Origin of the sequence: Phyllobacterium myrsinacearum (assembly GCF_014138285.1) — a bacterium.
GTDB lineage: Bacteria > Pseudomonadota > Alphaproteobacteria > Rhizobiales > Rhizobiaceae > Phyllobacterium > Phyllobacterium myrsinacearum_A.
The window spans coordinates 513,326-570,242 of the sequence record NZ_JACGXN010000002.1 but is presented as its reverse complement, the minus strand read 5'-3'; the positions used below and the strand labels follow the sequence as shown (position 1 = coordinate 570,242).

Annotated in this window: 54 protein-coding genes and 1 tRNA gene (2 of these 55 cut by a window edge); 25 read left to right on the top strand and 30 right to left on the bottom strand. The window is 56.3% G+C overall.

Going from position 1 to position 56,917, the window contains the following annotated elements:
- Positions 1-247, top strand: the final stretch of a protein-coding gene (locus FHW16_RS12320) for an acetoin dehydrogenase dihydrolipoyllysine-residue acetyltransferase subunit (protein WP_182549469.1). It extends 1,079 nt beyond the left edge of the window; the window shows 247 of its 1,326 coding nt (coding positions 1,080-1,326); the start codon falls outside the window, past its left edge; the stop codon is at positions 245-247.
- Here the strand turns inward: FHW16_RS12320 and FHW16_RS12315 are convergent.
- Entirely contained in the window at positions 228-878 is a 651-nt protein-coding gene (locus FHW16_RS12315; protein ID WP_182549468.1) for a hypothetical protein, read from the bottom strand. The genes FHW16_RS12320 and FHW16_RS12315 overlap by 20 nt on opposite strands.
- Positions 879-1,074: 196 nt before the next feature.
- On the opposite strand from FHW16_RS12315, the gene FHW16_RS12310 reads away from it, so the two are divergent.
- From FHW16_RS12310 to ptsP, 5 genes are read left to right on the top strand one after another with little or no spacing between them, the layout of a single operon-like run.
- Positions 1,075-1,509, top strand: coding sequence for a transcriptional regulator GutM (locus tag FHW16_RS12310; RefSeq protein ID WP_182549518.1), 435 nt, complete (start codon positions 1,075-1,077; stop codon positions 1,507-1,509).
- A 56-nt stretch (positions 1,510-1,565) separates the two neighbouring features.
- Positions 1,566-2,327 (top strand): PTS glucitol/sorbitol transporter subunit IIC, encoded by a 762-nt coding sequence (srlA, locus tag FHW16_RS12305; RefSeq protein ID WP_182549467.1) that lies wholly within the window; start codon positions 1,566-1,568, stop codon positions 2,325-2,327.
- 22 nt (positions 2,328-2,349) lie between these two features.
- Entirely contained in the window at positions 2,350-3,366 is a 1,017-nt protein-coding gene (gene srlE, locus FHW16_RS12300; RefSeq protein ID WP_182549466.1) for a PTS glucitol/sorbitol transporter subunit IIB, read from the top strand.
- Between the two features lie 31 nt (positions 3,367-3,397).
- Positions 3,398-3,775, top strand: a complete 378-nt coding sequence (locus tag FHW16_RS12295) for a PTS glucitol/sorbitol transporter subunit IIA (protein ID WP_182549465.1) — start codon at positions 3,398-3,400, stop codon at positions 3,773-3,775.
- 50 nt (positions 3,776-3,825) lie between these two features.
- Positions 3,826-5,808 (top strand): phosphoenolpyruvate--protein phosphotransferase, encoded by a 1,983-nt coding sequence (gene ptsP / locus FHW16_RS12290; RefSeq protein WP_182549464.1) that lies wholly within the window; start codon positions 3,826-3,828, stop codon positions 5,806-5,808.
- 31 nt (positions 5,809-5,839) lie between these two features.
- Here ptsP and FHW16_RS12285 read toward each other — a convergent pair whose 3' ends face one another.
- A complete protein-coding gene (locus tag FHW16_RS12285) occupies positions 5,840-6,601 on the bottom strand; it encodes a hypothetical protein (RefSeq protein WP_182549463.1) in 762 nt (253 codons plus the stop codon).
- A 181-nt stretch (positions 6,602-6,782) separates the two neighbouring features.
- Between FHW16_RS12285 and FHW16_RS12280 the strand changes: the two genes are divergently transcribed.
- From FHW16_RS12280 to FHW16_RS12270, 3 genes are all read left to right on the top strand, one after another.
- Positions 6,783-7,790: a sugar-binding transcriptional regulator gene (locus FHW16_RS12280; RefSeq protein WP_432652026.1), complete on the top strand. Its 1,008-nt coding sequence runs from the start codon at positions 6,783-6,785 to the stop codon at positions 7,788-7,790.
- Positions 7,791-8,016: 226 nt separating this feature from the next.
- Positions 8,017-8,093 (top strand) — tRNA-Ile (locus tag FHW16_RS12275).
- Positions 8,094-8,529: 436 nt separating this feature from the next.
- A complete protein-coding gene (locus FHW16_RS12270; protein WP_182549461.1) occupies positions 8,530-9,321 on the top strand; it encodes a DUF899 domain-containing protein in 792 nt (263 codons plus the stop codon).
- Positions 9,322-9,463: 142 nt separating this feature from the next.
- Here FHW16_RS12270 and FHW16_RS12265 read toward each other — a convergent pair whose 3' ends face one another.
- From FHW16_RS12265 to FHW16_RS12250, 4 genes are all read right to left on the bottom strand, one after another.
- Positions 9,464-9,712: a hypothetical protein gene (locus FHW16_RS12265; RefSeq protein WP_182549460.1), complete on the bottom strand. Its 249-nt coding sequence runs from the start codon at positions 9,710-9,712 to the stop codon at positions 9,464-9,466.
- Between the two features lie 12 nt (positions 9,713-9,724).
- Positions 9,725-10,057, bottom strand: coding sequence for a hypothetical protein (locus FHW16_RS12260; RefSeq protein WP_182549459.1), 333 nt, complete (start codon positions 10,055-10,057; stop codon positions 9,725-9,727).
- A 140-nt stretch (positions 10,058-10,197) separates the two neighbouring features.
- Positions 10,198-10,497 carry a hypothetical protein gene (locus FHW16_RS12255; RefSeq protein WP_182549458.1) on the bottom strand — a complete coding sequence of 100 codons (300 nt, stop codon included), beginning with the start codon at positions 10,495-10,497 and terminating at the stop codon, positions 10,198-10,200.
- A gap of 104 nt (positions 10,498-10,601) precedes the next feature.
- Positions 10,602-11,840, bottom strand: a complete 1,239-nt coding sequence (locus tag FHW16_RS12250; RefSeq protein WP_182549457.1) for a hypothetical protein — start codon at positions 11,838-11,840, stop codon at positions 10,602-10,604.
- 278 nt (positions 11,841-12,118) lie between these two features.
- On the opposite strand from FHW16_RS12250, the gene FHW16_RS12245 reads away from it, so the two are divergent.
- Positions 12,119-14,107 (top strand): putative bifunctional diguanylate cyclase/phosphodiesterase, encoded by a 1,989-nt coding sequence (locus FHW16_RS12245; protein ID WP_246711726.1) that lies wholly within the window; start codon positions 12,119-12,121, stop codon positions 14,105-14,107.
- 146 nt (positions 14,108-14,253) lie between these two features.
- Here FHW16_RS12245 and FHW16_RS12240 read toward each other — a convergent pair whose 3' ends face one another.
- The 3 genes from FHW16_RS12240 to FHW16_RS12230 form a co-directional block, all read right to left on the bottom strand.
- Positions 14,254-15,294 (bottom strand): NAD(P)-dependent alcohol dehydrogenase, encoded by a 1,041-nt coding sequence (locus FHW16_RS12240; RefSeq protein WP_182549455.1) that lies wholly within the window; start codon positions 15,292-15,294, stop codon positions 14,254-14,256.
- A gap of 356 nt (positions 15,295-15,650) precedes the next feature.
- Positions 15,651-16,709 (bottom strand): porin, encoded by a 1,059-nt coding sequence (locus tag FHW16_RS12235; RefSeq protein WP_182549454.1) that lies wholly within the window; start codon positions 16,707-16,709, stop codon positions 15,651-15,653.
- 402 nt (positions 16,710-17,111) lie between these two features.
- Complete coding sequence (locus FHW16_RS12230; RefSeq protein ID WP_182549453.1) at positions 17,112-17,324, bottom strand: hypothetical protein; 213 nt, start codon at positions 17,322-17,324, stop codon at positions 17,112-17,114.
- Positions 17,325-17,416: 92 nt separating this feature from the next.
- Here FHW16_RS12230 and FHW16_RS12225 point away from each other — a divergent pair, with 92 nt between their 5' ends.
- Positions 17,417-17,980, top strand: coding sequence for a TetR/AcrR family transcriptional regulator (locus FHW16_RS12225; protein ID WP_182549452.1), 564 nt, complete (start codon positions 17,417-17,419; stop codon positions 17,978-17,980).
- 3 nt (positions 17,981-17,983) lie between these two features.
- On the opposite strand, the gene FHW16_RS12220 is transcribed toward FHW16_RS12225, so the two are convergent.
- Positions 17,984-18,751 carry a DeoR/GlpR family DNA-binding transcription regulator gene (locus FHW16_RS12220; RefSeq protein ID WP_182549451.1) on the bottom strand — a complete coding sequence of 256 codons (768 nt, stop codon included), beginning with the start codon at positions 18,749-18,751 and terminating at the stop codon, positions 17,984-17,986.
- An 84-nt stretch (positions 18,752-18,835) separates the two neighbouring features.
- Here FHW16_RS12220 and FHW16_RS12215 point away from each other — a divergent pair, with 84 nt between their 5' ends.
- Both FHW16_RS12215 and FHW16_RS12210 read left to right on the top strand, forming a co-directional pair.
- Positions 18,836-19,420: an NUDIX domain-containing protein gene (locus FHW16_RS12215; protein WP_182549450.1), complete on the top strand. Its 585-nt coding sequence runs from the start codon at positions 18,836-18,838 to the stop codon at positions 19,418-19,420.
- A 26-nt stretch (positions 19,421-19,446) separates the two neighbouring features.
- Positions 19,447-19,821 (top strand): DUF4406 domain-containing protein, encoded by a 375-nt coding sequence (locus FHW16_RS12210; RefSeq protein WP_182549449.1) that lies wholly within the window; start codon positions 19,447-19,449, stop codon positions 19,819-19,821.
- Between the two features lie 3 nt (positions 19,822-19,824).
- Here the strand turns inward: FHW16_RS12210 and FHW16_RS12205 are convergent, their stop codons facing one another.
- The 7 genes from FHW16_RS12205 to FHW16_RS12175 all read right to left on the bottom strand — a co-directional run bounded on the left by FHW16_RS12205 (position 19,825) and on the right by FHW16_RS12175 (position 28,683).
- Complete coding sequence (locus tag FHW16_RS12205) at positions 19,825-21,045, bottom strand: MFS transporter (protein ID WP_182549448.1); 1,221 nt, start codon at positions 21,043-21,045, stop codon at positions 19,825-19,827.
- 45 nt (positions 21,046-21,090) lie between these two features.
- Entirely contained in the window at positions 21,091-21,714 is a 624-nt protein-coding gene (locus FHW16_RS12200) for a TetR/AcrR family transcriptional regulator (protein WP_182549447.1), read from the bottom strand.
- Between the two features lie 79 nt (positions 21,715-21,793).
- Positions 21,794-23,098, bottom strand: a complete 1,305-nt coding sequence (locus tag FHW16_RS12195) for a c-type cytochrome (protein ID WP_182549446.1) — start codon at positions 23,096-23,098, stop codon at positions 21,794-21,796.
- Between the two features lie 11 nt (positions 23,099-23,109).
- Positions 23,110-25,407, bottom strand: coding sequence for a xanthine dehydrogenase family protein molybdopterin-binding subunit (locus FHW16_RS12190; RefSeq protein WP_182549445.1), 2,298 nt, complete (start codon positions 25,405-25,407; stop codon positions 23,110-23,112).
- 19 nt (positions 25,408-25,426) lie between these two features.
- Complete coding sequence (locus FHW16_RS12185; RefSeq protein WP_182549444.1) at positions 25,427-25,879, bottom strand: (2Fe-2S)-binding protein; 453 nt, start codon at positions 25,877-25,879, stop codon at positions 25,427-25,429.
- Positions 25,880-26,134: 255 nt separating this feature from the next.
- A complete protein-coding gene (locus FHW16_RS12180) occupies positions 26,135-26,431 on the bottom strand; it encodes a hypothetical protein (RefSeq protein WP_182549443.1) in 297 nt (98 codons plus the stop codon).
- Positions 26,432-26,484: 53 nt separating this feature from the next.
- Positions 26,485-28,683, bottom strand: a complete 2,199-nt coding sequence (locus FHW16_RS12175; RefSeq protein ID WP_182549442.1) for a sensor histidine kinase — start codon at positions 28,681-28,683, stop codon at positions 26,485-26,487.
- A gap of 164 nt (positions 28,684-28,847) precedes the next feature.
- Here FHW16_RS12175 and FHW16_RS12170 point away from each other — a divergent pair, with 164 nt between their 5' ends.
- Positions 28,848-29,354, top strand: coding sequence for a peptide deformylase (locus FHW16_RS12170; RefSeq protein ID WP_182549441.1), 507 nt, complete (start codon positions 28,848-28,850; stop codon positions 29,352-29,354).
- Between the two features lie 7 nt (positions 29,355-29,361).
- On the opposite strand, the gene FHW16_RS12165 is transcribed toward FHW16_RS12170, so the two are convergent.
- Positions 29,362-29,841 carry a cupin domain-containing protein gene (locus FHW16_RS12165; protein ID WP_182549440.1) on the bottom strand — a complete coding sequence of 160 codons (480 nt, stop codon included), beginning with the start codon at positions 29,839-29,841 and terminating at the stop codon, positions 29,362-29,364.
- A gap of 274 nt (positions 29,842-30,115) precedes the next feature.
- Between FHW16_RS12165 and FHW16_RS12160 the strand changes: the two genes are divergently transcribed.
- Positions 30,116-31,513, top strand: coding sequence for a sensor domain-containing diguanylate cyclase (locus FHW16_RS12160; RefSeq protein ID WP_210278099.1), 1,398 nt, complete (start codon positions 30,116-30,118; stop codon positions 31,511-31,513).
- Here FHW16_RS12160 and FHW16_RS12155 read toward each other — a convergent pair.
- The gene (locus FHW16_RS12155; protein WP_182549438.1) at positions 31,510-32,523 is read right to left on the bottom strand and encodes a LacI family DNA-binding transcriptional regulator; all 1,014 of its coding nucleotides are present in this window, start codon (positions 32,521-32,523) and stop codon (positions 31,510-31,512) included. The genes FHW16_RS12160 and FHW16_RS12155 overlap by 4 nt on opposite strands.
- A gap of 197 nt (positions 32,524-32,720) precedes the next feature.
- Between FHW16_RS12155 and FHW16_RS12150 the strand changes: the two genes are divergently transcribed.
- From FHW16_RS12150 to FHW16_RS12135, 4 genes are all read left to right on the top strand, one after another.
- The gene (locus FHW16_RS12150; protein ID WP_182549437.1) at positions 32,721-33,749 is read left to right on the top strand and encodes an ABC transporter substrate-binding protein; all 1,029 of its coding nucleotides are present in this window, start codon (positions 32,721-32,723) and stop codon (positions 33,747-33,749) included.
- Between the two features lie 89 nt (positions 33,750-33,838).
- On the top strand, positions 33,839-36,067 hold the full coding sequence (locus FHW16_RS12145; protein WP_182549436.1) for an ABC transporter permease: 2,229 nt from the start codon (positions 33,839-33,841) through the stop codon (positions 36,065-36,067).
- Positions 36,064-37,125 (top strand): ABC transporter ATP-binding protein, encoded by a 1,062-nt coding sequence (locus FHW16_RS12140; protein ID WP_182549435.1) that lies wholly within the window; start codon positions 36,064-36,066, stop codon positions 37,123-37,125. Before FHW16_RS12145 ends, FHW16_RS12140 begins: the two co-directional genes overlap by 4 nt.
- Before the next feature lie 23 nt (positions 37,126-37,148).
- Positions 37,149-37,949, top strand: coding sequence for an inositol monophosphatase family protein (locus FHW16_RS12135; protein ID WP_182549434.1), 801 nt, complete (start codon positions 37,149-37,151; stop codon positions 37,947-37,949).
- Between the two features lie 47 nt (positions 37,950-37,996).
- Here FHW16_RS12135 and FHW16_RS12130 read toward each other — a convergent pair whose 3' ends face one another.
- On the bottom strand, positions 37,997-38,143 hold the full coding sequence (locus FHW16_RS12130; RefSeq protein ID WP_182549433.1) for a hypothetical protein: 147 nt from the start codon (positions 38,141-38,143) through the stop codon (positions 37,997-37,999).
- 520 nt (positions 38,144-38,663) lie between these two features.
- Here FHW16_RS12130 and FHW16_RS12125 point away from each other — a divergent pair.
- Complete coding sequence (locus FHW16_RS12125; RefSeq protein WP_246711725.1) at positions 38,664-40,460, top strand: acyl-CoA thioesterase; 1,797 nt, start codon at positions 38,664-38,666, stop codon at positions 40,458-40,460.
- Between the two features lie 44 nt (positions 40,461-40,504).
- Here FHW16_RS12125 and FHW16_RS12120 read toward each other — a convergent pair whose 3' ends face one another.
- A complete protein-coding gene (locus tag FHW16_RS12120) occupies positions 40,505-42,847 on the bottom strand; it encodes an EAL domain-containing protein (RefSeq protein ID WP_182549431.1) in 2,343 nt (780 codons plus the stop codon).
- A 343-nt stretch (positions 42,848-43,190) separates the two neighbouring features.
- Complete coding sequence (locus FHW16_RS12115; RefSeq protein WP_182549430.1) at positions 43,191-43,493, bottom strand: ArsR/SmtB family transcription factor; 303 nt, start codon at positions 43,491-43,493, stop codon at positions 43,191-43,193.
- Between the two features lie 110 nt (positions 43,494-43,603).
- On the opposite strand from FHW16_RS12115, the gene FHW16_RS12110 reads away from it, so the two are divergent.
- The 5 genes from FHW16_RS12110 to FHW16_RS12090 all read left to right on the top strand — a co-directional run bounded on the left by FHW16_RS12110 (position 43,604) and on the right by FHW16_RS12090 (position 49,373).
- Positions 43,604-44,701 (top strand): NADH:flavin oxidoreductase/NADH oxidase, encoded by a 1,098-nt coding sequence (locus FHW16_RS12110; protein ID WP_182549429.1) that lies wholly within the window; start codon positions 43,604-43,606, stop codon positions 44,699-44,701.
- A 212-nt stretch (positions 44,702-44,913) separates the two neighbouring features.
- Positions 44,914-46,221, top strand: a complete 1,308-nt coding sequence (locus FHW16_RS12105) for an O-acetylhomoserine aminocarboxypropyltransferase/cysteine synthase family protein (protein WP_182549428.1) — start codon at positions 44,914-44,916, stop codon at positions 46,219-46,221.
- A 643-nt stretch (positions 46,222-46,864) separates the two neighbouring features.
- Positions 46,865-47,905: a methionine ABC transporter ATP-binding protein gene (locus FHW16_RS12100; RefSeq protein WP_182549517.1), complete on the top strand. Its 1,041-nt coding sequence runs from the start codon at positions 46,865-46,867 to the stop codon at positions 47,903-47,905.
- Positions 47,895-48,560: a methionine ABC transporter permease gene (locus FHW16_RS12095; RefSeq protein WP_182549427.1), complete on the top strand. Its 666-nt coding sequence runs from the start codon at positions 47,895-47,897 to the stop codon at positions 48,558-48,560. The genes FHW16_RS12100 and FHW16_RS12095 overlap by 11 nt, the downstream gene beginning before the upstream one ends.
- Positions 48,561-48,590: 30 nt before the next feature.
- Positions 48,591-49,373, top strand: a complete 783-nt coding sequence (locus FHW16_RS12090; RefSeq protein ID WP_432652022.1) for a MetQ/NlpA family ABC transporter substrate-binding protein — start codon at positions 48,591-48,593, stop codon at positions 49,371-49,373.
- Positions 49,374-49,437: 64 nt separating this feature from the next.
- Here FHW16_RS12090 and ugpC read toward each other — a convergent pair whose 3' ends face one another.
- From ugpC to FHW16_RS12050, 8 genes are all read right to left on the bottom strand, one after another.
- The gene (ugpC, locus tag FHW16_RS12085) at positions 49,438-50,508 is read right to left on the bottom strand and encodes a sn-glycerol-3-phosphate ABC transporter ATP-binding protein UgpC (RefSeq protein ID WP_182549426.1); all 1,071 of its coding nucleotides are present in this window, start codon (positions 50,506-50,508) and stop codon (positions 49,438-49,440) included.
- Between the two features lie 6 nt (positions 50,509-50,514).
- Complete coding sequence (gene ugpE, locus FHW16_RS12080; protein ID WP_182549425.1) at positions 50,515-51,363, bottom strand: sn-glycerol-3-phosphate ABC transporter permease UgpE; 849 nt, start codon at positions 51,361-51,363, stop codon at positions 50,515-50,517.
- 11 nt (positions 51,364-51,374) lie between these two features.
- Positions 51,375-52,265 (bottom strand): sn-glycerol-3-phosphate ABC transporter permease UgpA, encoded by an 891-nt coding sequence (gene ugpA, locus FHW16_RS12075; protein WP_182549424.1) that lies wholly within the window; start codon positions 52,263-52,265, stop codon positions 51,375-51,377.
- Between the two features lie 65 nt (positions 52,266-52,330).
- Complete coding sequence (ugpB, locus tag FHW16_RS12070; protein ID WP_182549423.1) at positions 52,331-53,641, bottom strand: sn-glycerol-3-phosphate ABC transporter substrate-binding protein UgpB; 1,311 nt, start codon at positions 53,639-53,641, stop codon at positions 52,331-52,333.
- 160 nt (positions 53,642-53,801) lie between these two features.
- Positions 53,802-54,401: a bifunctional nicotinamidase/pyrazinamidase gene (gene pncA, locus FHW16_RS12065; protein WP_182549422.1), complete on the bottom strand. Its 600-nt coding sequence runs from the start codon at positions 54,399-54,401 to the stop codon at positions 53,802-53,804.
- Positions 54,402-54,696: 295 nt separating this feature from the next.
- Positions 54,697-55,860 carry an N-acetylglucosamine-6-phosphate deacetylase gene (gene nagA / locus FHW16_RS12060; RefSeq protein ID WP_182549421.1) on the bottom strand — a complete coding sequence of 388 codons (1,164 nt, stop codon included), beginning with the start codon at positions 55,858-55,860 and terminating at the stop codon, positions 54,697-54,699.
- Positions 55,857-56,867, bottom strand: coding sequence for an SIS domain-containing protein (locus FHW16_RS12055; protein ID WP_182549515.1), 1,011 nt, complete (start codon positions 56,865-56,867; stop codon positions 55,857-55,859). The genes nagA and FHW16_RS12055 overlap by 4 nt, the downstream gene beginning before the upstream one ends.
- A 17-nt stretch (positions 56,868-56,884) precedes the next feature.
- On the bottom strand, positions 56,885-56,917 hold the 3' portion of the coding sequence (locus FHW16_RS12050) for a GntR family transcriptional regulator (protein WP_182549420.1). The gene runs 756 nt beyond the window's last position; only the last 33 of its 789 coding nucleotides appear in the window; its start codon lies off the right edge, out of view — the gene reads right to left on this strand; its stop codon occupies positions 56,885-56,887.

The following is a 56,917-nucleotide window of genomic DNA, read 5'->3' as shown; positions in this document are numbered from 1 at the left end:
GGTGGCTGACCGCTTCTTTGCCGATGGAACGCAGGTCTTCGATATCCGCAGAAATCTTGCCGGACTGATCATACCGGTCCGGGTGATATTTGGCGCGGCCGATCGGATCATTCCCGCCGCCCATGCCTCGGGCTTGCCGGGCGACATCGCTGTGCACGTCTTCGCTGGTACGGGGCACATGCCGCAGCTGGAACAGCGGGAAAAGGTGGTGCGGATATTGCGCGAAATCAGCCGGTCGGTGCAGTAGAGCCTGTCAAACGACTGCCACCTTTTGACGTGATCAGGGCACGCTGGATGGCGCTGCGGGCGGATGCCAGATTGGGCATGACCCAGTTTGGTTCCGCACCAAGGAACTTGTCGAGAAAGGCGATGGCATAGCCGGGCATTTCATTGACATTTTCCTTGTAGGACCACCAGGTTCGCAGGTCATTGGCGCAACTGGCAATCTGCGGTGCCACACCGAATTCCTGCTCGTAGATGGCGGCAATCGTGCCGACACAGAAGTTGGTATAGAGAAAACCTTCGGGCCAGAAGGCGATAATATCGGCCATTTCGGTCGCGTTGGCATTGGTCTGGGGCGTATGGCCCTGAACCTTGGCAGGCGCTTCGGTAATGAGTTCCTTGAGCACCAGACCAGCGGCAAAGATGATGAAATCCTTCCGGTCAATCTTGGCAAAGGATTTCTGCTGCTCGACAGTCTCGATCCAGTTCAGAAAGGCGGCGGTCAGCTTGGTTTCGTCGATGGTGAAACGATAGCCATAGTGCTCGGCGATGAGCACGACATTCTTGCGAAAGGCCATGCGGAACCAGCGTAGCCGCCGCAGGCGGTGGCGCAGATCGGGCATACTCACCAGTTCATCGCGAAACAGAAAATCCATGCCGTATCTCTCCAGGGGCAGGCCCCGATCCTGACCCCAATCCATCTGACCAATGTCTTACGCTTCAATGCGAAGGAAGCCAAGTTTTCAATGATACAGGAAATCATACATATTGACATTGTAAAAAACAAATGTTCTATATTTTTCCGTCCCGGCATAGCATATGTATATGGCTGGACAATGGGAGGTTGAAGACATGGCGATGTGGCAATGGGGACTGCTTGCCCTTGGAATCCTTTGGGCTTTGCAGTCACTGGGTGTCTGGTATCAGATGCGCCACTATGGCGATGTCATGAAGGGCATCACGTCGAAATATAATGATGGATATGTTGGAGCAGGCAATGTGCGCGGACGTTTCGGCAAAGGTGTTATTGCCCTCGTGGTGGTGACGCCGGATCTTGTCGTGCAACGGTTTCTTGTCATGCGCGGCAGGTCGGTATTTGCAAAATTTGCACGCCGCTCCGAGTTCGAGGGAATTACGCTGAACGCATTGCGCGCTGATCCGCTTATCTCGGGCGTGGAAGATCCGGCCCTGGCCAAGGCGGCGGAGCGCGCGATCGAACAGATCGACCGTGCCAGAGCCGAGCCGAAGCGGCAAGGTCTGGCGGGAATCAAGACAGTCAACGCTTAGGGCCAAGACCCGGGGGTGGCCGTACCCAAGCAAATGGCCAAAAAGGAGGAGGGAACATGTCAATTCTAACAATGTTGGCGCAGCATGCCGACGTCACCATGCACCATCTGTCGGTGGCAGGGTCGATGGTTTCGGACGCTGCGCTGCACGGTAAACAGGCCATCCATCACGCGGGCAATGATCTCGTGGTTCTGGCCCAGTCCGGCGGCGGTGATATTTCCGTCGAGGAATTCAAGCAGAAACTGCAGAACGTCCAGCAGGAGGAGCAGCTCGGCTGGCTCACCAGCATAGGCAAGTATTTTATCGGTATTTTCCAGAAGGGCGGCGAAGTCTTTGCCGGTTTCGTCACCGGCATTATCCCGACACTGGTCGTGCTGATGACGGCATTCTATGCATTGACCGAGCTTGTCGGCGAAGAACGCGTCCATGGCATTGCCCGTGGCGCCGGGCGCATCGCCCTGACCCGTTATACGGTGCTGCCGCTCCTCTCCGTGTTCTTCCTGACCAATCCGATGGCGTACACCTTCGGGTCGTTCCTCGAAGAAAAGCACAAGCCGGCATTCTACGATGCGGCGGTTTCCTATGTGCATCCGCCACTTGGCCTGTTCCCGCACATCAATCCCGGCGAGTATTTCGTCTGGGGCGGCATTCTCGTGGCGCTGCTCGAACTGGAGAAGAAGGGCGTTGTTCCCGCCGGTTATCACATCAGAGTGGCGATCTGGTACGCCATTGTTGGTCTCGTGGTCATCCTCCTCAAAGGCATGCTGACTGAACGCATCACCGCCATCATGGCGAAGCGTCAGGGCGTCGAGCTTTAAGACAGGAGTGGGGAGAAAAACAATGTCAAAGACCTATAAGCCAGTCAAAATTTCCAGAGGCTCCAATGGTTGGGGCGGCCCGCTCACGATCCAGTTGACGCCGCAGCGCAACAAGGTTGTTTCCGTCACGGGTGGCGGTATTCATCCGGTCGCCCGCCGTATCGCCGAACTCACCGGCGGTGAGGCCGTCGACGGTTTCAAAGCACCGCCTGTCGAAGGCGAAATGGGGGTTGTCGTCGTCGATTGCGGTGGAACGGCACGCTGCGGCGTCTATCCGCGCAAGCGCATTCCAACCGTCAATCTGACGCCGGTTGGCCAGTCGGGCCCGCTTGCCCAGTTCATCACCGAAGACATCTATGTCTCGGGCGTCAAGGAAGCCAATATCGAACTGGCTGACGGATCGCAGGAAGCTACTGTTGCCGGCGGAACGTCAACGCCGACACCGGCAGAGATGGCCGCTGCCATGTCCAGCCGAACGGCTGCCGCATCGGACGCCGGTGAAGGCGGATTGATCGGGTTGATCAGCTCGGTTGGGCGTGTCATGGGCCGTGTCGTCGGCATTTTCTTCAATGCCGGTCGCCGGACGATCGATCAGGTCATCCGTAACGTTCTGCCCTTCATGGCCTTCGTGACCATGCTCATCGGCTTCATTCTCTATACGGGGATCGGTGATGTGCTGGCGCAGCCGATGGGCCCGCTTGCCAACAACATTGTCGGACTGCTGATTATTTCGGCCATTTGCGGCCTGCCGTTCCTGTCGCCCATTCTGGGACCCGGCGCGGTGATTGCGCAGGTGATCGGGGTGGCGATCATCGGTCCGCAGATCGCCAACGGTACGATTTCGCCGGCAATGGCCCTGCCTGCGCTGTTCGCCTATAATACCCAGGTTGGCTGCGACTTCGTGCCGGTTGGTCTGGCGCTGGGCGAGGCCAAGCCGAAAACAATCGAGATCGGTGTTCCGGCGGTTCTGATCAGCCGCCAGATCATGGGCCCGGTTTCAGTGCTGATCGCCTGGGTTGTCAGCCTGATCGTATTCTGATTATTCGAGAAACAAGAAGAGGTTCGCCATCATGTCAGTTCTTTTGAAAACACGGGTAACTGCCGTGGGTCCCGAGGTGGCGGACCTCGCAGAAGGAGGCGTTGTCATCCTGTTTGCCGATGGCGCGCCGCCGGAACTTGCCGAAGTTTCGATCCTGCATCTGGTAGACGGTGAGCCGTCGGAATCAACACCACCTGTCGGATCGGTGATCCGGATTGGTGATATCTCGGCCAAGATTACCGGTATCGGTGATTATGCGTGGCAAAAAGTCAGGGATATCGGCCATGTTGTCATCACATTCAACGGGTCCGATCATGTTGACCGCCCGGGTGAAATCTGTGCATCGGAAGTGGATACCGGCAAATTGGTTTCAACCCTCAAGGTGGGCGCGACGATAACCATCGGGTAGGGTCAGGACTGACAGGCCGAAACAGAACGAAATACCAAAGAGAGTAAAGCATGGAACGCTCGACGATTGTGCGGGTGCATGACGGATTGCATGCGCGGCCGGCCACCCGGTTTGTCAAACTCGCCAAGAGCTTTGAATCCGACATCGAGCTGGTAAAGGACGACAAGTCGGTCAGCGCGAAGAGTTCGGTCAAGCTGATGCTGCTTGGCGTCAAGGAAAACGAAGAAATAACCGTCCGCGCGACGGGTGCCGATGCTATTGAAGCCATCGAGGCCCTGATCGGTTATCTGGAAAACCCGCGCGCTGGAACAGAAGAAGAGAGCGCAGGACAGACCCCGAGGACCGATGACCGTAAAATCGCCGGCAAACGGACAGGCGAGCTTGCGTCGCATGGCAAGTTGCGCGGCGTTGCGGCGAGCGAAGGCGTGGCGATCGGTCCGGTCTACGGGTTTTTTCCCGCTGAAATCAAGCATGAGAACCGTCCGCTTGCAGCCAACGAGATCGCCGATGAGGTCCTGCGGCTGAAACAGGCGATTACAACCGTACAGAGGCGCATGGATGCATCTCTGGCTGAAACCGGCCTGGCGGACAGCGATCGCGGTATTGTCGCTGCGCTGAAGGACATCGCCAATGACGACGAACTGACGGGCGGCGCAATTGCCATCGTCGAAGGCGGCGTTGATGCGGTGTCGGCGGTGATCGGGGCTACATCAAAAATCGCGTCGGACTTCGCCACGATGGATGATCCCTATCTCAATGCGCGCGCTGACGACGTAAACGCGGTCGGCCGTCAGATATGCCTGGCGCTGCTCGGGCAGGAAGACGTCAATCTCGACGCTGTGGCAGAGGGTTCGATCCTCGTTGCGGACGATATCGGTGCCTGGGATCTGGCGCGCGCGCCCTTGAAGCGTATTGCCGGGGTGATCTGCGGCCATGGCGGTGCGACATCGCATGTGGCAATTATCGCCCGCGCCCATGGCATTCCCGCCGTGCTCGGTCTTGGCCGCCCGGTTCTTGATCTGAAGAATGCGAAAACCGTTGCGCTTGACGGGGACAGCGGAGAGGTTTTTGCCAATCCCGATGCTGTGGTGTCGAGCCATTTTCAGGCGGAGATCGTCAAAGCGGAGGCGGAGAAGCGCGCGCTGACGGCCTACAAGGATATTACGCCGAAGCGTGCCGACGGTACGGTCATCGAGATTGCCGCCAATATCGGCTCGCTTGAGGAAATAGATGCGGCAAAGGACGCTGGCGCCATGGGTGTTGGTCTGTTCCGCACTGAACTCCTTTTCATGCGTCATATCCATCTGCCATCGGAAGATTTGCAGGCAGAGACCTATTCCAGCCTCGCCAAGGCGTTTGCGCCTTTCCCCGTGATTGTTCGGACACTTGATATTGGCGGCGACAAGCCGATCGCAGGGGTCGAATTTCCCGATGAGGAAAATCCGTTCCTCGGCTGGCGCGGCATCCGTATGTGCCTTGACCGGCCGGATGTATTCAAGCCGCAATTGCGGGCACTTCTGCGCGCTGCCGTGCACGGCAACATCAAGGTGATGCTGCCGATGATCTCAGGTGTTGGCGAGGTTCAGGCAACGCGCATATTGATCGACGAATGCGCAAAAGAACTTGCGGCTGAGGGCAGGGCTTTCGCGCATTTCGATCTTGGTGTGATGATCGAGACACCGGCTGCAGTGCTTGTTGCTCCCGCTCTGGCGCGGGAAGTTGCTTTCTTTTCCATCGGCACCAATGATCTGACGCAGTACATCATGGCCGCCGACCGGCTCAACCCTGTCGTGGCCAAGCTGAACGACGTGACGCATCCGGCTGTCATGGCCGCCATCGAGCTGACGGCGAAGGCGGGTGCCGAAGCCGGAATCATGGTAGGCATGTGCGGCGAAGCAGCGGGTCGGCCTGATCTTATCCCGGCGTTCATTGCCATGGGCCTGACGGAACTCAGCATGAGTCCGTCATCCATCCAACGTGCAAAGAAATGCGTTTTGGATGGGTTTAAAACAGCTCAGGAAGTCGGGCTGTAAACAGAACGCGGCCTATTTTTTGGCCGATATTCTAAGGCAGTATGGGAATGAGGAATGCAAAGAGGCTGGACAGGTTATCTGTCCGGTCCTTGCCCTGTGTGGCTTCGGTCAATGTCGATTGGCGGGCCTTCAGCGCCAAAAGGGCGCTGTCCACCAGTTTCTCATCGCCGGCTTCTTCGTTGTCGCTGTAGCTGGCCAGGCCGATCGCAAGGGCGATTGCCGAAAAACACAGGAACTGTGTTGCCATTTCAGGGGCGCGCTCTCCCGGTACATGCGGCGGCAATGGCTGGCTCTGGTGGCTGGACTGCAGCTCGAATGTCAGTGTGGCGCAGGCCCTGGCAATATCCTTCAGGCTGTTTGTCCGGGTTGCTGCTTTTACCTGATCGGCATGCCGGCGAATCATGACGGCATGGGCTGAAGCAAAGGTCGCCTCATGAACAACCGTGTTTTCGGCGCCCAGCATGGTAAAAATACGTTTCGTCAGGTAATAAACATCGCGGCGGAACAGTGCCTCGCCTTTTGCCGTATCAGCGGGAAAATAAGCACTGAGGCTGCGTGCCTCGATCGTCGTTGAATGGGCCTTAGGGTCTTGAGAAACAAGCGAAATCGAGATTGTCTCGGCGACGGTGAGGGCTTTGTCAACGACGCGCGCGGCGTGACCCAGCAAAACTTCCGGTCCGTCATGGGTCGCGCTTTTGATCTTGTCACTGCGGCTGGCACGGATCATGTGCCTTACATCACGCAACCGGTCCTTGAGGCCGACGACAATCTCGTTTGAAATATCCCTGATCATGTGGCAGACCTCGACTTGCAAAGCGGATAATGCTTTGTATCTGCTTTTGGTGACTTGCTAAACAATATTCTGCCGGAGTGTACTGTGTGCATCGTTCTCTTGTCAGCACACAATTCTGGCACCGGCGGGAAACGGATACCAGCAATTAAGGGGATGAGAATTGACCGATCGACGCAAGCGGGTGAATAGCGCGACGAACAGTCCAAAAAAGGCCCCATTGGATATAGGGCAGCCTGACACGAAGATCAGCCGCATGCGTATGCGCGCTGCCTGGATGTATTATATTGAGCAGATGACGCAGAATGAGATTGCCGAAGTGCTCGGCGTTGGCCGCGTCACCATTGTGCGCATGCTGGCCGAGGCGCGCGCCCGCAACGAGGTCAAGATCGGCATTCAAGGCTATCTTTCTGATCTTATCGCGCTGGAACGGCAGGTCGAGCAGCAGTTCGGTCTCGACAAGGTGATCATTGCGCCCTTATCCCAGCCCGACAATGATCCGATTCCCGCCATCAGCGCTGCAACCGGCGACTATCTTTCCGGTGTCGTTGCCAACGGTATGCGCGTGGGCGTGGGCTGGGGCCGTACCCTGCTCAGCACGCTCTCCTATCTTGAGGCGAGGGCGCTGGATGATTTCACCGTCATCTCGCTGCTTGGTGGTATCAGCCAGCCGCGCCGTTTCAACCCGGCGGAGTTTGCCTGGCAGTTCGCGCAGCTGTTTCAGGGCAACGGTTATCTTATTCCCGCGCCTGCACTGGTGGACAGCGTCGAGACCAGAACGGCGCTCATTGAGCGCTGCGGTCTGAAAAGCGTGTTCGAGATGGCGGAAGATCTCGACCTCGTGCTGCTGAGCGTCGGTGCGATTGAAACGGCCTCCAGCACGCCGTACCGCATCGGCTTCCTCAACGAAGAGCACCAGTCTTCCCTGGCGGAACGCGGCGCGGTCGGCGATCTTCTGTTCCATTTCTACGACAAGCAGGGGCGTCTTGTTGACCATCCGATTCACGATCTCGTCATGTCGGTGGGCATCGAAACCTTGCAGAAGGTGCCGGTACGCGTGCTGACTTCAGGCGGCAAGGAAAAGATCAACGCCCTGCTTGGCGCGATGAAGCTGATCCGCCCGACGGTTTTCATCACTGATGAGGAAAGCGCCCGTCAATTGCTTGTTCTGGCCGAAAAAGAAGAAGGCTGAATTATTCCTGACATGAAAGCTGAGGCGGGCCGGTCTGCGGATCATTTCGTCAACCGGTCGCGGCTCTCCTGTCCAAGCTTATGAAAATCCACACGAGTTGTGGATTTTTGTCCCGAAATCGGTCTATGAGACGATGAGATCAAATCGGGCATTGCATTCGTGATTTTTCCCGCTATTGATCGCGGGGAAGACGGGCAGGAGCCAATTGGTTTTCTGCTTGCAGGTGGGGCCTGTAGCTCAATTGGTTAGAGCCGGCGGCTCATAACCGCTTGGTTGGGGGTTCGAGTCCCTCCGGGCCCACCATTCTCTTTTATGCAGCCAAGCTCGATACCCATTGATTTTGCGCAATTGGTCATGTGACCTCCGCGACTTCGCAGAGATGGGATTCCCCTGGAGTGCAACGGTATGCTTTCCCCGGCGCGACGCGTTGCATCCGAGATTTCGGGCATCGTGACTTCCGTTGGCAAAAGTGATGTTTTCCGCCCAGGTGACGAAGACAGAATGCAGCCTCACGCTGATCCAACTCTTTATACGCGCGGCGTCCGTTGAGTTTGACAGTTCCAGTCGAACCCGGCTGCCCGGCAACGCTCATCAGAACCGCGCCACACTTGTTACTCCCTGCATTCGAATTTTCGTGACAAAGTTATCCCAGGCCCAAGAGCGAGTGATGAGCAGCGGGTGGAGTCCCGCTGAGCCGCCAGACGCGGGAACTTACAGAAATGAGGAGGTTTCAAAAGCTATGACTACGTCAGCCGAAAATGCAGGAAACAGTGGACAGTCTGCCATGCAAACACCAGAGATCGTGTCGCCGAAGGCATGGGAAGCGGCCCGTGAAGCGCTTCTGGTCAAGGAAAAAGCCCAGACCCGTGCCCGTGATGCCCTTGCTGCCGAACGACGCCGGATGCCTTGGATGGCGGTGACGAAGCAGTATGTGTTTGAGGGCCCCGAGGGCAAGTCAAACCTGATTGACCTTTTCGACGGTCGTCGTCAGTTGATAGTCTACCGCGCCTTCTTCGAACCGGGAGTGCACGGGTGGCCTGATCATGGTTGCCGGGGGTGCTCCATGGTGGCCGATCAGGTTGCTCACCTCTCCCATCTCAACGCCCGTGACACCTCGCTCGTGTTTCTCTCACGTGCACCGCAAGCGGATATCGCCCGGCTGAAAGCCCGGATGGGCTGGGATATCCCATGGTTCACGCTTACTGATCGTTTCGACTCCGACTTTGGCGTGGACGAGTGGCATGGCACGAACGTGTTTTACCACGACGGCGCCAATGTGTTCCGTACCTACTTCATCAACAATCGCGGCGACGAGCAGATGGGGAGCACATGGAACTATCTCGACATCACGCCGCTGGGTCGGCAGGAGGTATGGGAGGATTCACCCAAGGGCTATCCCCAGACGCCGACTTACAAATGGTGGAACTGGAATGACAGCTATGTGGCAGGCGCGGTACCCGACAAGAAGTGGGTTGAAGTATCGGACGCCGGGGAGGCAGCATTCCGGAATCAAGACACCGAGAGAAAATGATCCACCCATGTCGGTTGCAAATCACCTGTAAAGGCAAGGCGTGATTTGCAGCCGTCGGCCGAGCGAGGAACTGCGCAACCAGACGGCGGCGACGGTTGGTGCCGGGCCAGCGGCCAGGAGTACAGGGGCCAAGAGAGGTCCATCACCTGCGCACAGATTTTATGAACCGGAACACAACCACGGACACGGAAACGAGATAGAGAAACCCGCCTGTGAACATGATCCCGTATATGCCTGCGTATAATTCGCGGTCGTGTTCATAAAAATCGGGGTGCAACTTATCCGAGAACAGAACTGGCGCGATCAAATAGCCAATGAGGTATCCCAGAAACACACATACGGGGACCAGAACGATCAGCCAGAATATCAGAATGCCGATTCTCTTGGCCATAGTGCACCTCGGTCAAAACCCGGCCAAGCTGCTCTTGGAAAACCGGTCAGAATTTTCCTCACACTCGTGCCATTTCTTGAAGGCATTCGCTTCCTGCTTTTTGCCGTAGCACCAGCCTCTTTCGTTCAAAGCCACGCCATAGACTGTCATCGACATGCAGGCTACGGTTACGTGAACATCGCGGCTTGGGTTGCGCAGGCAAACATCGCCGGCTTTGTCGTAAAGCTTCATCAGCTGATCGTTGGTTTCAGTTGCGTCTGCGAAACGTTTTTCTGCACTGAACGCCTGCTGCGCCAACATTGCCGGCAGAATTGCCATCGAGAGAACTGCTGGAATGACCCGCATTGATCGCCTCCTTTTGACGTGTTTTCATGTTTGTGAGCAAATGTGGCGATAGAATGCCGACAAAGAAATTCAGGACTGCGCCAGCATAATTGTAGATAGGCAGCTATTGCGAGGAAGGTTTGGTTCTGCAGGCGCTGCGTTCATTTGATTGTTTTTTGTGTCAAGGACCATTCGCCGTCCGGCCTGCTCGACGATACCCGCTCTCTCGACTGATGAAGTATCAGCTTGTAGTCCTGACGAAATGGGGCGGCCAGTTGAGATTCCAAACTGGTCAAAACATTCTGCAAGGTGGCCAACTCACTCGAATGTTCAAAGCTCTTATCGGCTGGCGGTGCTCTATTGTCGTTGATCCAGCGAGACAGAAGCTCAAACAGCACGATGGCTTCATCGCTATTCAGGCTGACCGAGATTTCATTGGGCTCTTTATAAAACTCGGTCATTCGAAAACGATTCCATTCCTGCAGTCCTGTTTCAATTCCATACGATCAGAGTGACGGAGACTTTCTCTTCCAGTCGGTATATTCTGGAGGTGGCTGGCAATCACTCATAGTGAGGCGATTTTGTCCGTGAGCGCTACCCAGCCGCCCGGCTCCATAATGATGGCCAGGACGTCATAGTGACCGTAAACCGCCAGTGCCGATCTTCGCGTGAAAAGTTCATTGACAATTTTGGTCGCATTGCCCGCCTCTTTATCGAAGTAAAAATTTTGCCGTGCCCTTTTTACAGTCGCTTCAAAGTCGGCTGTCGGCTTTCGGTTTTCTGGCGGCGAATGCTCGTCCAATGCCTGCCTGGCGGCCGCCAATCCCATCCCGGTCAGGCGTGGCGGGCGTGCAGCATTGGTCAGCGTCTCATTGGCCGCTTTGAGACCCATTCCCGTCAGACGGGGTGGCCTTGGATGGGCGAGATAATCCTCTCGGGCAAAGTAATCTTCTGTCAGTCCGTGCATCCGGCAATACGAACGAAACTGTTCCTTATAGGCGAGCCAGTGAAGCGTCATGGCGAGCCTCGCGCAGCTCGTCGCGTGATAGGCTTTGTCAAAGGTCTTTACTGCTGATGTTGTCGCGTTAATTCCACCTGTCAGACCCGCCGTAACGATCTGGCCCAGCACGGGTATGGAGCTGGTTGCAAGTTTGGCTCCCTCGATCCCGGCTTTATGCGCTTTCAGTTTGATGACCTGACTGATTAGTGTGGAAATTCCCGCACTTTCCTGTTCGGCGGTCTGTTGCGTATGCGGTCTTGTCGTTTCGAGAGACGCGATTTCCTTCGCCAGCATTTTCAGTTTTGTCAAATGCACGGATGTCGAGCCAACCGTGTTGGCCTGTTTCAGGATAGACACAGGATTTACCGGGAGATGTCCCATCGATCCGATCGAGGCGGCTGATCCTGCGATGCCGACCCCTGTTCCGGCAAGTTCCTTGTATTTCCTGCGTTGGAGGTATTTCAGGGTGCCAGGACTTTCGATCGTCAGGTCGCCTGTGCTGTGGCCATAGCGAACAAACAGCGGGCTTGGACGGACCTCGATTTTTCCTCCCTTGGCCTTGTGCGATTTTTGTCCGGCGTCAGCCCCTGAGTTCACAAGTGCCGCATACCCGTTGTCGTGGCCGCCATTGGCTGCTCCAAAAGCAACGTCGAGGCAGATAGCAGCAATCTCAGAGACGGAAAGGGGCGCGTCTTTCCAGTCGTACTTCCCCTTCTTTTGTGCCTCTTGTTCTACCTTCAGGTCAGCCGAAGTCCGGCTATGGAGGGGATTCGAAAATATACTCTTGTTAAAAAGGTTCCGCATTTCCACAACTCCAATCACGATCAATCAATCCGAGGGAGGGATGTAACAAATAGAGGACAAGCGTGCGGCAGTAGAGCACCGGCCGTACGGTCATTCAAGGTGCCTGTCGTGCCATTTCCGGCTGCAGTCTTTTCGTCGTCCGGAAATTGACAGATTGATTACGCGTGATCACGGATGCAGAGTGATGCCTTAGCTATCTCTGATTGCAAAAGTTACGAATAATTGTCGAGATATCCATTAGGTTGTCATTGGGCAATTAACGCAGTTCTGGCAGATACATGATGAGCACCACCGATCCGTCAGCAACGGGCGTCTTGTCGTTGCAACATCTGACCCACGCCGATCAATTGATGGCCGTGCGTCGCAGCATGCTGATTTCCATTCCGGTGAGCGTCATTCTCGGCTTGGCCAGTTTGTTTGTAGCTTTGCATTACGGTCACTGGCTGGCTGGACTGTTGTGGTTCGTCGCGTCCAGCGTCGTGAATATCGCGCGCGTGGTTCTGTGTCAGTTCCCGATAAGGCTCCTCAATCCAAATGAGCCGGTTGAACCGAAGAATCTCGATCCCAAATCGGTGAAAGATCATCTGTTGTTGCAGTGCATCGCGGCGGCATTGTCGGGCGTGGTCTGGGCCTTTGTCGCCCTCCTGTGTGATGGTTATACTGCGCCGCAGACAGTTTTCTATCTGACGCTTTTATGCGGCATTACAGCAGGTGCTATCACCGCCGGATTTGCCTATGCGCGGATGCCGATCTGCTACATCGTGCCGGTGCTTGTGTCTGTCGCAGCCTGCCTTGTTTATGCAGGCGGATTTGAACAGTACTGCTTGGCAGCAACCACGATCCTTTACCTTGCCGCTTTGACACGTGGCGCATGGGAAGGCGAAGGATTGTTTCAACAGTCCAGCCGGCTGAAGAATGAAGCCACATGGATGGCGGAATCCTTGAAAACAGCGCGTGACGAAGCGACAGCCGCTGCGGTGGAAATGGGGCACCGTGCTGCCCACGATGCCTTGACCGGCCTCCTCAATCGTGCAGGACTGATGCAGGCCGTCGCTGTGCTGCCGCATTCCAATACGGCAGATTTCACCCTCATGCTGCTTGATCTTGATGGCTTCAAATCAATCAACGATGCTTTTGGCCACAAAGCCGGCGACCGTGTGCTGATTGAAGTCGGCAGGAGATTGCGTCAAAGCCTGCAGGATGATGCACTTGTGGCACGATGGGGCGGCGATGAGTTTGCTGTCCTTTACAACTCCGCTTGCAACAATGATGCGCCGTCGATCGTGGCGACTGAACTTATTGCTGCAATATCCATCCCGTTCGGTGCATTCGATGCAGGTCGTATCGGTGTGAGTATCGGTATCTGCGCCAACGAGCACGATGTGGACGAAATGCTGGTTCGCGCGGATGCTGCCCTCTACAGGGCAAAAGCTCAGGGTCGTAACCATTATTATCTGTTTGATGATGACCTGCGTGATCATCTCGAGATGCGGCGTGACATAGAGAGGGATCTTGCGAAGGCGTTGAGCACTGATTCATTGGAGGTCTGGTTTCAACCCATTCTCGGAGATGGCGGACGCAAGGTTACCGACTTTGAAGCGCTCGTACGCTGGATGCACCCTCGACACGGTTGGATACCCTCGACCGATCTGGTGGCGGTCGCGTCCCTGTCCGGTCTCGCAGAACCACTCTTCCGGTATATTCTCAAGGACACATGCGCGATGATGCAGACTTTGCGCGCCATGGATCTTGGTCACCTGAGAGTGGCGATGAACATGTCACCGCGGGAAATGGCTCAAATCGACGTGGACGATCTCATTGTCACGAGACTGCGCAAACTCGATCTTCCGGCCTCCATGCTGGAGATCGAGATCACCGAGGACACGGCTAAAGATATCCGAATTGTCCAGGGCAAGCTTGCGACATTGATCAATGAAGGGGTGCGGATTGCCGTTGACGATTTTGGCGTCGGCTACTCGTCCATGTCGTCCTTGCGGCAACTGCATGTGGACCGTATCAAGATTGACCGATCATTCGTCCAGGGTATTGCCGGCTCAAAAGACGATCGCAACGTAGTGCAGTCCATTCTCAGTCTCGGCAAGTCCCTTGGAATCGAGGTCGTTGCTGAAGGCGTCGAAACGGATGCCGATTTGCAGGTGCTGCGTCAACTCGGTTGCACGACCATGCAGGGCTATTATTTTGCCAAGCCAATGCCGCCCCATGAACTTCTGGTCTGGCTGAACAACTCGAGCCGGCTTGTCAGATAAGAGGTTTCACCGGACACGGGTGCAATGAATGTCAGCTGCGGGCGATGAATTACCGCCTGCGTTGGTCGTTGATTCCGCGAAGGTATGATGTCATGACATTTCAAACGAAATGAGGGGCATATTCGCCCCTCCAACGTCCTGCAATCTTACAGGGTAGCCATATCGATGACAAAGCGATAACGCACATCGCTCTTCAGTACGCGTTCATAGGCCGCATTGATGTCCTTGATGTCGATCGTTTCGATTTCGGCAACGATATTATGTTTGCCGCAGAAGTCGAGCATCTCCTGTGTTTCCTTGATCGAACCGATTCCCGATCCGGCAAGGCTCTTGCGACCGGCAATGACTGAAAACGCATGCACGGGAACCGGATGTTCCGGTGCTCCCACCAGCACCATGGTGCCATCGATTTTCAGCAGGCCGAGATAGGCATTCCAGTCGATTGCTATACCTGCCGTGCAAATGATCACATCAAATGTGCCGGCCAGCGTTTTGAAGGTTTCAGGATCGCTTGACGCGTAATAGTGGCTGGCACCAAGCTTCAGTCCATCGTCCTTTTTGGACAAGGTCTGGCTGATAACGGTGATTTCAGCACCCATGGCGTGGCCAAGCTTGACACCCATATGGCCAAGTCCGCCCATGCCAACGATGGCTATCTTTTTACCCGGGCCAGCTTTCCAGTGACGAAGCGGCGAATAAAGCGTGATACCGGCACAAAGCAGGGGCGCGGCGGCATCGAGCGGCAAGCTCTCCGGAATCGAGAGAACATAGCCTTCCTTGACGACAATGGAATCGGAATAGCCGCCGTGGGTGGGCGTGACGCCGTCAGCTTCGACATCATTGTAGGTCTGCACGATGCCCGGCATGTATTGCTCGAGGTCGGCGTTGCGTTCTGCACATTTCGTGCAGGAATTGACGAAGCAACCGACGCCAACGCGATCGCCTGTCTTGAACTTCGTTACTTTCGAGCCCACGGCACTGACGATGCCCGCCACTTCATGGCCCGGCACCATGGGAAACTTGGAACCGCCCCATTCGTCGCGGGCCTGATGGATATCAGAATGGCATACGCCGCAATATTTTACCGAGATGACGACGTCATCATCATTGGGTTCCCGCCGCTCAAAAACAAACGGCGTGAGTGGTTTGGATGCGTCTGTTGCCGCATAGCCTTTAGCAAGAGCCATGGATGATTTCCTTGTGGGATGGAGAGACAGTTGAAGCCATCAGCAATGGACCGAACTAGGGCCAGAGCCATAGAGCAATCCTGCGAGCTTGTTGCACAATCCTACAAATGGATGGCGAAGGTCTGCCGGTTTGGCACGGGACACCAGCTCAAACGGGTTTTACCCGTCCCGGAATCAAAAAACGGCGGGCTTGCGGCCCACCGTTCCAAGAAAATGACGTGACTGGAGATCTCATCATCGCAATCCGGAAATGCAGTCCTTCTACATGGCCAGATACAAATTAACATGATGCTTTTTGGGCCGAGGCCTTATAAACCCGGGGGCGTGCCCCCGGGATCTCTCCAAATCTCAGTTGATTAGAAGTTGCGCTGGAAGCGGATCATGCCACCGAATGCATCGTCATCGCCGCGCTGTCCATCAAACTTGGTGTAGTTGACTTCCGGCGTGATTACGAGGCCAGGAACCAGCTCGTAGTTCACATTCAGGGCTGCAGCCCATGTGCCGTCTTCTTCGTAAGCAAGCTGACCGTTGATCTTGGCTTTGTCGGAAACCTTGGCAGTCAGACCGCCCCAAGCTGCCCAGTCGCCGTACCATGTGCCGAACCAGTTGCCGTTGGCAGACGTGGAGTCATCCCAGTCAGACTGATATCCGCCCATGATGAACGCAGAAACAGTTTCCGAGAATTTGACGTCCAAACGCAGCTTTCCAGCCCATTCTTCAACACGGGAGTCATAGCCAACAACGCCGGAGATGCCGCCCCAACCCTGCTCGAACTTCGCACCGGCCAGAACGTGTGGCATGTAGTCATCGATGCGGTGATCGATTGTGCCGCCTGTCGGATAGGTGATGGACGAACCCTGTTCAGCAGCAACGATTGCCGAGAAACCGTTTCCACCAGTGAAGGTATAGCTAACCTGGTTGGTTGTTCCGGACTGATAGTTGATCACATCATCGTTGATAACGTTGCCGGCATAGCCGAGGAACGAACCGTAGATTTCGTCACCAACACCGATGCGGAAGCCGCCGAGTTCGATGAATGCCTGTGGAATGGAGCCGCCACTCTGTGTGCCATTCGTGTAATCGAAGCGTGTTTCAGCGAAAGAACGCAGTGTGCCGAGTTCTGTTTCCGAACGAGCGTCGAAACGAACTGTTGCACGGCTCTTCTTCTGCCATGTGCCCAATTCACCACCGCTGTAGACATCGTCGCCGCCAGCTGCGTCGTAACGCAGATAACCGCTGATCTTCAGGCAGGTTTCAGTTCCAGGAATGTAGAAAAAGCCCGCACCGTATGCGTCGCAGACGCGAACGTATTCAACGGCTTCCGGTTCAGCGACAACAACTGCGTCAGCAGCGCGTGCGCCTGTTACTGCAACGAGGGCTGCAGCAGAGCCGAAGAGAATGCTCTTGATGTTCATCGTAGTCCCCCAAATGGTCTTCATTGACCTATACTGCTTAGTGCAGTTTTATTGAGGACAGCAACATCCAACTCATAGTTGTATAGTGGTTGCTGAGCGGTCGTTGCAATTATGTCACAAATTTGCTGCTGTTTGGCTGGTTTCAATATTAAACCATTGTAAGATAAATGGAAATATTTGGGTATAATTTTGATTAATGTGCTTTTTGAATGGTTCTTGCTGCAATCCTCCACTCGAATCACATTAGGTATGGTTGCAAATTACAACTTATGAGGACTGGAAAAGCCAAACTATACTATATTCATGCGTTTCGCTTTGTATAACGTGCATAACCCATTTGTCTGAGGGGTGTCTGCGATCCGCTTAAACCGCTGACGGACAATTATGGTTGTTTCTTGCTACCTATTTCTTTTCACTCTGCCATCCGCGCAACATTTCAAACGGCTCCAGACCATCCCAGTTCTGTGAAACCAGCTCGCTTGAATTGCCGGAGCCAAGGCTGCTCACGGCGGAATAGCCCAACATATCAAGCATGCGTTGCAACAACCGAGATGCAGGAACCGCTGGGGCACATGTATCGCAATCGGCCATATTGAGTTCGCGCTGGTCAGACATCGGCAATCTCCCTTGATAGCCGTTTGTTGTATGGCAATCGCCATAGAACGTAGCACTAGACCGATCGCCATACAACATGCATAATGCGAACCATGCCACGTCCATCAGATGCAAAGACCCGCTTTATTGATACCGCCGTGATCCTGTTCCAGGCGCACGGTTACCATGGTGTGGGATTGACTGAGATCATCGCCAAGGCAAAGGCCCCCAAGGGATCTTTCTATTTTCATTTCCCCGGCGGGAAGGAAGAGCTGGCCGAACACGCGGTGCGCAGTGCCGGCGGTTACATCATTCATATTCTGAACAAGAGCTTTCGCGATGCGCCGACTTTCCGGGCGGGTGCGGAACTTATGATCGCGCGTCTCTATGATTCGTTCGAGGCGTCCGGCTGGACGCTCGGCTGTCCCATCACAAGTGTCCTGCTTGATACCACACCGAAGTCGGAACGGCTGTCGCTTGCGATCAAGGAAGTGATGGAAGGCTGGATCAACAGTTTTGCCGAGCAGATCAGGCGATTTCATCCTGATAAGGACGCGCGGGCATTTGCCATGAAAATTCTGGTGTCGCTGGAAGGTGCCTGGATATTGGCGCGCATGTTGCGGTCGCGCGAACCCTTTGAGCAAGTGATGAATTTGATCGCAGCCAACGAGGAATAGCGTCTAATTGGCGTTCCAGGCCACCATCACGCTCAGCCCGGCATTGCGATATGTCGCCACGGCTTCTTCTTGCGTGCTGCATTCGACGATCAGACCCTGAACCTCATTCATGGGCAGGATCACATAGGACGATGCTGCTCCCAGTTTTTCGTTCGAGGCGAGCACGATGGTTTCCGCCGCGTGGCGGGATAGCGTCCGCTTCATGACAGCTTCTTCGGAGTCGCCGGTGGTCAGTCCGATTTCCGGGTGAATTCCGGTTACACCCATAAAATAGATATCAGCGCGAAAGCGGGCGATGGCCTCGATTGCCGATGCGCCCACGGCGACGACCGAGTGCTTGAACAGCCTGCCGCCAATCATCTCTACGGTAACGCCGGGGTGGCCGACGAGTTCAACGGCTATGCTTGGACTATGAGTAATGATGGTCGCCTCGAGTTCCGGCGGCAGATGGCGGACAAGTTGCACGGCTGTGGTACCGCCATCGACGAAGATCACCTGTCCGGATCGGATCATGGCCGCTGCTGTACGGCCTATGGCTCTTTTGCCATCCGTGGCAATTGCCTGGCGACCGGAGAAGTCGGCGAGGGCAGGCGAAGCGGGCAGCGCCCCGCCGTGCACCCGCTGCAACAATCCTTCCGCCGCGAGCTCCCGCAGATCACGCCGGATCGTGTCTTCAGACAGGTTGAGCTGCTGGCTGAGAGCCTTGGCGACGACTTCCCCCCTGTTCTTCAATACTGCGAGAATGTGGGCCTTGCGCTGCTGCGTCAGCATTTGATCCTCAACTTTGCATGATATTTCTTGACTCTGCACGAAACTGCACGTTTTATCAAGTCATCTCTAACATGGTGATATCCGATGACGAAGCTTGCTGAACGTGTGCGTATCCGAGACGTGAAGACCCTTTCCGCTGACTGGTATGTGCTGAAGAAGACGACTTTCGATTATCTGCGCAATGACGGTACGTGGCAGACGCAGAGCCGGGAAACCTATGATCGCGGCAATGGCGCAACGATCCTGCTCTATGACAAGGAACGGCGGACCGTCATTCTGACGTGTCAGTTCCGCTACCCGGCGTTCGTCAACGGCTGCGCGGAACTCCTGATCGAAGCGCCTGCGGGCCTGCTCGACAATGCATCGCCTGAAGAACGCATCCGCAAGGAGGTGGAGGAGGAGACAGGCTATCGTGTGCAGCACGTCCGGAAGATCTTCGAAGCCTTCATGAGTCCGGGGTCCGTGACGGAAAAACTCTATTTCTTTACTGGGGAATACACCTCTTCCGATCGTGTCTCGAATGGTGGCGGCGAGGAATCCGAGGGCGAGGATATCGATGTCCTCGAACTGCCATTCGACCAAGCGTTTGCCATGATTGGTGCAGGCACCATTCAGGATGCCAAGACAATCATGCTGCTGCAGCATGCAGCGCTGCACATTTTCGCCTGATCTGCACAAAGCTTAAGGAGAAACCCATGCTTATTCTGATCGCGGGCCCATACCGGTCCGGAACCAATGACGATGCCGACAAGATGGCTGCCAATCTGAAGCGGCTGGAGGAGGTCTCCTGGCCGCTGTTTCAAGCCGGGCATCTGCCGATGATTGGTGAATGGGTGGCATTGCCCGTATGGCATGCGGCCGGTGGCAAGCAGATCGGCGATGATCTCTACGAGCAGATATTCCATCCTGCCGCCGGCCGGCTGATCGCGCTGTGCGACGCGATCCTGCGTCTTCCAGGTGCTTCAAAGGGAGCTGACAATGATGTCCGCATTGCCAATGAGCGGGGCATACCGGTCTACTACAAACTACAAGATGTGCCGGGTTGCGGGGCGCAGAATGCCCCGCATTAAGATCTACGTGGCGGGTGCCAGAACAGCGCGCTTCTCTGTGGTGAAATAGAGAAGTGCCAGCACCGGAAGGGCAAATCCGAGCCAGGAGGTCAGCCACCAGCCGCCATGGGCAAAGGCCCAACCGCCGACAGCGGAACCTACGGCGCCGCCGGTAAAGAACGTTGCCATGTAAAGCCCGTTCAAACGATTGCGGTACTCCGGCCCGAGGGAGAAAATGGCCCGCTGTCCAAGCACGAGGCTGGTGGTGACACCAAAATCAAGCAGGATGGCCGCCGCCGTGAGTAGGCCCAGGGCCAGTGTCGAGCCATGCGGAGCAAGATGTGTCATCAGAAACGATGCCGATACAAGCAGCATAGCAAAAACCGTTGCCGGGCGTGTCAGGCCGCCATCGGCCCAGCGTCCTGCAATGGGAGCCGCAATGGCACCGGCGACGCCTGCAAGCGCAAACAGGGCAATGCCGCCCTGGGACAGGCCGAATTCCGGACCGGCCAGAAGCAGCGGTGTCGTGGTCCAGAAAACACTGAAGGCTCCGAACATGCAGGCCTGATACAGCGCGCGGCGCTGCAGGATCGGGGTTGTCGCCGCAAGGCCGCCCATCGAAGACAGCAACTGACGGTATGTGAGCTTTGACGTGGGAACCCGCTTGGGCAGGACCAGCGCCAGCACGATCATCAGGATAATCATTGCGGCGGACGAGAGATAGAACACCACGTGCCATGATGAAAACTGGGCGATAAAGCTGGAGGCGGGGCGGGCCAGCATGATGCCCAGCATCAAGCCGCTGACGACATTGCCGACGACCCGGCCGCGCACGGCTTCCGGTGCCATGTGGGCGGCATAGGGCACGAGGATCTGCACGGCGACCGAGCCGAGGCCAATGAACAGCGCGGCGGCGAGGAACGGCAACGGATGCGTCACCAGACCTGCAGCAAGCAGGGCTGCAGCGCCGGCGAGAATAACGATCAGGATGAGACGGCGGTTTTCGAACAGATCACCAAGCGGCACGATCAGCAGCAGGCCGAGGCCATAGCCGATCTGTGTCAGGGTGACGATGAGACCAGCCGCTGCCGGTGACATGCCAAGTTCAGCACTGATGGGGCCAGCCAGCGGCTGGCCGTAGTAAAGGTTGGCGGCAATCAATCCGCAGGCGGTTGCTAGCAAAAGGGTCAACCACGGGGAAATGGCTGGATGATCAGACGGGGTGTCTGAATGGGGCGAGGACATGGATAACTCCTTGGGAGGGAATTGAGTGTTTATCGGTAAAAGCGATCAGGTCAGGATTTTCATGGCTACGGTGATGGCGGCCATCATTTCTTCGCGGGTACGCCCGGTTTTCCCGACAACGCGCATGCCCTGGACAAGGCAGAGCATCAGTCGCGCCGTTGGCCCGACATCAATGTGGGCGGGAATTGAGCCATCTTTCTGGCCCTGTTCGATCAGTTCCAGAAGCACGGCCTCGTTGGTCTCCATGGCGGTCGCGACTTTTTTCGCGACTTCCGGATCGAAGACCGCCAGTTCGCTGGCACAACTGACGACGAGACAACCCTGCTTACCCGTGGCGCCATGGGACGCGTCGGCGTAAAAGGCCAGCGCGTCACGGATTCGGTCATAACCCCTTTTGTCCGTGTCGACAGCCGCGCGCAACTTGCTGCTCCGCACAGCCCGATAGCGATCAAACGCAGCCAGAAACACGCCGCGCTTGTCCTTGAACGCCTTGTAGACACTGCCTGATGCCAATTGCATGGCATCGGTCAGATTGCCGATCGAGGTGCCGTGATAGCCGCGTTCGCTGAACACGCGTAAAGCCTTGTCGAGCGCTTCATTCATATCGAATTCGCGCGGACGGCCACGGCTGCGCACAGCAAGAGTGCTTGATTCTGTAATATCTGACATGCTTCTATATAGGGAGAGATCGTTTCCTAAATCAAGCATTTTATGATGAGGCCCATGTCGTGGCCTCATTTGCCGATCTTTACTGCTTGCGCGCGGTGGCGACGTCCTCAGGCGTGATGGCCGATTCCTTGCCGCCGAAATGCCCCAGCACATAGTTGCTGAGCGCCGCGATCTCGACATCCGAATAGGCGTTGGCGAAAGCCGGCATTGATTGCCGCCCTTGTGGCGTTGTCATGTGCGCACCTTTCAGAATGACCTGTATGAGGTTGGTGCCGTCAGGGTCGTTGACCGTCCGGCTGCCCTTCAGTGCGGCATAGGGTGTTTGAATGCCCTCGCCATTCCAGCCGTGACAACTGGCACAGGCACCCTGGAAGAGCTTGAGCCCGAGTCCATCCTGCGCTGCTCCATCCGCTGACGGGGCATAGGCGGTGGAGGCGGTCAACGCGGCCGGTTCGGCTTCGACGATCGCATTGTCGGTGGACGTCTGGGGCGGCACGGATTTCACATAGGTGACGATGGACTTGATGTCATCAGGCGTCAGATGGCGCAGGCTGAAATCGACGGCTTCCCCCATGCTGCCGGTAGCAGAGCCGCGGCCTTCTGCGTGGCCCTTCGAGAGGTAGTCGAAGAGTTGCTGGTCGGTCCAGTTGCCGATGCCGGTCTTTTTATCCGAACTGATATTGTAGGCTTTCCAGCCCTGCAGTTCGGCGCCTGCAAATTTCTTGCCGTTGTCGACCGCGAACATCAGATTGCGCGGGGTGTGGCATTCGCCGCAGTGGGCCATGGCTTCGACCAGATAGGCACCCCTGTTCCATTCGGCTGTCTGTGCCGGGTCAGGCTGCAACGGGCCGCTCGGCACGAAAAGCAGGTTCCAGAAACGCATCACATAGCGCTGGTTGAAGGGGAAACCCAGTTCGTTCTTCGGCGCTTCGGCCTTGATCGTCGGCAGGCTGAAGAGATAGGCCTTTATCGCCAGCGCATCTTCCGTGGTCATCTGGGCATAGGCCGCATAGGAAAACGCCGGATAGAGGTTTTGCCCATCCTTGTCGATGCCCTGATGCAGGGCGCGCACGAATTCCGCATCGCTCCAGTTGCCGATGCCGGTATCCTTGTCCGCCGTGATATTGGGCGAATAGATGGTGCCGAACGGCAGCTTGAAGGCGAGACCGCCGGCATAGGGTTTGCCGCCGGCGGTGGTGTGGCAGGCAACGCAGTCCGCCGCGCGGGTCAGATATTCACCACGATCGATCAACGCCTGTCCTGTCGGCAGCTTCGCCTGTGCTTCAGAAACATCCGGCAGGGAGGCTGGCTTGAACAGGAAGATCGCAACACCAGCCGCAACAACGACCACGGCGGCGAGAAAGAGGAGGCCGAGTCTTTTCATGATTCAGGACCTCACAGCTTTTCAAGTTCGGTATCGGTCGGCTTTATACTTGCCAGCGCGGCGGCTAAGGGTGCCGCGAGCGGTGGCACCATGGACACGCTTTTCTTGTCGGCGCCTTCGCCCTTCAGCTCGTCCCGGTTGAAGGGAAGCGTGCGCAGGCGCTTGCCGGTTGCCGAAAAGATGGCATTGGCAAGGGCGGGCGCTGCTGAAACCGTTGCTGTTTCACCGATCCCTCCCGGAGATTCGCTGCTCTTGACGTGATAGATTTCGATCTTCGGCGCTTCATTGTTGCGCAGGATTCGGTAGTCGTGGAAATTGCTCTGGTCGACGCGGCCATCACTAAAGGTGATGCCACTGTAAAGCGCCGCCGAAAGACCGAAGATCAGCCCGCCTTCTATCTGTGCTTCCACCGTATTCGGGTTGATCGTGATCCCGCAATCCACTGCGACCACAGCGCGGTGCAGGGTGATTTCACCGGCCGGAGAAACGGAAATTTCCAGCACTGCGGCCATATAGCTGCCGAAGGCATCATGCAGGGAAATACCGCGGCCCATGCCGGCGGCAAGCGGTGTACTCCAGCCGGATTTCTCGGCGACAAGCTCAAGCACACCCGCGGCACGCGGCTGGTTCTTGGTTAGGGCACGGCGATATTCCACCGGGTCCTTGCCCGCCGCATGGGCGAGTTCGTCCATGAAACTCTCGACCACGAAAACATTGTGCGTGGGGCCAACCCCACGCCACCATGTGATGGGAACGGGCGGGTCCTCGCGCACCCAGTCGACCTGAATGACCGGCAGGTCATAGGGAGGCTTGGCAGCGCCTTCGACCGCGTCGTCGTCGAGCTTGTCCTCGGGCCAGCCGCTCGGAATGTAGTTTCCAAGTACCGAACCGCCAGCGACATGGTCGACCCACACGGTGGGTAAGCCATCGGCGCCCAGACCGGCGGAAATGCGATCGTAATAGGCTGGCCGGTACAAATCGTGCTGGATGTCCTCTTCGCGGGTCCAGATGACTTTCACCGGGTAACTCACCTGCTTGGCGATGGCAGTTGCCTGTGCGACGGATTCCGCCACGAGGCGCCGGCCAAAGCCGCCGCCTATCAGCTGATTATGCAGGATGACTTTCTCCAGGGGAAAACCGGTCACTTTCGCGGCGACACCTTGGGCGATAGCCGGGACCTGTGTGCCGACCCAGATTTCACATTCGTCGGCACGCACATGCACGACGCAATTGATGGGTTCCATCGGAGCATGGGCAAGGAACGGCAGTTCGTAGGTCGCCTCGATCTTCTTCGCGGCGGCCTTCATCCTGCCTTCGACATCACCTTCCTGACGCGCCATGATCGGCTTCTTGCGCTCGGATGCGGCTTTCAATGCGGCCATGATGTTGGCACTGCCAATTTTGGCGTTGGCCCCTTCGTCCCAGGTGATATCGAGCGCTTCAAGGCCTTTCTTGGCTGCCCAGAAATGATCGCCGATGACGGCAACGGCATTGTCCAGTTTGACGATATCGCGGACACCGGGGATGGCGCGTGCTTTCTTGTCGTCCACATCCCCAAGCTTGCCGCCAAAGACAGGGCAGGCGGCAACGGTTGCAACCTTCATGTCGGGCACGCGGATATCGATGCCGTATGTCACAGCGCCATTGACCTTGCCCGGTGTATCCAGCCTGCGGCTTGACTTGCCGATCAGCTGGAAATCTTTCGGGTCTTTCAAAGTGACGTCTGACGGCACCGGTTGTCTGGCTGCCGCGTCGGCAAGAGCTCCGTAGGCAAGCTGGCGTCCGGTTGGCTGGTGGGTTACCACGCCAAGCTTGGCCACGCATTCGGTGACGGGCACTGACCACTCTGCGGCCGCTGCGGCCACCAGCATCATCCGCGCTGTTGCACCTGCCTTGCGCAGCGGTTCCCACGTGGCCCGCATGGAGGTCGAACCGCCGGTTGCCTGTCCGCCCAAAGCGGCGGTGGCGTAGAGCTTGTCATTCGGCGGTGCATCGACGGCCTTCACCTGATCAAGACCGACTTCCAGTTCTTCGGCAATCAGCGTTGCTTCGCCGGTATGGGTGCCCTGACCCATTTCAATGTTGGGAAGGATGAGGGTGATCGCCCCATCCGTGCCGATGCGGATATAGGCATCGGGTGAAAAGGCGGCGGTGACGTCACCGTCAACCGGCAGTGCGGTGCTCGCGGCGAGAACCGGCTTCGTGCTTGCGCCAAACAGTGCAAAGCCCAGAAGCAATCCGCCACCTTGCAGGAAGGTGCGGCGGGAAGGACCGGTTTTGGAGGAGGGGGAGGAGGATGGCTTGCTCATGCTGGCTATCTCCATTTCCTCAGGCCTTCGCGGCCTGTTTTATCGCCGCTCGTATTCGAGGATAGGTGCCGCATCGACAGATATTGCCGGACATGGCTGTGTCGATATCGCGGTCACTGGGATCAGGGTTGCGATTGAGCAGGGCGGAGGCGGACATGATCTGCCCGGACTGACAGTAGCCGCACTGGATGACTTCAAGATCAAGCCATGCGTCCTGAATCTTCTTGCCCGCAGGCGTGGCGCCAACGGCTTCAATGGTTGTTATCGACCGTGTGCCGACGGAAGCGACAGGCAGGACACAGGAGCGTACCGGCCTGCCGTCAAGTTGAACCGTGCAGGCGCCGCATTGGGCGATCCCACAGCCGAATTTGGTTCCGGTCAAGCCAATCACATCACGCAGCACCCAGAGCAGAGGCATATCCTCGGGGACGTCCACAGTGCGATCTTCGCCATTTATATTCAGGGCTATCATTCGGCCGCTCCTCGGTTATCCGCATCCCGCAGGACAGGTGTCAAAGTCAACGCAGCATATGCGATTGATGCCACAGAAAAGCAGTGCTTACCAGAGGTTGTAACAGGAAGGTGATAGCAGGAACCTGCGCGGCATCGCGTTATATCATTTCAATGTGCCGAAATGGACTTGCATTCGTCAGGTTAATGACAAATCAGGGCGGTCACGCTGTTCAGCATAGCCGCCGAGAACAAATGCCAGATGGTCGGCCGGTGGTCAGATTGCAAAGACAACCGCAGCTACCATCATTGCACCGAACAAGATGACAGAGCATGTCATCCAATTGGACAGATCGCCGTTTTCTTTAACGTGTCGCATCACTTGCCTCCTGTTGAGCGTAACCGGATAGACCGGCGCGTTCTCAAAGAACACGAACACCCGCCGCTGACTCACATGGCCAACGATCATTTTTAAAGAGTGGTTCATGTCCTGCTGCCGGAGCGTGCGGAATTGGTATTCAGCCGTCCGGATTACAGCAGAAGGAACGATAACACTTTCGGTGAAGGCGCTCAATTTGTTGTCCGACGCAGAATCATCACATTTGATATCGGAACCGTGAAATTGCGTTAACTTTTCGTTACCGGGGTTTGGTCAACCAATCGCGGGAAGATCATGCGCACCAACGCGCCGCGGCCCTCGTGGAAACTGGCAGGGGCATCGTGCATCTCAAGCTGTCCGCCATGGTCCTCGACAATCTTCTTGACAATGGCAAGCCCCAGTCCGGTGCCTTTTTCGCGTGTCGTTACGTAAGGCTCGAGCAACTGGTGACGGTTTTCGGCAGGCAGTCCTTTTCCGTTGTCGAGTACTTCGGCGATAATGGAAGGACCGGCTGCCATTGCGCGCACCATTATGTACCCTTCGCTGATAACGCCGGACTGAAGCACTGCATCAATCGATTCCGAAGCATTCTTGATGATATTGCCGAACGCCTGGCCCAAAAGCCGGCTGTCGAAATTTCCAACAAGCGATTCGTCGGCAAATTCATGCTCGAATTTGATCTGGCTGTTGCTGATTTCGACAAGGAAAGAGGCGTCGCGCAAGACATCGCGAATATCGGTTGCCGCCAGCTGCGGTTTTGGCATGCGGGCGAATTCAGAAAACTCGTCCACCATGCGGCCGATATCCCCCACCTGCCGGATGATGGTCTCGGTGCACTGGTCGAAAACCTCGCGATCTTCGGTAATGACCTTGCCATAGCGGCGGCGCAGACGCTCGGCGGAAAGCTGTATGGGCGTCAGCGGATTTTTGATCTCATGAGCAATACGGCGCGCCACGTCGGCCCATGCGGACGAGCGGTGCGCGGCAACAAGATCGGTGATGTCATCGACGGTGACGACATAGGACGTGTTCTGGGTGTCCGCATCTTCGCGGGTAATCTGGACGTTGAATGAGCGGGCAACACCGTTGCGGGTCATGGCGACCTGTTTGCGGCTTGAGGACCGCCCGCTATCGCGTGCCGTCGTGAAAACCTCGCCGAATTCCGGCAGGAGTTCCGTCAGATTGCTGCCGATTGTCGACACGCCGTCATTGAGAAGCATGGTTTCGGCTGGCCGGTTAATGACGGCAATGTCGCCTTGCGTGTTGACGCTGATCACGCCGGCGGTAACGCCGGAAAGAACGGCTTCGGTAAAACGCCGGCGCTCATCGATCTGCTCTTTTGCCGAAATAAGATCGGTGTGCTGGGTCTTCAGCTGTTTGACCATGTTGTTGAAAGTGAGGGACAGTGAACCAATGTCGCCATCGGACCCGCGGACGGGAACGGAAACGTCAAAATCTCCCGTCGCGACTTCTTCCGCTGCACCGATGAGCAGGCGGATCGGCTGGACCACGCGATTGGCAACGGCAATGCCCGTCCAGACGGCGGTCAGCAGCAGCAGCAGCGTCAGTTCGATGTAGAGCAGCGCATAGGCGATCTGCGTGTTCTTGCGGTTGCTGGCCAGCGATTGATATTCACTGTTGTTGTCAGTCATGATGCGCATATTGTTCAGGGCCGACGGATCGATCGTGCGCAAGGTATAGAGATAGAGATCCGGCAATGTCTGCGTCTTGATGACGGCTCCGACGAGATTGGTGGCGCCCGGCGGGATCAGGGCGGGGCGGTCGCCGGCGGCGCCGCGCAGCGCCGACAATGGCACCGGCGGCAGTGTGTGATCATTGATGAGGTTCGCGCTGACAACTGTTTCGCCGGTCGATTTGACCAGAGATGCGCCCAGAAGGTTGTTCCGGCCGGCATCATAGGTGAGCCAGTCAGCAAAGGCGCCCCGATCCAGGCTGAACAGCATGCGCCGCTGGTCAAGCTCGATGGCCATGGAAAGCGTCGTCGTCACCAGATTCTGGGCATTATCTTCCGTATAGGATTGTGCTGCCTTAATGGACATGTCGATGATCTTGTTGTTATCGACATTGATCCAGGAATTCAGGCGGTTATCCAGGATGATGAGGGAAAAGCAGGCCACAATAATGCAGGGGATCGATGCGATCAGCGCGAAGATAAAAGCAATATTGGCGTGCAGGTCATTGTGCTTCTCCTTGTTCTTGAAAAGGAAGAGCTTTCTTACCGTCGCATAGGACAGATAGACCAACAGCAGAATCGAAACGATATTCACTGCAATGATGAGCTGGGTTACCTCCTTTGTCGGGGAGATATTGGTGATGCCCATCATGACGATGAACGAGGCAATCGTTGTCGCCAGCGCCAGAAGCGTCATATAGAGCGCGCCCCTTGGGAGAACCTGTTGTTTGATCTCGGTTTCGCTGGAGGACATTCATCAGCCTCGTTGGGTCGTTCCGTTCGGTAACGAAGACCACAGTATTGCGTTGTGGATTATCGGGCGTGGTGCCGCTTGTAAAGCAAGCTTGCATTCTGGCATTGGTTTGAGGCAACAGGGTGGACAGGCGTTGCTGATCTGCCACTGACCGGAGCATTGATATGACAATCCGCACCATCATCAAGTTCCCACATCCGCATCTGCGGGCCGAAGCCGAGGCTGTCACAGCGTTTGACGGGGAATTACAAGGCTTGGCCGGGGACATTCTCGATACAATGCGCGATGCGCCCGGTATCGGAATGACTGCACCGCATATCGGTGTCCTGAAACGGGTCGTGGTCATTGAACTCAATGACGGACAGGGCGTTCGTTACTACATCAATCCTACCGTTGAATGGGCATCCGATATTCTCGCCAGGAACATCGAGGGCAGCGTGTCGATGCCCGGTATCAATGATGAGGTGGAGCGCCCCTCGGCGGTCCGTGTGCGTTATCAGGATTTGTCAGGTATTGTGCAGACACAGGAGGCGGACGGGCTGCTTGCAGTCTGCCTGCAACACGAAATCGATCAACTCGACGGTATTTTCTGGTTGTACCGTCTATCCCGACTCAAGCGGGACCGGTTGATCAAGCGGTTCGAGAAACAACAGCGCATCCAGATCGCATAGGCCGGCCTTATCGGTGGATGGGATCTTTCCACAAGATGCCTTCGGGCTTTTCCACCGGCTCGATATCCAGGTTGACCACAACAGGTTCCTGTCCTGAGCGAACAAGAACACATTCCAGTGGTTCGTCTTCGCTGGCGTTAATCTCCTGATGCGGAACATAGGGCGGCACGAAAATGAAATCGCCGGGTCCGGCTTCGGCCACATATTCCAGCTTCTCGCCCCAGCGCATGCGTGCCTTGCCCTTGACCACATAGATAATGCTTTCGAGATCACCGTGGTGATGGGCGCCGGTCTTGGCATTGGGATGAATGACGACAGTGCCTGCCCAGATTTTCTCGGCTCCGGCCCTGGCATGGTTGATTGCCGCCGCCCGGTTCATGCCGGGTGTCTGTGCGGTGTTCGGATCAAGTGAATTGCCGGGAATGACTTTCACACCATGCTCGCGCCAATCGACAGGTTCATCATGGTGGTGATGATCTTTGGACAATGCTGCCTCCCGTTTGTTCTGGTTATCGCGAGGTTGCAGCCTAACGAGCGTATGGAAAAGATACTAGTGGAACGAATTTGACATTCACACCCCATCGGACATCGCACGAGACATGCAAATGTCAGGATCGGACCACCAACGGCGATCCTGAGATCATGCCGACCACGTGAGCAATAATTAACCTTAAGTTGCAGTATTTGACTTGACGGTCGGCCTTTCCGATCGCCAATGTAGGGGCGCTGCGGTCAACCGCAGAGGAGCAAAAGACTGCGTGATGCCATCGAGTAAGTCGCGACAATCACCATTTGATACCCAGAACGAGCGCGGGGTTGATCGTTTGCTTCAGATTGAAGCGGTGTATGACAAGGTTCCTGTCGGACTGTGCTATCTCAATCGTGATGGTGTCTTCGTGACGGTCAATGACCAGCTTTCCCGTATGCTTGGTATCACCAGTGACCACGCCATTGGCCGTTCCATAGACGATATTGTACCCGATCATGCAGCCTTGCTCCGCATCAGCCTTGCGGCTGCGCTGGAGGCAAGGATCGTTCCCGATCACGAGCTTGAGCGTTCCGGCGAAACATTCATGCTGTCGGCCGCACCAGTAACCAACGATCTTGGCGAAGTGGTGGGTATATCGGTAGCTTATACCAATATCACCAATATGAAGGCGATGTCCGAACGGCTGGCGCAAATCGAGCAGCGCACCGCCTATGCGCTGGAGAGCGCCGGTCAATGGATATGGGATATGAACATTGCGACCAACCGCGTCTGGCGTTCGCCGCAATATCGCGCATTGCTCGGGCTCGATCCGGCAAGCCCGGACACGGAAAATGTAGCGTGGGACATTGTTCATGCTGATGATAAGGCGCATGTCATCCAGGCTTTTGAGGATGTGGTAAGCGGCCGGAAGCAGCATTTCGAAGCGGTGTACCGCGTTCCGCGAGGCGGTGGCGGCGAGGCCTGGATCCTGAGTCGCGGCAAGATTGTCGAGTATGGGCCTGATGGATCACCGCTTCGGCTACTGGCAACGAGCGTCGATATCAGCAGCCAGAAGTTGATTGAAGAGCAATTGTCATCGACGGTCCAGTTGCGGCTGGAACTGGAGCAAAAGCTGCTTGAAGCCAACCGCAAGCTGAAGAAGCTGTCGGAAAGCGATCATCTGACGAATTTGCCGAACCGGCGCAAATTCGGCCGCCTGCTGAAACGCGAATATGAACGGGCCAACGATCTGGAACAGCCTTTGGCCTTGCTCATGATCGATATTGATCATTTCAAAGCCTATAATGATCTCTATGGGCACATGGCCGGTGATCGATGCCTGGTCCAGGTGGGGCGTGTCCTGAACAGGATCATCAGGGAAGGCACAGGCGTCGTTGCCCGTTTTGGCGGTGAAGAGTTTGCCGCGCTGTTGCCCGCGGCTACAATTGATGACGCCACCGAAGTCGCAAAGACCATTCTCGATTCAGTGGCAAACCTTCAGCTGGACCACGAAGGTACTCAGGCTGGCAAAACTTCGGTCAGTATTGGTATCAGTGTTCTTGATCGCATAAATCCCGCGACGCTGGGCGGGCCGGACGAACTGCTCAATCTTGCGGACCGTGCTCTTTATGAAGCCAAGCGGGCAGGGCGCGGCAGGTTGAGCATGTGGGGAAGTTTTGCCGCCGATTAAGCCTGTTTGCCGCGAATTGTCTGACGCCAGATCATGGGCGCATGCAAGCTGACCGAATGGTCCTGAATATCGGATTGATCGATATCGTTTGTCAGCCATTCGACACTGCTTTTCACGATATCATCAACCGGCTGGGCAAAGGTGGTCAGCGCATAGGATGACCAGCCCGCCTGGGGGATGTCATCGAACCCGGTTATGCAAAGGTCTTCCGGGATGCGCAGGGAGAACTCGTGCCGTGCACTGTCCATCAGGCCGAATGCCATCAGATCATTGACGCAGAAGACTGCATCAGGGCGGGCGGGCTCGGTCAACAGCATGCGTGCAATCTGCTGTCCGCTTTCGTAAACCGTGTTGCCATGGCGTATCACCGTCACCTCAAGTCCGAATTCTGCAGCTGCAGCAACAAAGCCGCGTTCGCGGGCCATCAGGCTGGGCGTGCCCACGGCGGAATTGGCAAAGGCGAGACGCCGGCAGCCGGCGCGCAGGAATGCGGTGACAGCCGCCCTTGCTGCGCGTCTGTCATCGAGATTGATGCGAAAAGGCCCTTCGATGTCATCGTCGCGGTTGATGAGTACGATGCGTTGCCCGCTGTCTAGGCAGAGCTTCGTGATGGCCTTGTCAGGAAGTCCGGAGAGCAGGATTGAAGCATCAGCGCGATAATTGAGGGTCTGCCGCAGGGCCGCATCGACGCTGCCGTCGGAACGGTCGGTATTGATGATCATGCAGACCTTGCCTGCCTTTTGCAGCGCATGGGACAATTCCCGCACGAGCCGCGCGCGGTATGGCGTGTCCATTTCCGAGGCGACAAGGCAGACAATGCCGCTTTCACTGCGCATCAAGCCGCGGGCAAGCTGGTTGACGTGATAGCCGAGCGCATCTGCCGCTTCGATCACGCGTCGTCGGGTTTCCTCGGAGACGCTGGCGCCAGGCGTGAATGTGCGGGAAACGGCGGAACGGGAAACCCCGGCCCGTTTTGCCACGTCCTCCGCACTTATGAATGACTTGTTCAATGGAGTTCCGCCCGTCACGCCTGTTTTCTCTTAGGTTGCACGCGTTTGCGTTGCTTCGCAATATGAAACCGTTCAAATTTTCTGAGGCAAAGATACCAAGCTGACTTGACATGGTGCGTTGGTGTGTGAAACTTTTGCACACGCTTGCAAAAACGAGCGACGGCATGGAGGTGCCGCTTTTCAGGGAGGAGAAATTCATGCGTTCAGTATTTGCCATTGCTGCTGCTTTTGCGGTCGGTATCCAGATGATGCCAACGGAGGTGCGGGCTGCGGACAATCTCAATTTGATCTGCTCGGCCGATGTCGTCATCTGTGAATTGATGAAAGGCATGTTCGAAAAAGAAACCAGCATTCAGGTTAATATGGTGCGTCTGTCATCGGGCGAAACCTATGCAAAGATCCGCGCCGAAGCGCGAAACCCGAAGACCGATATCTGGTGGGCAGGTACGGGCGATCCGCATTTGCAGGCTGCTTCAGAAGGCCTGACACAGGAATATAAGTCCCCCTTGCTTGACCAGCTGCAGGACTGGGCCAAGAAGCAGGCGGAGAGTTCCGGTTATAAGACCGTCGGCGTCTATGCCGGTGCTCTGGGATGGGGATACAACACCGATATCGTCAAGAAAAAAGGCATGAAAGAAGCCAAGTGCTGGGCCGATCTGCTCGATCCGTCCTACAAGGGCGAGATCCAGATGGCCAACCCGAACTCCTCGGGAACGGCTTACACGGCCCTTGCCTCTCTTGTGCAGATCATGGGTGAGGACAAGGCCTATGATTATCTGAAAAAGCTCAATGCCAATGTCTCGCAGTATACGAAATCCGGTTCGGCGCCCGTAAAGGCGGCGGCGCGCGGTGAAACAGCACTCGGCATCGTTTTCATGCATGACTCGGTCGCCCAAACCGTTGAAGGCTTCCCGGTGAAGACCGTCGCGCCGTGCGAGGGTACCGGCTACGAGATTGGCTCCATGTCGATCGTCAAGGGCGCGCGCAATCTCGATGCAGCAAAGAAATGGTATGACTGGGCGCTGTCTGCCGAAGTGCAGTCGCACATGAAGGAAGCGAAATCCTTCCAGTTGCCGTCCAACAAAGCGGCTGTGGTTCCACCGGAAGCGCCGAAGTTCGAAGACATCAAGCTCATCGATTATGACTTCAGGACCTATGGCGATCCGGCAAAGCGTAAGGAACTGCTTGATCGCTGGGACAAGGAAATCGGCGCAAGCGCCAATTGATCTGAATTCCCAGGCTTTACGTGCCCGATATCACGTATTCGGGCACGCAACATCCATTTCCATCATTGAAGACAGTATTGGGTAGCACAATGGAACGTAGCGACCGGAGATTGAACATTGCTCTCGGTATAGGTCTTGCCGGGTTCGCTCTTGTACCATGGTACAGAATCGAAAGCGGTTTCTACGGCCTTGGCTGGCTCGGTAATTTCCCGTTCGGAACAGTCGAGGCACCGGGTATCGTGCAAATTGCCAGTCACGGTCGCTGGACGCTGGCCATCATTGCCCTGCTGTTCGCGCTGGGACTGGCCGCCCGAGCATTCAAGGTATCCCCGCTGCGCGCCAATCTGCTTGTTGGAGCAGGAGCAGCCGGCATTGTCTTTCTGGTTCTGCAAGGCCTCGCAGTTGGGTTTACCGGCTGGACCTGGGCCATCAGCGAAAACCTGTTCGGGCCGCTGGCTGACGGGCAGCCGTCGATGGGAGCAGGGGCAGGACTGGTTGCGCTGTCCTTCGTGCTGATGTTCTCCTTCGGGCTGGCAGAGCGCGGTGTTCTACGCGGCGATGCCTTTGTCGTCGCCTCGATTGCTCTCCTGATCTTCCTTGTCAGTATCTTCGTGTTCTATCCTGTTGGCAGCATGCTCATCGGTTCCGTTCAGAGTTTTGACGGTTCGTTCGACCCTTCCGGTTTCATCCGCAATATTCAGGACCCTTCGATCTGGAGTCTCGATTGCGTGGTGGGCGGCAATCGCTGCGGCATTGCCTGGCGCACGCTTTTCCTCGCCATTCTTGCAGCATCCGGTTCCACGCTTCTCGGTCTGTGCTTTGCGCTGGTGGCCACCCGCACCCGGTTTCCTTTCAAGAAGGGCCTGCGGCTTCTTACCATCCTGCCGATCATTACCCCACCATTCGTGATTGGTTTGGCGCTGATCCTGCTGTTCGGCCGTGCAGGTGTTGTAACGCAGCAATTGTCCAGCCTGTTCGGCCTTGAGCCCGGACGCTGGCTCTATGGCCTGACCGGCATATGGATCGCACAGGTATTGTCATTCACGCCCATATCTTTCCTCGTGCTGATTGGTGTCGTCGAAGGTGTCAGTCCATCCATGGAAGAGGCATCGCAGACTTTGCGGGCCGACCGCTGGCGGACGTTCTGGCGCATTTCCCTGCCACTGATGAAACCTGGTCTCGCTAACGCGTTTCTCATCGGCTTTATTGAAAGCATGGCCGATTTCGGCAACCCGCTGGTGCTCGGCGGCAGTCATGGCGTGCTGTCGACGGAAATCTTCTTTGCCGTTGTGGGTTCGCAGAATGATCCGTCGCGGGCAGCTGTCCTTGCGATTATCCTCCTGTTCTTCACGCTCTCGGCGTTTCTGGCCCAGCGTGTCTGGCTGGCGGGCAAGAGTTTTGCCACGGTCACGGGCAAGGGAGATTCCGGTGCGCATATTGCACTGCCACGTTCTCTTTCAATCGGTGTCCACGCGATCGTCATTCCGTGGATTCTGTTCACGCTTGTCATCTACGGCATGATCCTGTTTGGCGGATTTGTGCGGACATGGGGTCTCGACAACACCCTGACGCTTGAACATTACCAGCGGGCTTTCTCCTTCAGTTTCAGCAACGGTGCCATTGCCTGGACCGGTGTTGCCTGGAACTCATTCTGGACGACCATCAAGATCGCGCTGATCTCGGCGCCGCTGACAGCCGCCGTCGGTCTGCTCACGGCCTATCTCATCGTTCGCCAGCGCTTTGTCGGGCGCAATGTCTTCGAGTTTGCCCTGATGATGAGCTTTGCCATTCCCGGTACGGTCATCGGTATCAGCTACATCATGGCGTTCAACCTGCCACCGCTGGAGATGACCGGGACCGCACTCATTCTGATTGCGTGTTTTGTCTTCCGCAACATGCCGGTGGGTGTGCGGGGCGGTGTAGCGGCCATGAGCCAGCTCGACAAGAGCCTCGACGAGGCGTCGCTGACATTGCGGGCGACGAGTTTCCGTACCATCCGCAAAGTGATTCTGCCGCTGCTGCGTCCGGCAATCGTCGCCGCGCTGGTCTATTCCTTCGTGCGGGCCATCACCTCCATCAGCGCTGTCATATTCCTTGTGAGCGCCGAGTATAATATGGCGACATCCTACATTGTCGGGCTTGTCGAGAATGGCGAGTACGGCGTGGCGGTGGCCTATTCCTCCATGTTGATTGTCGTGATGATCGTCATCATCACCTGTTTCCAGCTTCTGGTGGGCGAACGAAAGCTGCGGCGCGAGAACCGCGTTGCGACAGCCTTTGTTCCGTCTGCCGTTTCACAAGAAAAGGCCGCATCATGACCACGCATCGCACCGGCTCAGTCATATTTTCCAATGTCAGAAAGCAGTTCGGAAACTTTACTGCCATTCACGATCTTTCGCTCACGATCGAACCCGGCACGCTCGTCACCCTGCTTGGCCCGTCCGGCTGCGGCAAGACCACGACGTTGCGTATGCTGGCGGGGCTGGAGCATCCGTCTGCAGGCCGGATCCTCATTGGCGGCAAGGATGTGACCATGCTTCCCGCCAATGAGCGGGATGTATCGATGGTGTTCCAGTCCTACGCACTTTTCCCGCATATGTCGGTGCTTGAGAATGTCGCCTATGGCCTTGAATCATCCGGTATGAAGAAATCCGACGCGCGGGAAAAGGCGGAGGAAGGGCTCAAGCAGGTTGGCCTTGCCGGCTACGGCCAGCGCCTGCCTGCCGAACTGTCCGGTGGTCAGCAGCAGCGTGTCGCCGTTGCCCGAGCGCTGGTTCTGGAGCCGCAGGTACTGCTTCTGGATGAACCCTTGTCCAATCTCGATGCCCGTCTGCGCCGCCGTGTCCGTACGGAAATTCGGGAGTTGCAGCAGCGTCTTGGTTTCACGGCTGTTTATGTCACCCATGATCAGGAAGAGGCGCTCGCCGTGTCCGACCAGATCATCGTCATGCAGGACGGGGTCATCGCCCAGCAGGGCTCGCCGCGCGAGCTTTACGAAGCCCCGGCTTCGTCCTTCATTGCCGATTTCATCGGGGAGGCCAATGTCGTCCCGTGTGAAGTGCTGCGCAGCGACGGTGGCAACGCCATCATCCGTGTCGGCACGCTGGAACACGCGGTACCGGGCCGGAATGCCAAGCCCGGTCCTGCGAAGATCGCGGTCCGGCCCAATGCCATCACGCTGGAACCGGGCGAGAACGGTGCGTTTGCCGGAAGCATCAGACATGCCGCCTATCTTGGCGACCACGTCGAGTATGAAGTTGAAACTGCCTCCGGAACGCTCTTCGTGGTTGATCCGGCCGTTGATCGCAATCTGGCCCCGGCGACCAATGTCAGCATCGGTTTTCACCACCGCGGTATCGCCATCATCAATAACTGAAACTGTATTTTCAAAGGACTATCATGACATCGCATGCCGAAGCCGAATTGCAGGGCCGTTTTGCTCTCGCCCAGAAGATGGCCGTGGAAGCCGGAGCCGTTGCTCTGGCCCATTTCAATGCACGGGAACGTCTGGTTGTAGAAACCAAGGCCGATCCGCAGGATGTGGTTTCTATTGCAGACCGGGAAGTGGAAGAACTGATCCGTGCCCGCATCGGAGCGACCTATCCCGGTGACGCGGTGCTTGGCGAGGAATATGGCGTCAGCGCCGGAACGTCCGAATTCACCTGGGTGGTTGATCCGATCGACGGCACAAGCCCGTTTGTCAACGGCATGCCGACATGGTGCATCTCCATTGCAGCCATGCGCGGCGAGGAGATCGTTGTGGGGGTGATTTATGTTCCGTGCAATGATGAGCTCTACGCGTCAGCGCTCGGGATGGGCGCGACACTGAATGGCAAAACACTCGCCATCGATCCGACGAAGACCATTCGCAATGCGGTGACGGGTATCGGCGCCAATCATCATGTAACCCCGGCGGTCGTTGCCTCTCTGGTGGAAAAACTGCTTGAAGCGGGCGGGAATTTCATCCGCAACGGGTCGGGCGCGCTCATGCTGGCCTATGTCGCGGCAGGCCGCCTTGTCGGTTACTACGAGCCCTACATGCACGCGTGGGATTGCATGGCCGGATATTGCCTCGTCAAGGAAGCGGGCGGCTGGCATCATCCATTCCCGGTCAAGGGTGATGGGCTCACGAAAGGTGCACCGGTTCTTGCCGCAGCAACCGGCGCGGTCGATGATCTCAGAAGGATCGCCGGCCTTTGATCAGAGCAATGTCACTCCCGGCACATTCGTGCCGGCGGTGACTTGCTTTAGTTCTGCTGAATGGATACGCCGCCTTCGCCGATCTTCAGTTCGATGCCTGCCGGTTTTGTGTTCTGGTCATAGATGTAGAACCCCAGGCCAACCACAAGCACGGTCAATCCTCCGATGATCAGATAAAGCATGTTCCGGTTCATGTGGCCCTCCATATTCAAGTGTTCTCATAGGGTTAGACCATCCGAGCCACCTCGTGACAACCCTTGGAGGCGTACTATCAAGCGGTCACTGAAGGAGGTGCCGGGCGATATAGACCCGTCCCGCCTCATTGTGAGGAGCACCAAAAGCGTGTGCTGACACCTGCCAACAACCATCTTATTGCTGACATACTGTTTTTAAGTCCGGACGATAGAAACGGATCACGAGCCCGGGGTGATTCCTGACATGGTTTCGCTCAATCTTGCCAAAACGAGTACGTGCCAGTCCATGCCAGCGTTTCATATGGCGACCCTTGCAGTATTTTGAATGTTTCTCCGGACGCAAATCCTGATGAAAGCTGTTTGCTTAGCAGTATGAAGGAAAGCAAAAAATGCTGATTCTTTGCGCAACTGCGAAGAGCAAATCATTGACTTATTACAACGAATAACGTCGACTAAAGTTGGTGTTGACAATCACCGACTCTCGAAAAGCTGGGTAGACATGACGTTCGTGCGAAATCTTATGTGGGCGCCTACAATCGGCCTATCCTGGCTATGGGGACTGGGTTTCTTTTATTCGATCCATGTCACCCTGACTTATGGCTGGCTTGGCTTCTTCGGCTTCGCCATCTCGAATGTCGGTGGTCTCTGGTTGTTCGGCTATATTCTTGGCCGCAGCAAACGAACGCCGGACCAGATCATGAAGGACATCGAAAACCGCTATGTCGGTGTCTTTCTGTTGTTTCAGATGGCGGCACTTGTGGTCACGATCTTCGGGTTTGTTGCTTATCTCTGGCAGCCGATTGTAGGCGAGGGCGCGACTGTCGGCGTTGCCTTTCTGCTTCTGGCCTCCTGTGCAATCGGGCATGCGCTTTCGTTGCAGCAGATCAAAAAGTTGCACATCCTTTATACGGTGATCGGTGTTACGGCGGGACTCGTCCTGCTTTTCGGCCTCAAGCAGACATCGGACTATCCGGGCGTGCCGCTTCAGCAGTTCGACGCGCGCTTCTATGGTCTCGTCATGCCAACGCTGATTGGCTTCCTGCTTGGTCCATGGCTTGATATCCAGCATTGGCAGCGGGCGGTCTACATCAAGCGTGAGGGCGGATCCGTCGGAATGGCTTACGGTGCGGGTGCCTTGCTGTTCTTCGGTTTTCTGTTGCTCAACGCTGCAATCGCGTCAACGGTTGGTCCCATTGGCAGCATTATTTCCATTGATGGTTTGCCGAGCGCACAGGGGTCGGTTTCTGCAGCTGTTGTTCTGGCTGCCGAAAACGGTTCACCCTATCTGGCGATTGCCTTCGCGATCTGGACGATCGCGGCTCTCACCTCCACGGTCGACAGCTTTTACTGTGCAACGAACTGGTATCTGCGCGGCAAGAACATGCGCAGCAACAGCCCGCTGCTCGCGCTTATTCCCGATGGCATTGCGTCGTCACCGCTGTGGTTGCTGATCGGTGCCGCCTGGGTGGCCTACGCGGCGGTACCGGCAAACTTTTCGCTCATGTATTTCATGATGCCATTCGCGACGCTGTTCGTCAGTGCCTCCGCCAATCTCGTCTGCGAGGCATTGGGTGCGAAGCCGAAATTCGATCCTGTGTTGAGCTTTCTCATTGGCTGCGGGTCGTCGTTGATCTTCATTCTCGGCTATATCCAGCCCGTACCCGGCTTCCTGTTCCTGTCGCCTTTCATCGGACTGATCGGCGCTCTGCCCGTTATCATCGAATTGGTCGGCCCGCGTTCCAAGGCGATACCGGTGGAGATCGTTGATCAGCCAATCCGCATGATGAGCGCTGCGCCACTGACCAACGCGTCGGGCTCGGAGGAAATCTCGCAGTCGCACGGTTTTGATGGTGAGTGGTTTGTCATGCATCTCACACCGACCTATGACGATACGAATTCGGTCGGGAATGTTTATTTTGCCAATTATGTGCGCTGGGTGGGCAAGGCGCGCGAGTTGTTCTTCAACGTCTGCATGCCGGATTTCGACCTGGCCACCACACGTTTTTACATTCTCACCCGTTCCTTCACCCATGACTACAGGCGGGAGTCGAAGGAATTCGAGCAGATCAGTGTCCGCATCAAGATTGCCCGGCACAACCGCAAGTTCGTCACGCTGCAGCATGAAATCCACAGTGCGGCCCAGGGCCTGCTCGGCCACGGAGAGCAGTCGTTGATGTTCGTGGACCGGGATCAGTACAATCCGCTCGATATTCCCGGCGAGGTTATCAAGGGCTTCCTGGCTTACTGGCCGAAGGATTCACGGCTGTCGCCGAGTTATCGCCCAAGCGTTCAGGACAAGACAAAGCGCCAGGCTTAAAGCGCCGGCCTGCTTTTATTGAACATCAAGTTTGGAAACTGGCCTCAGCTGGCGACTTCGTAACGGTCGCGATCGAAGGACATGAGGCCTCCGGTCTTTTCAAATGGCTCGGCAGGACTGAACAGAAAGCCTTGAACCTGATCGCAGCCTTCCTTTTGCAGGCAGGCAAGCTGTTCACGCGTTTCTACGCCTTCTGCGGTAATCTTCATGCCCATGCTGGCGCCAAGCCCCATCACCGCGCGGATAATGGCAAGGCTGCCCCGGTTGTGCGGAAGATCGCGTACGAAGGACTGGTCGATCTTGATCTTGTCGAACGGCATTTTGCGCAGATAACTCAGACTGGAATAGCCTGTACCGAAGTCGTCGAGTGCGATGCTTACACCCATGGCGCGGAACTGACGCAGCAACGATATCGCGGCAACATTTGCTTCGAGGAACACGGATTCGGTGATCTCGAGTTCGAGGCGATTGGGCGTCAGCTTGTTCGTTGTCAGAGCATCGCGAACGATGGACGCAAGATCCGAATGGCGGAACTGGATGGCTGAGATATTGATGGCGACATGGATGTCTTCCGGCCAGGAAACAGCTGTTCGGCAGGCCTCCTGTATGATCCATTCGCCGAGCGGGATGATATTGCCTGTCTCTTCAGCAATCGGAATGAAGATGGCGGGAGAAATATAACCATGCACGGGATGTTTCCAGCGCAGAAGTGTTTCGAACCCGACTGTCTTGAGCGTTATGGCTGATACGATCGGTTGGAAATGCAGGATGAACTCCTTGCGGTCCAAGGCGCCGCGCAGATCCATGGCGAGAGCCCGCTTGGCCTCGATGCGTGCATCCATTTCAACTTCGTAGAAGCGATAGCTGTTCCGGCCCTCATTCTTGGTACGGTACAGTGCAAGGTCGGCGCAGCGCATGATGTCGGTGACGCTGTCGGCCGGTGCAAGAGCAATGCCGACGCTGATATGGATATTGATCTGGATGCCATCGATCCAGAATGGCTGTGAGATCGTCTGCACGAGGTCCTGAGCCAGCGCTGTTGCGTCAGCATGATCGGCGCCGGGAGCGAGGATTGCAAACTCGTCCCCGGAGAGACGCGCAACGATATACGTGGCGGGTGACGTACTGCGCAGACGTTCCGCAACCTGCTTCAGCAATTGATCACCAATACCGTGACCAAAGCTGTCATTGACGGTCTTGAATTCATCCAGGTCGATACAGAAGACAGCAAATCCGGCAAGACCGGTCTCCAGATCCTTGGTGGCCTGGGAGAGTTGATCGGTGAACAGCGTTCTGTTCGGCAGATCGGTCAATACATCGTACCGGGCGAGATAGGACAGCTGGTCTTCGGACTGCTTGGCTGCTGTCACATCCGAGCCAACACCGCGATAACCGCAGAACTGCCCGGCATTGTCGAAAATGGCCTTGCCGGTGAGTGACCACCAGCGGGTCTCGCCTTTGATATTGATCGGCAGGGTGTGATTGCGGAACGTTGTGCGGTTTTCGATGGCCTGCCAGATAGAACCAACCTTTACCGCTTCTTCGGCATGCGACTGGTCGACCTTGAATAGCTGGGCAAACGGCATCCCCTGCAATTGCTTGGTTGTTTTCTCGGCGATCTGCGCAAGGCGCGGCGAGGTGTGCTGAAGTTTCAGATCAGCATCGGTTTCCCAGATCCAGTCACTGGCATTCTCTTCGAAATCGTAGAGAAGCAGGCTGATGACCTCCTTCTGCTGCTCAACCTTGATCTGGTCGAGCGTGCGCATGACAATGAGATTGCTCATATGCACGATGGTGAAAAGAATGAAGAGCGCATAGATCGCCAGCAGAATCGCGATGAAAAGAAAGAAATCCTCCCCGGTGGAGGCGAGAGCAAAAAACGAGCCGGTGATGATCGCGCCTGAGTAGGCTATGGCTGCCAGCGGAACCACGGCAACGCCGATACCAGTTGCCATGAGACCTGCCGCTGTACAGGCAATCAGCAGTCTATGGTAGGCGTCGGCTTCCAGAAACAGCATTAGAGGTATGCTGGCCAGACATAAGCCGTAGCATGCGGATATAATGATCAGATATTTGATGCCGTCGAAACCAAGTTCTTTGACTTTTGGCACCTTGTACCATTGCCAGCATGCAAAGAGCGACGCGGCGGTCATAAGAGTCACGATGGTTGCCAGGCTTCCCAGATAGACCTTGTGGCCCTGATCCCAGAAGACAAAAGCCACGACGAAGATCACGCTCATGGCAACAATAACGGTAAATGGCGCCAGCCGGAGCGCCACGTCCATCTGTTCTGCATAGACCCGCCGCTTGACGGCAGGGTTTATCGTTCCCCGCATGCCGAACATGGACCGGATAGCGTCAGGTGTATGGAAATTCGACAGTGTCACCCACGGACCTCAGACAGGCGAGTTCATATTTCCCTATGCTATTTTTATTATGTTCGGCATTGGTTAATTTGCTTACCATTTTTTATAATAGTTACCAATGTCTTTATGGTTCTATGGTTTACGCCGCAGCAATATTACATTCTTGGTAAGAGGTTTTGTGGTTCCGGCCTGTAAATCGGTTGTATAATACTTTTAACAAGTAAAATTAGGACTTTAACGTGACGTTTTCGTATTAAAATAAAGTAATTTCAGTATATTTATATCACATGCGAGTATCCCGTCGCTTGCCTGTGTTTGCTATTCGCAGCTGATTGCTGGGCTGGCTTGGACAAGCGGAAGTCTTCTAACTCCGCACCGCCAGAATTGCAGGCAGCAAACCGGGAAAAACTTCGGCCAGTTCATTGTCGCGCAGCCCGTTGATGCGGGAGGTTCCATCGTTGCGCGTCTTGATGATGCCCGCTTCACGCAGCACGCGGAAATGATGCGAAACGCTGGATTTAGGCCGGCCATTTTCGAGTGCCGCACAGCTTGCCTCGCCTTCCCGTGCCAGCTGACGAACAATCGACAGTCGGATAGGGTCGCTCAGCGCGTAAAGCACGGACTCGAGTTGCACTTCGGTTATCTGTGGGTGGCGATATTCTCTCATGCACTCTTCCTAGCACAAAATTTTGTGTATTGCTATTGTTCGAATTATATCGAACTATAGAAATATGAGCAGACCTGAATGTCTGCGGCCTCGCATCTTGGAGTAAAAGTATGGCCTCTCTCTTCGACCCCTTCACCTTGAAGGATGTGACATTGCGCAACCGAATCGCAGTCTCACCCATGTGCCAGTATTCGGCAAATGACGGTGTTATCAATGACTGGCATCACGTTCATCTCGGTGGATTGGCACGCGGCGGCTCCGGACTGGTGATTGTGGAGGCAACGGCTGTCTCGCCGGAAGGCCGCATCACACCCGGCTGTGCCGGACTGTGGAACGACGAACAGGCAAAAGCGTTGGCACCTGCGGTTCAGACCATCAAGGATGCTGGCGCGGTTCCGGGTATCCAAATTGCCCACGCGGGCCGCAAGGCCAGCGCGAACCGGCCCTGGGAAGGTGACGACCACATTGCGGCTGATGATCCGCGCGGCTGGGAAACGATTGCCCCGTCGGCGGTTGCCTATGGCGGCGGCCTTTCGAAGGTTCCGCGTGAAATGACCAAGGCGGATATCGAGCGGGTGAAGCAAGCATTTGTCGAAAGTGCAAAGCGGGCTCTCTCCGTCGGCTTTGAATGGCTTGAACTGCATTTTGCCCATGGCTACCTCGCCCAGAGTTTTCTGTCCGAGCATTCCAACAAGCGTACCGACGAATATGGTGGCAGCTTTGAGAACCGCAGCCGCTTCCTGATCGAAACGGTTCAGGCGGTGCGGGCCGTGTGGCCGGAAAACCTGCCGCTCACTGCGCGTCTCGGTGTCATCGAGTATGACGGTCAGGACGAAAAAACCCTCAGCGAAGCCATCGAACTTGTCAAACAGCTGAAAGCCAATGGTCTCGACTTCATCGATGTCAGCATGGGCTTCTCTCTGGGCAAGACCAGTATCCCATGGGGCCCGGCATTTCTGGGACCCGTTGCGGAACGTGTTCGCCGCGAAACTGGCCTCCCGGCCTCGACCTCCTGGTACATCAGCACGCCGCAGGAGGCCGATGATCTCATCCGTGATGAAAAGGTCGATCTTGTCATGCTCGCCCGTCCGCTGCTGACGGATCCGCATTGGCCGTTCCGCGCGGCCAAGGAGCTGGGCGTCGAGAAACCCGCCTGGGTGCTGCCTTCGCCTTACGCCCATTGGCTGGAACGCTACCGGGCTGCCTGATCCAATAAGGCAAGCTCCGTGGAGCCGGGAATGGATTTCTCCAGACCCGGCTTCATCCAGACTTCGTCGGCACAAACTGGATCATTATGTCTCGTTTTTAGAATGAGGTTTTCGGAACGGGCTCAAATACGCAATGGTCTACGTAGTCCCTTGCGGGAACTTCTCCTAGTGTCTTGGGTGATCATTCCGTCATCAACACAAGGACGAAAACCATGGCAGTCCATTTGCATCCCGAGACCCTTGCCCTGCATGCAGGCTGGCGGGCTGATCCCGCAACAGGCGCCGTGGCGGTGCCGATTTACCAGACGACCTCCTATCAGTTCCGCGATACGGAACACGCGGCCAATCTCTTCGCGTTGAAGGAGCTCGGCAATATCTATACGCGCATCGGCAATCCGACGACGGATGTTCTCGAAAAACGCATTGCCGCGCTTGATGGCGGTATCGCTGCGCTCGCGGTATCATCGGGGCAGGCTGCTTCGGCTATTGCTGTCCAGAACCTTGCGCGGATCGGTGACAATATCATTAGCTCCACGGATCTCTATGGCGGCACATGGAATCTTTTCGCCAATACACTGAAAGATCAGGGAATTGAGGTACGTTTTGTCGATCCACAGGACCCCGAAGCGTTTCGCAGGGCCACGGATGAGCGAACCCGTGCCTATTATGCGGAGACACTGCCCAATCCGAAACTGACTGTTTTTCCAATCGCTGAAGTCGCCGCCATCGGACGTGAATATGGTATTCCGCTGATCGTCGACAATACGGCTGCGCCGCTGATCGCGCGCCCCCTGCAGCATGGAGCAGCCATCGTTGTGTATTCGACCACCAAATATCTTGGCGGGCATGGTACTTCCATCGGCGGCATCATTGTCGATGGCGGTCAGTTTGACTGGGAGAAATTCCCGGAACGTCAGCCTGCACTCAATACCCCGGATCCGAGCTATCATGGTGCGATCTGGACCCAGGCGGTGAAACCCATCGGCCCGGTAGCCTATATTATCAAAGCCCGCGTCACGTTGTTGCGTGATCTCGGTGCGGCACTCTCGCCCTTCAATGCATTTCAGACAATCCAAGGCATCGAGACCCTTTCGCTGCGTCTGGAGCGCCATGTCGAGAATGCCCAGAAGGTTGCCGAATTTCTGGCCAAGCGGCCGGAGATTGCCAAGGTGATTCATCCGTCGCAGCAGAGCGGTCTCGATCGCGAGCGGGCGGAGAAATATCTCTCGGGCAGTTTTGGCGGCTTGGTCGGCTTCGAGCTCAAGGGCGGTCTGCAGGCTGGACGCAAATTTATCGAAGCGCTCGAACTTTTCTATCACGTTGCCAATATCGGCGACGTGCGCAGCCTGGCTATCCACCCGGCAACGACAACCCACTCTCAGCTCTCACCGGAAGAACAGCGTGCGAGCGGTGTTTCGGAAGGGTATATCCGACTCTCTGTCGGCATCGAACACATCGATGATATTCTTGATGATCTGGAACGCGGCCTGAATGCATCGAAGCTTGCACTCGCCGCTTGAAACCTCTGGTTGGTTGGAATCATCGATTAAATGCTGTAAGTTCTGGAGTGAGAGGTGGGCTTTCACCCACCTCTCGTGGTCTAGTTCGAGAACTGAATCCGGATCATCAGCTGCCAGCCGGTCCGGGTTCTTTTCACGACTAGTGTGATGCTAAACGGCAATTTCCGCATAGATCACCTCCAGTTTTGAGGGCAAGGCCTTTGCCAAGGCCGGGAGGCCCATCGTCCCGGTGCACCGGCTGGCTCGATGCTTGCTGCTTCACCCTCAAATGGATCGCGTGTAAAAACGCCAGTTCAATCCATTGCCTGTTTTCACAGAGCACTGCCAGAAATGCAGGGTTGAATAATTTGAGGTAAGCGGTTGTTTTTTATGGGTATTTAGAACTATAGTTGAATGATCTACGCTTCATCGCGAGGAACAGCTCTGGCCGTTAGCGGTTGAAATCAACATTTCTACCAGCGAAAATGTTCACGCTTGTCCACAAGCCCTATCGAAATGCCGACTTGATCGGTATAGACGGTCGCAAACAGACAACAGGGCGGCTGCGAATGCAGCGCAAATGAATATGATGGTTGTAACAAGGAAAACAGAAGAGGCGGCCGGAACGGTTGCGGGCGATGGGTTGACCGAAGCGGTTAATCCCATGGTTGCGTTTGAAGATGTTTCCAAGCGCTTTGCGGCAGGACGCACCAGCGCGGAAGTCACGGCACTTGATGGTGTCGGTCTGACTGTCCCGCGCGGTTCCGTCACCGGCATTATCGGCCGGTCCGGTGCAGGCAAATCCACGCTAATCCGGCTGGTCAATGGACTGGAGAAACCCAGCAGTGGTCGCGTCGTTGTGGATGGCGTGAATATTGCGGAGCTCGATGAAAAGAAACTGCGCGATGTGCGCCGGTCCATCGGCATGATCTTTCAGCATTTCAATCTGCTTTCATCCCGTACGGCTTTCGACAATATCGCACTGCCGCTCGAGATCGCCGGTATTGACAGGCAGACCATCGAAAAGCGGGTAACGCCGCTGCTTGATCTGGTAGGGCTTTCCGACAAGCGCAATCGCTATCCATCCGAACTCTCAGGCGGGCAGAAACAGCGCATCGGCATCGCGCGGGCTCTGGCAACGGAACCCAAGCTGCTCCTATCTGATGAGGCAACATCTGCACTTGATCCTGAAACAACCCGGTCGATTCTTGCCCTGCTCAAGACCATCAACAAGGAGCTTGGCCTCACTGTTCTGCTGATCACCCACGAGATGGAAGTGATCAAGACGATCGCCGACCATGTGGCGGTTATCGATGGCGGGTGTATCGTCGAGCAGGGACCGACTTTCGATGTGTTTACCGGTCACACCCATGCGACCACCCGGTCGCTGCTTGGCGGACTTGCGGGTCTGCACCTGCCGGAGTTTCTGACGCGGCAGATGGTCGAGAAGCCGGAGCCGGGCCTGCGGACAATCCTGCGCATCATCTTCAAGGGTGAGAATGCGACGGAGCCTATGCTCGCACGGCTTGGCAGCGATCTTGGAATCGAGGTCAATATCATGGCCGGTGCGGTCGATGAGATTGCGGGACGTCCTTTCGGCATGCTTGTTGTTTCCCTGCTCGCCGATCAGGAGAAGATAATCCAGGCACGAAGTTTTCTTGCTGATCATGGTTTGTCATCGGAGGTTGTTGGTTATGTCCGCTGATATTTTCGCACTGCTGGTGAAGTCCACGGGCCAGACATTGTACATGGTCGCCGTTGCCGGGCTCATCGGTTCGCTGTTTGGCATTCCGCTCGGCGTTTTCCTGGCGACCAGTGGCCGCGGCGAGCTTTTTCCGGCACCCTCGGTGAACAAGATACTGGGACTGATCGTCAATGCGGCGCGCTCGACCCCCTTTATCATTCTGGTTGTTGCAATCATCCCTTTCACACGCATGATTGCCGGAACCTCAATCGGGACCACAGCCGCGATTGTGCCGCTGACCATCGCAACTATTCCCTTCATTGCGCGGCTGGTTGAATCAGCGATCCGCGAGGTCGATCCAGGCCTCACCGAAGCGGCCCGCGCCATGGGCGCGAGCCCGGTCCAGATCGTGTTCAAGGTTCTGCTGGCCGAAGCCCGGCCCGGCATTACGTCTGCACTGACACTCACCATTGTCAGCCTCATCGGTTATTCGGCCATGGTCGGTGCTGTCGGGGGCGGAGGTCTCGGCGATCTGGGCATCCGTTACGGCTATCAGCGTTTCATGCCTGATGTGATGGCAATTGTGGTTGTGGTGCTGATCGTGCTGGTTCAGCTCGTCCAGAGCGCCGGCGACCGGCTGGCGCGACAGTTCGACAAGCGCATCCGTCCCCGCTGAAAACAAGTTCAAGTAAAACAGGAGAGTACAATGTTGAAGAAAATCCTCGCCACAGCCGCGCTCGCGGCAATGCTGAGCGCGACGGGCGCTTTGGCCGAAACGATCAAAATCGGTGTGACGCCGGGCGAACACGCGCAGATCATGGAAAAGGTCAAGGAAATCGCCAAGCCGAAGGGCCTCGACATCGAGATCTTCGAATTTTCCGATTATGTCGTGCCGAACCAGGCACTGAACGACGGCGAACTGGATGCAAACTCGTTCCAGCACAAGCCTTATCTGGACAACCAGATTGCTGACCGCAAGTTCGATCTTGTCGACGTCGCCAACACCGTCAATTTCCCGATGGGCGTCTATTCGAAGAAAGTGAAGAGCTTCGATGAACTGGCCGATGGCGCGACGATTGCCATTCCGAACGATCCGACAAATGGCGGGCGCGCTCTGCTGATCCTTGCGGACAAGGGTGCGATCAAGCTGAAGGAAGGTTCAGGCCTGAAGGTGACGCTGGCGGACATCGTCGAGAACAAGAAGAACTTCAAGTTTGTCGAGCTTGATGCAGCCCAGTTACCACGTTCCATCGATGATGTGGATGCTGCAGCAATCAACACCAACTATGCGCTCGAAGCCGGTCTGGATCCGATGAAGGACCCGATCCTGAAGGAAGGTGAAAAGGCGCCCTACGTCAATCTCATCGCTGTGCGCAAGGCGGACAAGGACAAGCCTTGGGTCAAGACACTGATCGAATCCTACCATTCCGATCCGGTCAAGCAGTTCATCCTCGACAAGTACAAGGGTGCCGCTGTTCCAGCTTGGTGATCGAAAGCCCTTTCACCTGCGTCATCCTCGGGCCTGACCCGGGGATGACGAACACGGAGTGCATTCAGATGCGCTTTCCGTTGCCGCCAAAAAGGTGCAGCTTTTCCTTGGGGATAATAACCCTGAGATGATCGTCGGGCTGCGAAACGGAGCGGCCTGCGACCCGCACAACGACCCGTTCGCCTCCAATGATGCCGTAGACATAACTTTCCGCGCCGACCGGCTCGACACCGAGCACCTTGAGGTCGAGCAGGAGGCCGCCAATATGGCTCTCTGTCCCGGTGGCAACTTCCAGATCTTCGGGACGGAAGCCGATGATCGCGTCCTTGTCGGATACGGTAATGCCTTGAGCCCCGATCCGCGTGCCATCCTTCAGGATCAGGCCGGATTCGTCGGCGGTTATTGGAATGAGATTCATGGGGGGAGCGCCGATGAAGCTTGCAACGAATGTGCTGGCGGGCTTTTCGTAGATATCAAGCGGCGCACCGATCTGTTCGACCGCACCGGCATTCATCACCACGAGAATATCGGCAAGGGTCATGGCTTCCAGCTGATCATGGGTCACATAAACGCTTGTCACGCCGAGTTGGCGCTGCAGGTTCTTGATTTCTACGCGCATCTGTCCGCGCAGCTTGGCGTCAAGGTTGGACAGAGGTTCGTCAAACAGGAACACTTTGGGATTGCGCACGATGGCGCGGCCCATGGCCACACGCTGGCGCTGGCCGCCCGACAACTCGCGTGGACGGCGTTCGAGAAGATGCGTGAGTTCCAGCGTTGCTGCTGCCTCGCGGACACGTTTATCGATCTGGTCCTTCGGCATGCCGCGGTTGCGCAATCCGTAGGCCATGTTGTCGTAGACTTTCATATGCGGATAGAGCGCATAGTTCTGGAAGACCATGGCGATGTCGCGTTCGGCGGGGCCGAGATCGTTGACAACCTTGTTGTCGATCTTGACCGTGCCATCCGTAATAGATTCCAGTCCTGCGATCATGCGCAGGAGGGTCGATTTTCCGCAGCCAGACGGGCCGACGAGTACGCATAACGCGCCGTCTTTGATCGCGATATCGACGCCTTTGACCGCTTCGACAGCCCCGGCATAAACCTTGCGGACATTTGTAAGTTCAACACTTGCCATGTGAGATCATTTCTCCGTTTCGACCAGACCGCGCACGAACCAGCGTTGCATCAGCACAACGACGAGGACCGGGGGGAGGATGGCCAGAATGCAGGTCACCATCACCAGATGCCATTCGGTGTCGGCATCGGCGAAGGAAATCATTTTGCGCAGACCGATGACGATGGTCGTCATGTCATTGCGGTTCGTCATCAGCAGGGGCCACAGATACTGGGTCCAGCCATAGATAAACAGGATGACAAACAGTGCCGCTATGTTGGTTTTGGACAGGGGCAGCAGGATGTCTTTGAAAAAACGCCACGGTCCCGCACCGTCGACGCGCGCCGCTTCGACAAGTTCTCCCGGTATGGTCATGAAGAACTGCCGGAACAGGAGTGTTGCCGTTGCCGATGCCATGAGGGGAACGGTAAGGCCCGTATAGGTGTCGATAAGACCAAGATCGACCATGACCTTGTATGTTGGCAGGATGCGAACTTCGACCGGCAGCATCAGCGTGATGAAGATCAGCCAGAAGAAGACCATGCGGCCGGGAAACCGGAAGAAGACAATCGCATAGGCCGACAGGATCGAGATGATGATTTTGCCGACGGCAATCGCCAGCGCCATAATTGTACTGTTGATGAGCAGGCGGCCAACACTCACGCCGCCGATGCGTCCAATGCCGCCGAACAATGCGGTTGTATAGTTTTCCCAGAAATGCCCGCCGGGCAGCAGGGATAGCGGCGGCCGCATGATGTCCTGCAGCGACTGGGTTGACGCGATGAAGGCGTAGTAGATCGGGAAAGCCACGATCATGATGCCGACAATCAGGACGATGTGGGCAATAAGACGGCCGATGGGATTGTTCTGGATCATCTTTGCGCTCCTCAGCCGTAATGCACTTTGCGCTCGACATAACGGAACTGGATTGCCGTTAAGCCGATAACAATGACCATGAGGATCACGGATTGCGCTGCCGAATCGCCAAGGATCAGATTGACGAACCCGTCATTGTAAACCTTGTAGACCAGCGTTTCGGTTGCCTTGCCCGGGCCGCCGCCTGTCACGGCATGAATGATGCCGAATGTATCGAAGAAGGCGTAGACCGTGTTCACAACAAGAAGGAAGAATGTTGTCGGGGCAAGCAGCGGGAAAATGATGGTCCAGAAGCGCTTGGTTTCGCCGGCGCCATCAATGGCGGCCGCTTCGATCAATGATTTCGGAATGGATTGCAGACCGGCAACAAAGAACAGGAAGTTGTAGCTGATCTGCTTCCACGCGGCTGCGGCAACCACCAGGAGCATTGCCTGATTGCTGTTGAGCAGCGGGTCCCAATTGTAACCGGCGGAGCGGATCATATAGGCAAAGGTGCCCATCGAGGGGTTGAACAGGAACAGCCAAAGCATGCCTGCAATGGCCGGTGCCACCGCATAGGGCCAGATCATCAGGGTGCGATAGATGCCTTTGCCGCGCACGACCTTGTCGGCCATGACGGCAAACAGAAGGGCGAAGCCCATGGCGATCACTGCGGTCGCGATGGAAAAGACAACCGTGACCTGAAGCGAATTCAGGTAGTTGGGGTCACTCAGAATGCGTTTGAAATTTCCAAGTCCGACAAATTGCGTTGATAGGCCGAACGGATCTTCCCGCAGAACCGACTGGCGAATGGCCTGGGATGCCGGCCAATAGAAGAAGACAATCGTGATGGCGAGCTGCGGCGCCAGCAGGAGATAGGGCAGGAACTTGTTGGGAAAAGTGACGTGCGTTGACGATGCCATGATTGCCCCTCTTGAAAAGAGCCCCGTCCGCAAGACATGCGGACAGGGCGTTCATGAACCGGCTCTTACTGGCCGTTCGCCTGTTTGATGGCGGCGTTGCCGCGCTTGACGGCATTGTCGAGGGCCTGCTGTGCAGTCTGCTTGCCGGAGAGCATGTTTTCGAACTCTTCGTTCTCGATATCACGCACCTGCGGCAGGTTCGGCAGGCGGACACCTTTGGAGTTTTCCGTCGGCGCCTTGCCCATCATCTGCTTGATCGGAATTTCACGGGCAGGGTTCTTGTCATAAAAGCCGGACTTCTTGGTTTCCTCGTAGGCGGCAAGGGTTACAGGCAGATAGCCTGACACCTGATGCAGACGGGCCTGGATGTCGGTGCGCGACAAGAACGTGAAGAAGGCTGCCACGCCCTTATATTCTGCGTCGGATTTGCCCGCGAAAACCCAGAGGCTGGCGCCGCCCGGTGTCGTGTTCTGTGGCGCACCCTTGGCTTCGGGATCATAGGGGAGCTGGCCCGTGCCGTAGTTCATGCCTGATTTGACCACATCGCCCAGACCACCGGAGGATTCAGTGAAGATGCCGCATTCGCCGGACAGGAACAGCGGCTTGGCTTCAGAGGTACGGCCGCCGTAACGGAATGTGCCGTCCTTGGCCAGATCTGCCAGTTCCTGGAAATGTTTAACATAGAGCGGTGCGTTGATTTTCAGTTCGACATCGGTTCCGGCAATGCCGTTCTCATTGGTGCCGTAGGAAATATTATTCCAGGCGGCAAAATTTTCCGTGTGAATCCATGTCAGCCATGTCGACGTGTAACCGCATTTGGCTGCGCCGCTGGTCTTGATCTTCTTGGCGGCTTCCCAGACTTCCGGCCAGGTTTTTGGCGGATTGTTTTCATCGAGGCCCGCCTTCTTGAAGATATCCTTGTTGTAATACAGGATCGGCGAGGAGCTGTTGTAGGGGAAGGACAGCATGGTGCCGTCCGGCTTGGAATAATAGGCTACAATGCCTGGCAGATAGAGGCTCTTGTCGAACTTCGTATCACCCATCGAGAGGATGTCAGCCACGGGCTTGATCGCACCCTCGGCGCCCATCATGACGCCCGTTCCGGCGTCAAAAACCTGCATGATATGCGGTGCCTGCTTGGCACGAAATGCGGCAATGCCTGCATTCAACGTTTCAGGATAGGTACCCTTGAACACAGGAACGACCTTGTATTCGCTCTGGCTCTCGTTGAATTCCTTGGACAGGGTTTCAACAACCTCGTTGTTGGCGCCAGTCATGGCGTGCCACCAGCTGATTTCGGTGACAGCAAAAGATGAGGTGGAGGACGCGAGGATAAATCCGAACGCGAGGCTTAGCGAAGTACCGCGAAATGTCATGTGTGTCTCCCATAATGAGGCGTCGTTAGGAACACGCTTATTGGATGCGCTTATGGGCAGTATCCCCATTATGTGACAGACAAACAACAGTTTTATGACTTTGGTCTCATAGCGGGGTTAACGCCTGTGGAAAAAATGCGCAGCTGTTCACTTTTGCCTGTCAGATCAGGGTGACACCCGCCTTGCGCATTTTGGCGACCATGGCGGCGAGCGAGCCGCCCATATCGATGGCGCGGCAGGCATCGAGCAGGACATCGGCAGCAAAACCGTGCGCCACCGCATCGAGCGCCGAATAGGCAACGCAGTAATCCGTCGCTAGTCCGGCGAAGGTCACGTTGGTGATTCCGCGTTCGCGCAGATATCCGGCAAGCCCGGTAGGGGTCTTGCGATCGTTCTCGAAAAAGGCCGAGTAGCTGTCGATGTGGGGACGGAACCCCTTGCGGATAATGAGCTCAGCTTTATCCCATTGCAGATCAGGATGAAAATCTGCACCCGGCGTGCCTTGAATGCAATGATCCGGCCATAGCGTCTGGTCACCGTAGGGCATCCTGATTGTATCGAAGGGAGCCTTGCCGGGATGGGAGGAGGCGAAACTGGAATGACCGGCAGGATGCCAGTCCTGCGTGAGAATGACGTGATCAAACCGGACGATCAATTTGTTGATGATTGGAACAATTTCGTGCCCCCCACCCACGGCCAGCGTGCCGCCGGGACAAAAATCATTCTGCACGTCGATGACGACAAGCGCATCCCCAGCCATTTCACTTCTCCGATTGTCCAAAAAGGGCAAGTATGGTCAATCGGAGAAAGCCGTCAACTCGGGTTACAGACTGTCGAAATGGAATTGTTCCGCCGCCCGTTGCGGTATGAGGTGCATGGTCCTTGGTTCGTGGTCGACAAGCTCACCATGAGGGAGATGGGTGGCTGCAAGGCTAAACGGAAACATTGCAGACACTATTCACCTACTTTGCAAAACGTGACTTCCTGCAATCCTCACTCTTCCTCATGGTGAGCTTGTCGAACCACGCACCATGGAAATGCCAATCACCTTGCCGCTAGGTTCGGGCGTAATGCAGATCGCCATCGATCCAGACATGATCAACATCAAGCGCATCATCGAGATGCACAATGTTGGCAACATATCCCGTGCCGATCCGCCCGTACCGATGATCGATCCGGATGCTCTCGGCGGGATAGAGTGAAGCCATCCGCAGGGCTTCATCGAGATCGAGGCCAAGTTCACGATGAACGAAGCGCACCGCAGATATCATGTCGAGATCGGCACCGGCCAAGGTACCATCCTCAAGTGTCAGGCGGCCGCCGGCGCGCCGGATCGTCCGGCCATTCAGCGTAAATGTCGTGATATCGGTGCCGATAGTCGACATGGCGTCGGTCACGAGGAAGATTTTCGCCGGACCATTCTTGGCACGCAGGGCGATGGCCATCGACGCTTTGCTGACGTGGAATCCATCGGCGATCAATCCGGCAGACAGCTCGCCCGACTCCAGAACGGCACCAACCACGCCCGGTGCACGATGGCCCAGCTGGCTCATGGCATTGAAAAGGTGCGTCGCCATGGAGGCGCCCGCTTCCTTTGCCGCAACGGCCATTTCATAGGAGGCGCCGCTATGGCCTATGCTGACGATTACACCGGCGTCGACCATTGCCTTGATCTTTTCAATGGGAACCGTCTCCGGAGCAACCGTGGTGAGCAGCACAGGCAGTTCCTGCACGGCTTCGATGATCGCCAGAAGATCACTGTCATCCATCGGGCGGATGAGCGCGGGATCATGGGTGCCCTTGTGCGATACGGAGAGGTGTGGCCCCTCCAGATGCAGGCCGATAAATCCAGCGACTTTTTCCTGTGCCGCTGCTTTGCCTGCGGCAATCGCCGCATTGGTGATGGCAGGGGTGTCGGTGATCAGTGTTGGCAGGAGCGCCGTTGTGCCGAATGCAAAATGCGCCCGGCAGATTGTGCGAATTGCCTCGACAGTCGGCCCGTCATTCAGGAGAACGCCACCGCCACCATTCACCTGAATGTCGATGAAACCCGGCACAAGTTTGCCGCCCTTGAGTTCCACCCGCCTGATATCGGCGGGGATGTCACCCGAGGCAACAATGCCTGTGATGGTATCTTCATCAACGAGAATTGCGGAGCCGGCGTGCCAGTTTTCGCCATCGAAAATATCGGCGCCGGTCAGTGCATAGGCAGTGCTCATATTGTTTCAGTCACTTTTCTCAAATGCGGGGGCTCATCCGGATTCAATCCGCGGCTGCGGGCGAAATCTTCGACAAATGCATAGAACGATACCAGCAACGCAAGCGGATCGGTGAGCGGGTGCGCCGTGGCAATGAACGGCAATGTTGTGGCCTTCGATGGTTTTGCCGACGTGACGAACACGGCAGCGCCCTGTTCGGCAAGACGGTCGGCAGCTTCAACGATCGAGTCTTCCGCCGCATCGCGTGCAGCCAGGACCAGAACCGGAAAATCCTTGCCGACGATGGCCTTTGGCCCATGCATGACTTCTGCAGCGGAATAGGATTCCGCATGCATGGCGCTGGTTTCCTTGAACTTCAGCGCCACCTCGTTGGAAATGGCAAGCGACGGTCCGCGGCCAAGCACGAACAGCGAGTTTTCGCCTTTCATCGCAGCGCCGAATGGTGACCAGTCGCAGCGAATGGCTGCGGCAAGCGCCTTGGGAAGCTCATCGATCGCAGTCAGAAGCTCTTTATCCTGTGTCCAGTGGCCAATGAGCGCGAGACCCGCGACAGCCGAGCTGACAAAGGTCTTGGTGGCCGCGACGCTGCGTTCCTGCCCCGCCAGAATATCGATGGCAAGGTCGCTGGCAAAGGCGAGGTCCGAATTGATCTCGTTGGTGATGGCAAGGGTGAGGGCACCGCTTTCGCGTGCGGCCTTGGTCATGCTGACAATGTCGGGGCTTTTGCCGGATTGGGAAATGGAAAGTGTTGCGGCGCTCTCCAGTTTCAGGGCGACGCCGTAAATTGAAGCAACCGACGGGCCGAGGGAGGCGACCGGAATCCCGGCTGTCAGTTCTGTCGCATATTTCAGATAGGCGGTGACGTGGTCTGATGAGCCGCGGGCAATGGATGCGAGGAAGGGCGGGTTTTTCTCACGCAGCTTTGCCCCGGCGTCAGCCAGCGTGTCGCGGGATGCATCGAGAAATCGTGCTGTCACATCGGGGATGGACAGAATTTCTGCGCGCATGAGGGTTCCGTTGGTGGTCAAAGCACTGCTCCTGATATTTCCGAAGAATC

Coding starts and splice junctions, on each gene's coding strand:
- FHW16_RS12315 (WP_182549468.1), bottom strand. CDS start 878: ATGGATTTTCTGTTTCGCGATGAACTGGTGAGTATGCCCGATCTGCGC.
- FHW16_RS12310 (WP_182549518.1), top strand. CDS start 1,075: ATGGCGATGTGGCAATGGGGACTGCTTGCCCTTGGAATCCTTTGGGCT.
- srlA (WP_182549467.1), top strand. CDS start 1,566: ATGTCAATTCTAACAATGTTGGCGCAGCATGCCGACGTCACCATGCAC.
- srlE (WP_182549466.1), top strand. CDS start 2,350: ATGTCAAAGACCTATAAGCCAGTCAAAATTTCCAGAGGCTCCAATGGT.
- FHW16_RS12295 (WP_182549465.1), top strand. CDS start 3,398: ATGTCAGTTCTTTTGAAAACACGGGTAACTGCCGTGGGTCCCGAGGTG.
- ptsP (WP_182549464.1), top strand. CDS start 3,826: ATGGAACGCTCGACGATTGTGCGGGTGCATGACGGATTGCATGCGCGG.
- FHW16_RS12285 (WP_182549463.1), bottom strand. CDS start 6,601: ATGATCAGGGATATTTCAAACGAGATTGTCGTCGGCCTCAAGGACCGG.
- FHW16_RS12270 (WP_182549461.1), top strand. CDS start 8,530: ATGACTACGTCAGCCGAAAATGCAGGAAACAGTGGACAGTCTGCCATG.
- FHW16_RS12265 (WP_182549460.1), bottom strand. CDS start 9,712: ATGGCCAAGAGAATCGGCATTCTGATATTCTGGCTGATCGTTCTGGTC.
- FHW16_RS12260 (WP_182549459.1), bottom strand. CDS start 10,057: ATGCGGGTCATTCCAGCAGTTCTCTCGATGGCAATTCTGCCGGCAATG.
- FHW16_RS12255 (WP_182549458.1), bottom strand. CDS start 10,497: ATGACCGAGTTTTATAAAGAGCCCAATGAAATCTCGGTCAGCCTGAAT.
- FHW16_RS12250 (WP_182549457.1), bottom strand. CDS start 11,840: ATGCGGAACCTTTTTAACAAGAGTATATTTTCGAATCCCCTCCATAGC.
- FHW16_RS12245 (WP_246711726.1), top strand. CDS start 12,119: ATGATGAGCACCACCGATCCGTCAGCAACGGGCGTCTTGTCGTTGCAA.
- FHW16_RS12240 (WP_182549455.1), bottom strand. CDS start 15,294: ATGGCTCTTGCTAAAGGCTATGCGGCAACAGACGCATCCAAACCACTC.
- FHW16_RS12235 (WP_182549454.1), bottom strand. CDS start 16,709: ATGAACATCAAGAGCATTCTCTTCGGCTCTGCTGCAGCCCTCGTTGCA.
- FHW16_RS12230 (WP_182549453.1), bottom strand. CDS start 17,324: ATGTCTGACCAGCGCGAACTCAATATGGCCGATTGCGATACATGTGCC.
- FHW16_RS12225 (WP_182549452.1), top strand. CDS start 17,417: ATGCCACGTCCATCAGATGCAAAGACCCGCTTTATTGATACCGCCGTG.
- FHW16_RS12220 (WP_182549451.1), bottom strand. CDS start 18,751: ATGCTGACGCAGCAGCGCAAGGCCCACATTCTCGCAGTATTGAAGAAC.
- FHW16_RS12215 (WP_182549450.1), top strand. CDS start 18,836: ATGACGAAGCTTGCTGAACGTGTGCGTATCCGAGACGTGAAGACCCTT.
- FHW16_RS12210 (WP_182549449.1), top strand. CDS start 19,447: ATGCTTATTCTGATCGCGGGCCCATACCGGTCCGGAACCAATGACGAT.
- FHW16_RS12205 (WP_182549448.1), bottom strand. CDS start 21,045: ATGTCCTCGCCCCATTCAGACACCCCGTCTGATCATCCAGCCATTTCC.
- FHW16_RS12200 (WP_182549447.1), bottom strand. CDS start 21,714: ATGTCAGATATTACAGAATCAAGCACTCTTGCTGTGCGCAGCCGTGGC.
- FHW16_RS12195 (WP_182549446.1), bottom strand. CDS start 23,098: ATGAAAAGACTCGGCCTCCTCTTTCTCGCCGCCGTGGTCGTTGTTGCG.
- FHW16_RS12190 (WP_182549445.1), bottom strand. CDS start 25,407: ATGAGCAAGCCATCCTCCTCCCCCTCCTCCAAAACCGGTCCTTCCCGC.
- FHW16_RS12185 (WP_182549444.1), bottom strand. CDS start 25,879: ATGATAGCCCTGAATATAAATGGCGAAGATCGCACTGTGGACGTCCCC.
- FHW16_RS12175 (WP_182549442.1), bottom strand. CDS start 28,683: ATGTCCTCCAGCGAAACCGAGATCAAACAACAGGTTCTCCCAAGGGGC.
- FHW16_RS12170 (WP_182549441.1), top strand. CDS start 28,848: ATGACAATCCGCACCATCATCAAGTTCCCACATCCGCATCTGCGGGCC.
- FHW16_RS12160 (WP_210278099.1), top strand. CDS start 30,116: ATGCCATCGAGTAAGTCGCGACAATCACCATTTGATACCCAGAACGAG.
- FHW16_RS12150 (WP_182549437.1), top strand. CDS start 32,721: ATGCGTTCAGTATTTGCCATTGCTGCTGCTTTTGCGGTCGGTATCCAG.
- FHW16_RS12145 (WP_182549436.1), top strand. CDS start 33,839: ATGGAACGTAGCGACCGGAGATTGAACATTGCTCTCGGTATAGGTCTT.
- FHW16_RS12140 (WP_182549435.1), top strand. CDS start 36,064: ATGACCACGCATCGCACCGGCTCAGTCATATTTTCCAATGTCAGAAAG.
- FHW16_RS12135 (WP_182549434.1), top strand. CDS start 37,149: ATGACATCGCATGCCGAAGCCGAATTGCAGGGCCGTTTTGCTCTCGCC.
- FHW16_RS12130 (WP_182549433.1), bottom strand. CDS start 38,143: ATGAACCGGAACATGCTTTATCTGATCATCGGAGGATTGACCGTGCTT.
- FHW16_RS12125 (WP_246711725.1), top strand. CDS start 38,664: ATGTGGGCGCCTACAATCGGCCTATCCTGGCTATGGGGACTGGGTTTC.
- FHW16_RS12115 (WP_182549430.1), bottom strand. CDS start 43,493: ATGAGAGAATATCGCCACCCACAGATAACCGAAGTGCAACTCGAGTCC.
- FHW16_RS12110 (WP_182549429.1), top strand. CDS start 43,604: ATGGCCTCTCTCTTCGACCCCTTCACCTTGAAGGATGTGACATTGCGC.
- FHW16_RS12105 (WP_182549428.1), top strand. CDS start 44,914: ATGGCAGTCCATTTGCATCCCGAGACCCTTGCCCTGCATGCAGGCTGG.
- FHW16_RS12100 (WP_182549517.1), top strand. CDS start 46,865: ATGGTTGCGTTTGAAGATGTTTCCAAGCGCTTTGCGGCAGGACGCACC.
- FHW16_RS12095 (WP_182549427.1), top strand. CDS start 47,895: ATGTCCGCTGATATTTTCGCACTGCTGGTGAAGTCCACGGGCCAGACA.
- FHW16_RS12090 (WP_432652022.1), top strand. CDS start 48,591: ATGTTGAAGAAAATCCTCGCCACAGCCGCGCTCGCGGCAATGCTGAGC.
- ugpC (WP_182549426.1), bottom strand. CDS start 50,508: ATGGCAAGTGTTGAACTTACAAATGTCCGCAAGGTTTATGCCGGGGCT.
- ugpE (WP_182549425.1), bottom strand. CDS start 51,363: ATGATCCAGAACAATCCCATCGGCCGTCTTATTGCCCACATCGTCCTG.
- ugpA (WP_182549424.1), bottom strand. CDS start 52,265: ATGGCATCGTCAACGCACGTCACTTTTCCCAACAAGTTCCTGCCCTAT.
- ugpB (WP_182549423.1), bottom strand. CDS start 53,641: ATGACATTTCGCGGTACTTCGCTAAGCCTCGCGTTCGGATTTATCCTC.
- pncA (WP_182549422.1), bottom strand. CDS start 54,401: ATGGCTGGGGATGCGCTTGTCGTCATCGACGTGCAGAATGATTTTTGT.
- nagA (WP_182549421.1), bottom strand. CDS start 55,860: ATGAGCACTGCCTATGCACTGACCGGCGCCGATATTTTCGATGGCGAA.
- FHW16_RS12055 (WP_182549515.1), bottom strand. CDS start 56,867: ATGCGCGCAGAAATTCTGTCCATCCCCGATGTGACAGCACGATTTCTC.